The 57352-nt window shown below is 57.4% G+C and carries 52 protein-coding genes (2 of these 52 cut by a window edge); 25 read left to right on the top strand and 27 right to left on the bottom strand.

What is annotated here, in order from left to right; all coding sequences use genetic code 11:
• The 3 genes from K7R23_RS24325 to sbcD all read right to left on the bottom strand — a co-directional run.
• A protein-coding gene (locus K7R23_RS24325) for an IS110-like element ISCro5 family transposase (protein WP_012904517.1) crosses the window boundary here: on the bottom strand, positions 1-323 show its 5' portion. 688 nt of this gene lie to the left of the window's left edge; the window shows 323 of its 1011 coding nt (coding positions 1-323); it begins with the start codon at positions 321-323; its stop codon lies beyond the left edge, outside the window.
• 86 nt (positions 324-409) lie between these two features.
• Entirely contained in the window at positions 410-3553 is a 3144-nt protein-coding gene (gene sbcC / locus K7R23_RS24320) for an exonuclease subunit SbcC (protein ID WP_012904796.1), read from the bottom strand.
• Positions 3550-4752 carry an exonuclease subunit SbcD gene (sbcD, locus tag K7R23_RS24315; protein WP_012904797.1) on the bottom strand — a complete coding sequence of 401 codons (1203 nt, stop codon included), beginning with the start codon at positions 4750-4752 and terminating at the stop codon, positions 3550-3552. Before sbcD ends, sbcC begins: the two co-directional genes overlap by 4 nt.
• 189 nt (positions 4753-4941) lie before the next feature.
• Between sbcD and phoB the strand changes: the two genes are divergently transcribed.
• The 7 genes from phoB to K7R23_RS24280 all read left to right on the top strand — a co-directional run bounded on the left by phoB (position 4942) and on the right by K7R23_RS24280 (position 16278).
• Positions 4942-5631 carry a phosphate response regulator transcription factor PhoB gene (gene phoB / locus K7R23_RS24310; protein ID WP_012904798.1) on the top strand — a complete coding sequence of 230 codons (690 nt, stop codon included), beginning with the start codon at positions 4942-4944 and terminating at the stop codon, positions 5629-5631.
• Between the two features lie 51 nt (positions 5632-5682).
• Positions 5683-6990, top strand: a complete 1308-nt coding sequence (gene phoR / locus K7R23_RS24305) for a phosphate regulon sensor histidine kinase PhoR (RefSeq protein WP_012904799.1) — start codon at positions 5683-5685, stop codon at positions 6988-6990.
• Between the two features lie 394 nt (positions 6991-7384).
• Positions 7385-8704: a branched-chain amino acid transporter carrier protein BrnQ gene (brnQ, locus tag K7R23_RS24300; protein WP_012904800.1), complete on the top strand. Its 1320-nt coding sequence runs from the start codon at positions 7385-7387 to the stop codon at positions 8702-8704.
• Between the two features lie 78 nt (positions 8705-8782).
• Complete coding sequence (proY, locus tag K7R23_RS24295; RefSeq protein ID WP_012904801.1) at positions 8783-10150, top strand: proline-specific permease ProY; 1368 nt, start codon at positions 8783-8785, stop codon at positions 10148-10150.
• A gap of 176 nt (positions 10151-10326) precedes the next feature.
• On the top strand, positions 10327-12144 hold the full coding sequence (gene malZ, locus K7R23_RS24290) for a maltodextrin glucosidase (RefSeq protein ID WP_012904802.1): 1818 nt from the start codon (positions 10327-10329) through the stop codon (positions 12142-12144).
• 106 nt (positions 12145-12250) lie between these two features.
• Positions 12251-14890: a DUF2339 domain-containing protein gene (locus tag K7R23_RS24285; RefSeq protein WP_012904803.1), complete on the top strand. Its 2640-nt coding sequence runs from the start codon at positions 12251-12253 to the stop codon at positions 14888-14890.
• Complete coding sequence (locus tag K7R23_RS24280) at positions 14887-16278, top strand: DUF3999 domain-containing protein (RefSeq protein ID WP_012904804.1); 1392 nt, start codon at positions 14887-14889, stop codon at positions 16276-16278. The genes K7R23_RS24285 and K7R23_RS24280 overlap by 4 nt, the downstream gene beginning before the upstream one ends.
• A gap of 49 nt (positions 16279-16327) precedes the next feature.
• Here K7R23_RS24280 and K7R23_RS24275 read toward each other — a convergent pair whose 3' ends face one another.
• Together K7R23_RS24275 and acpH are read right to left on the bottom strand one after the other, a co-directional pair.
• The gene (locus tag K7R23_RS24275) at positions 16328-16930 is read right to left on the bottom strand and encodes a peroxiredoxin (protein WP_012904805.1); all 603 of its coding nucleotides are present in this window, start codon (positions 16928-16930) and stop codon (positions 16328-16330) included.
• 384 nt (positions 16931-17314) lie between these two features.
• The gene (gene acpH, locus K7R23_RS24270) at positions 17315-17896 is read right to left on the bottom strand and encodes an ACP phosphodiesterase (protein WP_012904806.1); all 582 of its coding nucleotides are present in this window, start codon (positions 17894-17896) and stop codon (positions 17315-17317) included.
• A 92-nt stretch (positions 17897-17988) separates the two neighbouring features.
• Between acpH and queA the strand changes: the two genes are divergently transcribed.
• The 7 genes from queA to K7R23_RS24235 all read left to right on the top strand — a co-directional run bounded on the left by queA (position 17989) and on the right by K7R23_RS24235 (position 24664).
• The gene (queA, locus tag K7R23_RS24265; RefSeq protein WP_012904807.1) at positions 17989-19059 is read left to right on the top strand and encodes a tRNA preQ1(34) S-adenosylmethionine ribosyltransferase-isomerase QueA; all 1071 of its coding nucleotides are present in this window, start codon (positions 17989-17991) and stop codon (positions 19057-19059) included.
• Positions 19060-19111: 52 nt separating this feature from the next.
• Entirely contained in the window at positions 19112-20239 is a 1128-nt protein-coding gene (gene tgt, locus K7R23_RS24260; RefSeq protein ID WP_012904808.1) for a tRNA guanosine(34) transglycosylase Tgt, read from the top strand.
• A 22-nt stretch (positions 20240-20261) separates the two neighbouring features.
• Positions 20262-20594: a preprotein translocase subunit YajC gene (gene yajC / locus K7R23_RS24255; protein ID WP_012904809.1), complete on the top strand. Its 333-nt coding sequence runs from the start codon at positions 20262-20264 to the stop codon at positions 20592-20594.
• 27 nt (positions 20595-20621) lie between these two features.
• On the top strand, positions 20622-22469 hold the full coding sequence (gene secD, locus K7R23_RS24250; protein ID WP_012904810.1) for a protein translocase subunit SecD: 1848 nt from the start codon (positions 20622-20624) through the stop codon (positions 22467-22469).
• Between the two features lie 10 nt (positions 22470-22479).
• Positions 22480-23451 carry a protein translocase subunit SecF gene (gene secF / locus K7R23_RS24245; protein ID WP_012904811.1) on the top strand — a complete coding sequence of 324 codons (972 nt, stop codon included), beginning with the start codon at positions 22480-22482 and terminating at the stop codon, positions 23449-23451.
• 151 nt (positions 23452-23602) lie between these two features.
• Positions 23603-23968, top strand: coding sequence for a VOC family protein (locus K7R23_RS24240; protein ID WP_012904812.1), 366 nt, complete (start codon positions 23603-23605; stop codon positions 23966-23968).
• Between the two features lie 15 nt (positions 23969-23983).
• On the top strand, positions 23984-24664 hold the full coding sequence (locus K7R23_RS24235; protein WP_012904813.1) for a helix-turn-helix transcriptional regulator: 681 nt from the start codon (positions 23984-23986) through the stop codon (positions 24662-24664).
• A gap of 57 nt (positions 24665-24721) precedes the next feature.
• Here the strand turns inward: K7R23_RS24235 and K7R23_RS24230 are convergent, their stop codons facing one another.
• Together K7R23_RS24230 and K7R23_RS24225 are read right to left on the bottom strand one after the other, a co-directional pair.
• Positions 24722-25576, bottom strand: coding sequence for a nucleoside-specific channel-forming protein Tsx (locus K7R23_RS24230; protein WP_012904814.1), 855 nt, complete (start codon positions 25574-25576; stop codon positions 24722-24724).
• Between the two features lie 297 nt (positions 25577-25873).
• The gene (locus K7R23_RS24225; RefSeq protein WP_024132516.1) at positions 25874-26413 is read right to left on the bottom strand and encodes a SadB/YajI family lipoprotein; all 540 of its coding nucleotides are present in this window, start codon (positions 26411-26413) and stop codon (positions 25874-25876) included.
• A 152-nt stretch (positions 26414-26565) separates the two neighbouring features.
• Between K7R23_RS24225 and nrdR the strand changes: the two genes are divergently transcribed.
• The 6 genes from nrdR (at position 26566) to pgpA (ending at position 30669) form a co-directional block, all read left to right on the top strand.
• Positions 26566-27015: a transcriptional regulator NrdR gene (nrdR, locus tag K7R23_RS24220; protein WP_012904816.1), complete on the top strand. Its 450-nt coding sequence runs from the start codon at positions 26566-26568 to the stop codon at positions 27013-27015.
• A gap of 3 nt (positions 27016-27018) precedes the next feature.
• On the top strand, positions 27019-28122 hold the full coding sequence (ribD, locus tag K7R23_RS24215) for a bifunctional diaminohydroxyphosphoribosylaminopyrimidine deaminase/5-amino-6-(5-phosphoribosylamino)uracil reductase RibD (protein WP_012904817.1): 1104 nt from the start codon (positions 27019-27021) through the stop codon (positions 28120-28122).
• 89 nt (positions 28123-28211) lie between these two features.
• A complete protein-coding gene (ribH, locus tag K7R23_RS24210; RefSeq protein WP_001021162.1) occupies positions 28212-28682 on the top strand; it encodes a 6,7-dimethyl-8-ribityllumazine synthase in 471 nt (156 codons plus the stop codon).
• A gap of 19 nt (positions 28683-28701) precedes the next feature.
• Positions 28702-29121, top strand: coding sequence for a transcription antitermination factor NusB (gene nusB, locus K7R23_RS24205; protein WP_012904818.1), 420 nt, complete (start codon positions 28702-28704; stop codon positions 29119-29121).
• Between the two features lie 77 nt (positions 29122-29198).
• On the top strand, positions 29199-30176 hold the full coding sequence (gene thiL, locus K7R23_RS24200) for a thiamine-phosphate kinase (protein WP_012904819.1): 978 nt from the start codon (positions 29199-29201) through the stop codon (positions 30174-30176).
• Positions 30154-30669: a phosphatidylglycerophosphatase A gene (pgpA, locus tag K7R23_RS24195; protein ID WP_012904820.1), complete on the top strand. Its 516-nt coding sequence runs from the start codon at positions 30154-30156 to the stop codon at positions 30667-30669. The genes thiL and pgpA overlap by 23 nt, the downstream gene beginning before the upstream one ends.
• A gap of 189 nt (positions 30670-30858) precedes the next feature.
• Here pgpA and K7R23_RS24190 read toward each other — a convergent pair whose 3' ends face one another.
• The 4 genes from K7R23_RS24190 to xseB are packed head-to-tail and all read right to left on the bottom strand — an operon-like array spanning position 30859 to position 34918.
• The gene (locus tag K7R23_RS24190) at positions 30859-31833 is read right to left on the bottom strand and encodes an aldo/keto reductase (protein WP_012904821.1); all 975 of its coding nucleotides are present in this window, start codon (positions 31831-31833) and stop codon (positions 30859-30861) included.
• 56 nt (positions 31834-31889) lie between these two features.
• Positions 31890-33752, bottom strand: coding sequence for a 1-deoxy-D-xylulose-5-phosphate synthase (gene dxs, locus K7R23_RS24185; protein ID WP_012904822.1), 1863 nt, complete (start codon positions 33750-33752; stop codon positions 31890-31892).
• 23 nt (positions 33753-33775) lie between these two features.
• Positions 33776-34675: a (2E,6E)-farnesyl diphosphate synthase gene (ispA, locus tag K7R23_RS24180; protein WP_012904823.1), complete on the bottom strand. Its 900-nt coding sequence runs from the start codon at positions 34673-34675 to the stop codon at positions 33776-33778.
• The gene (xseB, locus tag K7R23_RS24175) at positions 34676-34918 is read right to left on the bottom strand and encodes an exodeoxyribonuclease VII small subunit (protein WP_012904824.1); all 243 of its coding nucleotides are present in this window, start codon (positions 34916-34918) and stop codon (positions 34676-34678) included.
• Between the two features lie 207 nt (positions 34919-35125).
• Between xseB and thiI the strand changes: the two genes are divergently transcribed.
• Positions 35126-36574 carry a tRNA uracil 4-sulfurtransferase ThiI gene (thiI, locus tag K7R23_RS24170; RefSeq protein WP_012904825.1) on the top strand — a complete coding sequence of 483 codons (1449 nt, stop codon included), beginning with the start codon at positions 35126-35128 and terminating at the stop codon, positions 36572-36574.
• Between the two features lie 97 nt (positions 36575-36671).
• On the opposite strand, the gene yajL is transcribed toward thiI, so the two are convergent.
• Positions 36672-37262 (bottom strand): protein deglycase YajL, encoded by a 591-nt coding sequence (yajL, locus tag K7R23_RS24165; RefSeq protein ID WP_012904826.1) that lies wholly within the window; start codon positions 37260-37262, stop codon positions 36672-36674.
• A complete protein-coding gene (gene panE, locus K7R23_RS24160) occupies positions 37225-38136 on the bottom strand; it encodes a 2-dehydropantoate 2-reductase (RefSeq protein WP_012904827.1) in 912 nt (303 codons plus the stop codon). The genes yajL and panE overlap by 38 nt, the downstream gene beginning before the upstream one ends.
• A 124-nt stretch (positions 38137-38260) precedes the next feature.
• Between panE and K7R23_RS24155 the strand changes: the two genes are divergently transcribed.
• Positions 38261-38752, top strand: a complete 492-nt coding sequence (locus K7R23_RS24155) for a YajQ family cyclic di-GMP-binding protein (RefSeq protein ID WP_024132518.1) — start codon at positions 38261-38263, stop codon at positions 38750-38752.
• A gap of 62 nt (positions 38753-38814) precedes the next feature.
• Here the strand turns inward: K7R23_RS24155 and K7R23_RS24150 are convergent, their stop codons facing one another.
• From K7R23_RS24150 to K7R23_RS24120, 7 genes are all read right to left on the bottom strand, one after another.
• Complete coding sequence (locus tag K7R23_RS24150) at positions 38815-40179, bottom strand: MFS transporter (RefSeq protein WP_012904829.1); 1365 nt, start codon at positions 40177-40179, stop codon at positions 38815-38817.
• 197 nt (positions 40180-40376) lie between these two features.
• Positions 40377-41741: an MFS transporter gene (locus K7R23_RS24145; RefSeq protein WP_012904830.1), complete on the bottom strand. Its 1365-nt coding sequence runs from the start codon at positions 41739-41741 to the stop codon at positions 40377-40379.
• 13 nt (positions 41742-41754) lie between these two features.
• Entirely contained in the window at positions 41755-42558 is an 804-nt protein-coding gene (locus K7R23_RS24140; protein WP_012904831.1) for a sugar phosphate isomerase/epimerase family protein, read from the bottom strand.
• A gap of 75 nt (positions 42559-42633) precedes the next feature.
• Positions 42634-44328 (bottom strand): FAD-dependent oxidoreductase, encoded by a 1695-nt coding sequence (locus K7R23_RS24135; protein WP_012904832.1) that lies wholly within the window; start codon positions 44326-44328, stop codon positions 42634-42636.
• Between the two features lie 10 nt (positions 44329-44338).
• Positions 44339-44659, bottom strand: coding sequence for an NIPSNAP family protein (locus K7R23_RS24130; protein ID WP_012904833.1), 321 nt, complete (start codon positions 44657-44659; stop codon positions 44339-44341).
• Complete coding sequence (locus tag K7R23_RS24125; RefSeq protein WP_012904834.1) at positions 44656-46350, bottom strand: FAD-dependent oxidoreductase; 1695 nt, start codon at positions 46348-46350, stop codon at positions 44656-44658. Before K7R23_RS24125 ends, K7R23_RS24130 begins: the two co-directional genes overlap by 4 nt.
• Positions 46347-47168, bottom strand: coding sequence for a shikimate dehydrogenase family protein (locus K7R23_RS24120; protein ID WP_012904835.1), 822 nt, complete (start codon positions 47166-47168; stop codon positions 46347-46349). Before K7R23_RS24120 ends, K7R23_RS24125 begins: the two co-directional genes overlap by 4 nt.
• Positions 47169-47320: 152 nt before the next feature.
• Between K7R23_RS24120 and K7R23_RS24115 the strand changes: the two genes are divergently transcribed.
• Positions 47321-48079, top strand: coding sequence for an IclR family transcriptional regulator domain-containing protein (locus K7R23_RS24115; RefSeq protein ID WP_012904836.1), 759 nt, complete (start codon positions 47321-47323; stop codon positions 48077-48079).
• 44 nt (positions 48080-48123) lie between these two features.
• On the opposite strand, the gene cyoE is transcribed toward K7R23_RS24115, so the two are convergent.
• From cyoE to K7R23_RS24080, 7 genes are all read right to left on the bottom strand, one after another.
• Positions 48124-49014, bottom strand: a complete 891-nt coding sequence (cyoE, locus tag K7R23_RS24110) for a heme o synthase (RefSeq protein WP_012904837.1) — start codon at positions 49012-49014, stop codon at positions 48124-48126.
• Between the two features lie 11 nt (positions 49015-49025).
• Positions 49026-49355: a cytochrome o ubiquinol oxidase subunit IV gene (locus K7R23_RS24105; RefSeq protein ID WP_012904838.1), complete on the bottom strand. Its 330-nt coding sequence runs from the start codon at positions 49353-49355 to the stop codon at positions 49026-49028.
• The gene (locus K7R23_RS24100) at positions 49355-49969 is read right to left on the bottom strand and encodes a cytochrome o ubiquinol oxidase subunit III (RefSeq protein ID WP_012904839.1); all 615 of its coding nucleotides are present in this window, start codon (positions 49967-49969) and stop codon (positions 49355-49357) included. The genes K7R23_RS24105 and K7R23_RS24100 overlap by 1 nt, the downstream gene beginning before the upstream one ends.
• Positions 49959-51950: a cytochrome o ubiquinol oxidase subunit I gene (gene cyoB / locus K7R23_RS24095; protein ID WP_012904840.1), complete on the bottom strand. Its 1992-nt coding sequence runs from the start codon at positions 51948-51950 to the stop codon at positions 49959-49961. The genes K7R23_RS24100 and cyoB overlap by 11 nt, the downstream gene beginning before the upstream one ends.
• A gap of 11 nt (positions 51951-51961) precedes the next feature.
• On the bottom strand, positions 51962-52918 hold the full coding sequence (gene cyoA, locus K7R23_RS24090; RefSeq protein ID WP_012904841.1) for a cytochrome o ubiquinol oxidase subunit II: 957 nt from the start codon (positions 52916-52918) through the stop codon (positions 51962-51964).
• 458 nt (positions 52919-53376) lie between these two features.
• Positions 53377-54849 (bottom strand): muropeptide MFS transporter AmpG, encoded by a 1473-nt coding sequence (gene ampG, locus K7R23_RS24085; protein ID WP_167321445.1) that lies wholly within the window; start codon positions 54847-54849, stop codon positions 53377-53379.
• A 48-nt stretch (positions 54850-54897) separates the two neighbouring features.
• Entirely contained in the window at positions 54898-55476 is a 579-nt protein-coding gene (locus K7R23_RS24080) for a lipoprotein (RefSeq protein ID WP_012904843.1), read from the bottom strand.
• Between the two features lie 303 nt (positions 55477-55779).
• Between K7R23_RS24080 and bolA the strand changes: the two genes are divergently transcribed.
• Together bolA and tig are read left to right on the top strand one after the other, a co-directional pair.
• A complete protein-coding gene (gene bolA, locus K7R23_RS24075; protein WP_012904844.1) occupies positions 55780-56097 on the top strand; it encodes a transcriptional regulator BolA in 318 nt (105 codons plus the stop codon).
• Between the two features lie 341 nt (positions 56098-56438).
• On the top strand, positions 56439-57352 hold the 5' portion of the coding sequence (gene tig, locus K7R23_RS24070) for a trigger factor (RefSeq protein WP_012904845.1). Its footprint extends 385 nt past the window's final position; the window shows 914 of its 1299 coding nt (coding positions 1-914); its start codon is at positions 56439-56441; its stop codon lies beyond the right edge, outside the window.

The following is a 57352-nucleotide window of genomic DNA, read 5'->3' as shown; positions in this document are numbered from 1 at the left end:
ACATAGCGCATACCGGGCCTGCTGACGGCCTCGCAGATAGCTTCGGCATCATTGGCATCGTTTTTGTTGCCCTTCAGATAAGGCTTAACGAACCGGGGCGGGATAATACGGACAGAGTGCCCGAGTCGGGTCAACTCTCTGGCCCAGTAATGCGAGGAGCCGCAGGCTTCGATACCAATAAGACAGGGCTCAAGCCGGGCGAAAAAGACAAGCATCTGTGAACGGCGCAGTGTTTTACGGAGAACAACGCGTTCATGGTGATCAACGCCATGAAGCTGAAAAACCAGCTTTGCGAGATCGAGGCCAATACGTTTAATATTCATGTGGACACCTCCCCCTGGGAACTGAAGTTAACACCTCAGTCTGGCACTAATGATGCCGTAAGGTGGGAGGTGTCCATCACATCGGCCTACGCCACCGCAAATATCCGGTCGAGCTTACTGTAACCAAGCCCGTTGATTTTTTTCACTTTAATCTGCACCGGAATGCGCTCTTTCATCGCCTCCACGTGGCTAATCACGCCGATGGTCTTCCCGCTGGCGTTCAGCGCGTCGAGCGCATCAAGCGCCGTATCCAGCGTTTCGCTGTCGAGGGTGCCGAAGCCTTCATCAAGGAACAGCGAGTCAATCCGCGTTTTGTGGCTCACCAGATCGGAGAGCGCCAGCGCCAGCGCGAGGCTGACGAGGAAACTTTCGCCGCCGGAGAGGGTGCGGGTGTCGCGCACGGCGTCCGCCTGCCAGGTGTCCACCACCTCAAGCTCCAGCGCGTTGCTGACTTTGCGCTGTAACAAATAGCGGCCATGCAGCCGCGTCAGCTGGTTATTCGCCAGCCAGACCAGATTATCCAGCGTCAGCCCCTGGGCGAATTTACGGAATTTATCGCCCTCTTTTGAACCGATAAGCGTGTTCAGATAGCCCCAGTCATCAACCTGCTGGCTGGCGCTGTCGATTTGCCGCATCAGGCTCTGCTGTTGCTGTCGGTTGTCCGCATCCTGCTTCAGCTGCTGGCGAATCTCACCCTGACGGCTGGCGTTATCGCGCAGCTGTTGGTTGAGCAGGGTGAGCGCCTGCGCGATCTCCTCAACCGACAGCGCGCAATCCAGAAAGCCAGGCGGCTGTTGCTGATGGGCCGCCAGCGCCTGCGCGCTCTGGGTGGCGAGCGTTTGCGCCTGCTGGATCTGGCTTTCCAGCGTCTGGCTGAGCTGCTCAAGGCGCGCGATGGCCTCGTCATCCAGCAGCGCGGCGAGGAACGCGCTCTGGTCGGCAAAAATACTGCTTTCCAGCGCCGCCGCAAACTGCGCCTGCGCGTCGCTGGCGCGCTGCTGCTCCAGTACCGCCTGCTGTTGCAGCGTCTGCAACTGGCTTTGCAGCGACAGGCAGTCGTCGTGCACCTGACGCCAGTTGTCCAGTGCCACCGGCGCGCCATCTTCCGCGGCGGCGTCGGTAGCCGGCAGGGTGTCGAGCAGCGGGGCCAACTGCGCGATACGCGATTGCAGTTCGTTCAGCTCGTCCTGTTTTTGCTGCCACGTCTGCGCCTCTGCGGCGCGGTCGCTTAACCAGGTCTCCTCCGCCCCTTCTTCCGGCAGGCTGAGGGCATAGTGGCTCAGTTGCGCTGTCAGCGTCGCCTGACGCTGTTCGATTTGCTGGCTGAACTGCGTCACCTGCTGTTGATGCGCGGCGATTTGCGCCTGTAAATCATGGCGCTGGCTGAGCTGGTAAAGCTGCTTCTCATGATCCTCCTGCGCCGTCAGCCAGGGCTGAATATCATCCTGCGGTTGCAGCGTGATATTCAGGTTGCTTATCAGCGCCTGCCACTCGACAGTGAGCGCTTGCTCATCTTTAGCGAGCGCCTGCGCTTCGCTTTCGTCGCGCTGTAGCTGCTGGCGCAACGCGTCGCACTGTCCGCGCAGGGCCGCGCCTTCATCGGCCAGCGTTTTGACCTCTTTTTCCAGCGCATCCCGCCGCGCCTGATTGACGCTAAGCTCAAGCGCCTGATACGCCGCCACCGCCGGGTGCGACGTTGAGCCACAGAGCGGACAGGGCTGGCCGGACTGTAACAGCGCGCGCTGGCTTTCAAGATCTTTTATCCGTTCTTCCTGCTCGCAGAGGGTTTTGACGTCCTGGTAATGCTGGTTTTTCTCTTTGTATTGCTGGCGCTTCGCCTCCAGTAACGCCGTGCGCTGCGCCAGCGCCTGCCTGCTCTGCGCAAGGACCTCCTGAAGCTGCGCCAGACGCTGAAGCCTGGGGGCGATCTGACCGTGGAGCGCAAGCAGACGCTGGCGCAGCGGGCGCTGGCTGGCGTGCTGCGCCAGCGCGACGGCGACTTCATCCGGCGTCATATTCAGCGTCAGCACCGGTAACGCCGCCAGCTTTTGGGTATCTGCCGCCAGTCGTTGCCGCCATCTGTCCCGCTGAATGCCGTCGCTGGCCTGCTGGGCGAACAAGGCCCGCCAGCCGCCCAGTTCACTGTGCCATACGCGGAACCGGTCATGTTCGTGCAGCCAGGCGGCAAGAGTCTGCCGGGCAGCCTGCATTGCGGCAGTCTGTTGTTGGGCATCGCGGCGCATACGGCTGCGAAGCGTTGTTGCGCTCTGTAAGCGAGCCTTTACTTCATTAATCTGCTGTTGGCTGCGGGAAACCGCCGCGGATTGCTCCTGAAGCCGCGTCCAGAGCGGGCGCAATGCCCGGGCGGGCTGCGCCAGGCTGAGCGGCGCCAGCTGTGGCTGCGCCTGTTGTAACGCCGACTGCGCCGCCAGCAGCGCCTGCTGTCGGTGCTGCGCCTGCGTCTGAAGTTCGTTTTGTCGCGTCAGCCAGTTCAACTGCTGCTGCGCACTCTGCTGTCTGGCGGCCAACTGCTTTTCTTCGTCAGTGAGCGCCTGCAAACTGTCTGTCAGCGCCTGCACTGCCTCTGGCGCTAACAGCGCGACGCTGCTGGCCTGCGCCTGTAATTTCTCCAGTTCGCTCCGCGCCGCCTTATGCTGTTCGAAAACCATCGCCGAGATTTGCCCGTAAATCTCCGTTCCGGTCAGCTCCTCCAGCAGTTCGGCGCGCTCTTTCGGTTCCGCGTTAAGGAAGGCGGCGAACTGTCCCTGGGAGAGCAGCATTGAGCGGGTAAAGCGGCCATAGTCCAGTCCGGTCAGTTCGGCGGTCAGCTCCAGTTTATCTTTCACCTTATCGGCAAGAATTTTGCCGTCGGCGCAGCGCGCCAGCTCCACCCGCGGCGCCTGCAGGTTGCCGTCCGCCTGGTTGCGCGCGCGGTTCTGGCTCCAGAATGCGCGATATGCGTCGCCTTTGACCTCAAACTCCACTTCCGCCAGGCACTCGGCGGTATCGCGGGTCATCAGATCGTTTTGCGACTGTGAAACGGTATTCAGACGCGGCGTCTTGTGGTACAGCGCAAGGCAAATGGCGTCGAGCAGGGTGGTTTTACCGGCTCCTGTCGGACCGGTGATGGCGAACAGGCCGTTGCTGGCGAACGGCTCCGCCGTAAAATCGACCTTCCATTCCCCTTTCAGCGAGTTAAGGTTTTTCAGGCGCAGGCTGAGAATCTTCATGCGACATCCTCCCCGGCGAGCGCCTGTACGGTGGTATGAAACAGCGCGGTCAGCCGCTGGCGCTGGGGTTCTGCCAGCTCCACCTGCGCCAGGCGGCGTTCAAAGACTTCGTCGACGCTCAGTTCGCTCAGCGTCTCACGTCGTTCGCTGCTTAACATGCTCTCGCGCTGCTCCCGGCTGCGGCGCACCAACAGCACCTCGACGGGCAGCGTTTCGGTCAGGGCCTGGATTTTGCGCTGTATATCGTGGAGATACTCGTCGGTGGTGATTTCGATATCCAGCCAGACCGGCGGCGACTGCCTGCTGTCCCGCCACTGCTCAAGCTGTTCGCTAATAGCGGCAAGATCGCCTTTCAGCACCGCCAGCGGCTGGGTTATTGGTACGGTGAGACTTTCGACGCTCATCAGCCTGCCGTTTTCAAAGCTCACCAGATGCACGCACTTGCTTTTACCGCACTCGTCAAAGCTCAGGGCGATGGGGGAACCGCAATAACGGATATGTTCTGTGCCGCCAATTTTCTGCGCCCGGTGGATATGGCCCAGGGCGATATAATCGGCAGGCGGGAAATTTTGCGCAGGAAAGGCATCCAGCGTCCCGATGTAAATGTCGCGTACGGCGTCGCTTTTACTCGCGCCCACGGTGGTCAGGTGGCCGGTGGCGATAATCGGCAGCGCGCGTTCGCCGCGCAGCGCGCAGGCTTCATGATACTGCTGCTGATAGTAGTCGGTTATCGCGCTCAGCAGGTGCTGCTGCTTTTCCTGGCCGCTTAGCCCCGCCTGACTGGTCACAATGTCACGCGGGCGTAAAAACGGTATCGGGCACAGTACCGCGCCCGGCGTGCCGTCGCGTCGATGCAGGATGTGCGGCGCGCAACCGGCGCTGGCGACAACGGTGGTATTCAGAAACGCCAGAATCTCGCGGGACTCGTTGAGCGTGGCGACAGAGTCATGATTGCCCGCCAGCACCACCAGATGGCAGCCCGTTTGCTGTAGCCTGACGACAAACCGGTTATACAGTTCGCGGGCGTAGCTTGGCGGCGAACCGGTGTCGAAAATGTCGCCTGCGACAATAATGGCGTCCACCTGCTGTTCTGTCGCCGTGCTCAGCAGCCAGTCGAGAAAGGCCTGATGTTCCGCGGCGCGGCTTTTGCTGTAAAAATTTTGTCCCAGATGCCAGTCAGAGGTGTGCAGGAGGCGCATAACGGTTCCCTGATGAAAAAGCGTGACGGGGATTATACCCTGTCACGAACGGTAATATCTCCTGGGCGGCTTGTAATAAATCAACAACCTGACATCAGGCTGCGCTATCTTTTTCATAAATCTGTCATAAAACTGACGCATAATGACGCCGCATTGATGACTGGCTATTTAAATAAAACAGGGTAAATCATGGCGAGACGTATTCTGGTCGTAGAGGATGAAGCTGCAATTCGCGAAATGGTCTGCTTCGTGCTCGAGCAAAATGGCTTTCAGCCTGTCGAAGCCGAAGATTATGACACTGCGGTGAACCAACTTAATGAACCCTGGCCGGATCTGATCCTCCTCGACTGGATGTTGCCCGGCGGTTCTGGTCTACAGTTTATTAAACATCTGAAGCGTGAAGCGATGACCCGCGATATTCCGGTGGTGATGCTTACCGCCAGAGGCGAAGAAGAGGATCGCGTTCGCGGTCTGGAAACCGGCGCGGACGACTATATTACCAAACCCTTCTCCCCGAAAGAGCTGGTGGCGCGCATTAAGGCCGTGATGCGCCGCATTTCACCGATGGCGGTGGAAGAGGTGATTGAGATGCAGGGGCTGAGCCTGGACCCGACTTCGCATCGCGTGATGACCGGCGACAACCCGCTCGACATGGGACCGACCGAATTTAAACTGCTGCACTTCTTTATGACGCATCCGGAGCGCGTTTACAGCCGTGAACAGCTGCTGAACCACGTCTGGGGCACCAACGTCTACGTTGAGGATCGCACGGTCGATGTGCATATTCGCCGTCTGCGCAAAGCGCTGGAAACCAGCGGTCACGATCGTATGGTTCAGACGGTGCGTGGTACGGGGTATCGTTTTTCGACCCGCTTCTGAATGACTAGCTAAGCCTGGCCTGCGTTGTCGGGCTTTAATGGAGTGTGACGCGTGCTGGAAAGATTGTCATGGAAGAGGCTGGTGCTGGAACTGATCCTGTGTTGTATCCCGGCCTTTATCCTCAGCGCTTTTTTCGGTTACCTGCCGTGGTTTTTGCTGGCATCGGTAACGGGACTGCTTATCTGGCATTTCTGGAATTTATTACGCCTGTCCTGGTGGCTGTGGGTCGACAGAAGCATGACGCCGCCGCCGGGACGCGGAAGCTGGGAGCCGCTGTTGTACGGGTTGCATCAGATGCAGCTGCGCAACAAAAAGCGTCGGCGCGAGCTGGGCAATTTGATCAAACGCTTTCGCAGCGGAGCCGAATCGCTGCCGGACGCGGTGGTGCTGACCACCGAAGAGGGCGGCATTTTCTGGTGTAACGGCCTGGCGCAACAGCTGCTGGGCTTACGCTGGCCGGACGATAACGGGCAGAACATCCTCAACCTGCTGCGCTATCCGGAGTTTACCCAGTATCTGAAAACCCGCGATTTCAGCCGACCGTTAAATCTGGTGCTCAATACCGGGCGGCATCTGGAGATTCGCGTGATGCCCTACACCGACAAGCAGCTGCTGATGGTTGCCCGCGACGTGACCCAGATGCACCAGCTTGAGGGGGCAAGACGTAACTTCTTCGCCAACGTCAGCCACGAGCTGCGCACTCCGCTTACCGTGTTGCAGGGCTATCTTGAAATGATGCACGAGCAGCCGCTGGAAGGGAGCACGCGTGAGAAAGCGCTATTGACGATGCGGGAGCAGACTTTCCGTATGGAGGGGCTGGTGAAGCAGTTGCTGACCCTGTCGAAGATAGAAGCCTCGCCGGTATTGCTGCTTAATGAACAGGTCGATGTGCCGATGATGCTGCACATGGTGGAGCGCGAAGCGCAGACGCTCAGCCAGCAAAAGCACACCTTCAGCTTTGACATCGATAATCAGCTGAAAGTCCTGGGTAACGAAGAGCAGTTGCGTAGCGCCATTTCAAACCTGGTGTATAACGCCGTCAACCATACGCCTGAAGGCACCCATATCACCGTGTGCTGGCGCGCGGTGCCGCACGGCGCGGAATTCAGCATTGAGGATAACGGGCCGGGGATTGCGGCGGAGCATCTTCCGCGGCTGACCGAACGTTTTTATCGCGTCGATAAAGCGCGCTCAAGACAAACCGGCGGCAGCGGGCTGGGGCTGGCAATCGTCAAACATGCGCTGAATCATCATGAAAGTCGCTTAACCATCGACAGCGAACCGGGGAAAGGCACGCGCTTCAGCTTTGTGCTGCCGGAACGTTTAATTGCCAGAAAACCACCTGACAGGCGATTGTAATGCAATATTGCCATAAGCCAGCGAATGCTGGCTTATTTTGTTTGCAGTCAACTACGCTTCGCTAAATAGCGCTGCGGTTGGTTGTTTTTTGTTCGCATGATAAGCTATGACTTTTTCTTTAAAGTGGTTTTTTATACTAATCTGAATTCTTATATCGCTATAATGTTCCAGTTTTTAGAACGCTCCTTGCTTTAAAACGTTATAAGCGTTTAAATTGCGCCCCGGATGCTGTCAGAGCGACTGCATTGAGGCGGTAAATCGAAAAACTATTCTTCGCCGCGCCAGTCGGGGAGCATATCCCGCTGGAATTGCTTAATAAAGCCGCAATATATTCCCACAGGGACAGGCAAAAATTTTCATTTAATTAACACCACATCCACAGGCCGTAAGTTTTATGACCCATCAGTTGAAATCGCGCGATATTATCGCCCTTGGCTTTATGACTTTTGCGCTGTTTGTCGGCGCAGGAAACATTATCTTTCCACCAATGGTCGGTCTGCAGGCGGGCGAGCACGTCTGGACTGCGGCTTTCGGCTTTCTGATTACCGCGGTGGGCCTGCCGGTACTAACCGTGGTGGCGCTGGCGAAAGTCGGCGGCGGCGTGGACAGCCTGAGCACCCCGATTGGTAAAGTGGCGGGCGTCCTGCTGGCGACCGTCTGCTATCTGGCGGTCGGGCCGCTGTTCGCCACGCCGCGTACCGCCACCGTCTCCTTTGAAGTGGGCATCGCCCCGCTGACCGGCGACTCGGCCATGCCGCTGTTTATCTACAGCGTGATCTACTTTGCGCTGGTCATTCTGGTGTCGCTCTATCCGGGCAAATTACTGGATACCGTCGGCAACTTCCTGGCGCCGCTGAAAATTATCGCCCTGATCGTACTGTCCGTGGCCGCCATTATCTGGCCGGCGGGACCGATCAGCCACGCGATGGAAGCTTATGAAAACGCGGCGTTCTCCAACGGCTTTGTCAACGGCTATCTGACGATGGATACGCTGGGCGCGATGGTGTTTGGGATCGTGATTGTTAACGCCGCGCGTTCTCGCGGCGTGACCGAGTCACGTCTGCTGACCCGTTATACCGTCTGGGCGGGTCTGATGGCGGGCGTTGGCCTGACGCTGCTCTATCTGGCGCTGTTCCGTCTGGGTTCAGATAGCGCGACGCTGGTCGATCAGTCCGTTAACGGCGCGGCGATCCTCCACGCTTACGTGCAGCACACCTTTGGCGGGGCGGGCAGCCTGCTGCTGGCGGCGCTGATCTTCATCGCCTGCCTGGTGACGGCGGTCGGCCTGACCTGCGCCTGCGCGGAGTTTTTCGCGCAGTACGTACCGCTCTCTTATCGCTCGCTGGTGTTTATCCTCGGCGGGTTCTCAATGGTGGTTTCCAACCTGGGGCTGAGTCACCTGATCCAGATCTCTATCCCGGTGCTGACGGCGATTTATCCGCCGTGTATCGCACTGGTGGTATTAAGTTTTACCCGCTCATGGTGGCATAATTCGTCCCGCGTTATCGCACCGGCGATGTTTATCAGCCTGCTTTTTGGTATCCTTGACGGGATTAAAGCATCGGCAATCGGCGACGTGTTACCGGCCTGGACGCAGCGTTTACCGCTGGCGGAGCAGGGGCTGGCGTGGTTAATTCCCACCGTCGTGATAGTGGTCCTGGCGATTATCTGGGATCGCGCCGCGGGTCGGCAGGTGACCTCCGGCGCTCACTAAGATTGCTGACAGTATGTTTTGACCACGGGGTTATCTTTAACCCCGTGGTTTTTTATTGTGTTGATGGGTCAGGAATTGATGGAAAGTAATAACAAGCTAAAGCGTGGGCTAAGCACCCGGCACATTCGCTTTATGGCGCTGGGTTCAGCAATTGGCACCGGGCTGTTTTACGGCTCGGCGGACGCCATCAAAATGGCGGGGCCAAGCGTGTTGCTGGCGTACATTATTGGCGGGGTCGCGGCGTATATCATTATGCGCGCGTTGGGTGAAATGTCTGTACACAACCCTGCCGCCAGCTCCTTTTCGCGCTATGCGCAGGAAAACCTCGGCCCCCTGGCGGGCTACATCACCGGCTGGACCTACTGTTTTGAAATTCTGATTGTCGCTATCGCCGACGTTACCGCATTCGGCATCTATATGGGCGTCTGGTTTCCGGCGGTGCCGCACTGGATTTGGGTGCTCAGCGTGGTGCTGCTGATCTGCGCCATCAACCTGATGAGCGTGAAGGTATTCGGCGAACTGGAATTCTGGTTCTCCTTCTTTAAAGTCGCCACCATTATCATCATGATTGTCGCCGGTTTCGGCATCATCATCTGGGGAATTGGCAACGGCGGCCAGCCGACGGGCATCCATAACCTGTGGAGTAACGGCGGTTTCTTCAGCAACGGCTGGCTGGGGATGGTGATGTCGCTACAGATGGTGATGTTCGCCTACGGCGGGATTGAAATCATCGGCATTACCGCCGGGGAGGCGAAAGACCCGGAGAAATCGATCCCGCGCGCGATTAACTCGGTGCCGATGCGTATTCTGGTGTTCTACGTGGGTACTCTGTTCGTCATTATGTCTATTTACCCGTGGAATCAGGTGGGCACCAACGGTAGCCCGTTTGTCCTGACCTTCCAGCATATGGGCATTACCTTTGCCGCCAGTATTCTGAACTTTGTGGTGCTTACCGCTTCGCTGTCGGCGATTAACTCCGACGTGTTTGGCGTCGGCCGGATGCTGCACGGCATGGCGGAGCAGGGCAGCGCGCCGAAGGTGTTCGCTAAAACATCGCGTCGCGGTATTCCGTGGGTGACGGTGCTGGTGATGACCATCGCGCTGCTGTTTGCCGTTTATCTCAACTACATCATGCCGGAAAATGTCTTCCTGGTGATCGCCTCGCTGGCCACCTTCGCGACGGTGTGGGTGTGGATTATGATCCTGCTGTCGCAAATTGCCTTCCGCCGCCGTCTGCCGCCGGAAGAGGTCAGGGCGCTGAAATTTAAGGTGCCGGGCGGCGTGGCGACAACCGTTGTGGGGCTGATTTTCCTGGTGTTTATCATCGGGCTGATTGGCTACCATCCGGATACCCGCATTTCGCTGTACGTCGGTTTCGCATGGATTGTCCTGCTGCTGATTGGCTGGATGTTTAAGCGTCGTCACGACCGCCAGCTGGCGCAGTAACGGTGTCTCCGGCCTGCAAACATTTGCAGGCCGGATAAGATGCGTCAGCATCGCCATCCGGCAATGGCGAAACAATATCCTCCCCCGGACTCCTCCCCCAATAAACCTTCTGATGATGAGTTATCCTGTAAACTGCTGTGGCAAGGTGAGCGCATTTTCATCAAAGGGGATTTGTGATGTTGAACGCCTGGCACCTTCCGGTTGCCCCATTTGTTAAGCAAAACAAGGATAAGCTCTCCATAACGCTCTGGCTGAGCGGAGAAAACCCGCCGCAGGGCGTGACGCTGCGTGCGGAACATGACAATGAAGAAACGTCGCTGGTCATGCGCAAGCTGCGCAGCCAGCCGTATCCTGGCATCACCGCGTGGCGCGCGGTTGTCGATCTTTCCGGCGGCCAGCCGCGCCGCCGCTACAGCTTTAAGCTGCTGTGGCACGACCGCCAGCGCTGGTTTACGCCGCAGGGATTCAGCCCTTTTCCCCCCGCGCGTCTGGAACAGTTCGCTGTTGATGTGCCGGATAACGGACCGCAGTGGGTGGCCGATCAAATCTTCTATCAGATCTTTCCCGATCGCTTTGCCCGCAGCGAGCCGCGCGAGGAGCAGCAGGATAAGGTCTATTTTCATCACGCGGCCGGGCGGGAGGTAATCCTGCGCGACTGGGACGATCCGCTGAGCGCGCAGGCGGGCGGATCGACCTTCTACGGCGGCGATCTCGACGGGATCAGTGAAAAACTGCCGTATCTGAAAAAACTTGGCGTAACGGCGCTGTACCTGAACCCGGTATTTGTCGCGCCGAGCGTGCATAAATATGACACCGAAGATTATCGCCACGTAGACCCGCAGTTTGGCGGCGATGCGGCGCTGATGCGCTTGCGGCATAACACCCGGCAACGGGGGATGCGTCTGGTGCTGGACGGCGTGTTTAACCACAGCGGCGATTCCCACGCGTGGTTTGACCGCCATAACCGGGGAACCGGCGGCGCGTGCCACAATCCGGAGTCGCCGTGGCGCGACTGGTACAGTTTTTCTGCCGAAGGCGTGGCGCTGGACTGGCTGGGCTATCCCAGCCTGCCGAAGCTGGATTACCAGTCCGACGGCCTGGTCAATGAAATCTACCGCGGTGAAGACAGCATTGTGCGCCACTGGCTGAAAGCGCCGTGGAACATGGACGGCTGGCGGCTCGACGTGGTGCATATGCTGGGCGAGGGCGGCGGCGCGCGCAATAATCTTCGCCATGTCGCCGGTATTACCCAGGCGGTGAAAGAAACGCAGCCGCAAGCCTATATCGTCGGCGAGCACTTTGGCGACGCCCGTCAGTGGCTACAAGCGGATGCCGAAGACGCGGCGATGAACTATCGCGGCTTCACCTTTCCGCTGTGGGGATTCCTCGCCAATACCGATATCTCTTACGATCCGCAGCAGATTGACGCGCAGAGCTGTATGGCGTGGATGGATAATTACCGAGCCGGGCTGTCGCACCAGCAGCAGCTACGGATGTTCAACCAGCTTGACAGCCACGATACCGCGCGCTTTAAGTCGCTGCTCGGCAAAGATGTCGCTCGTCTGCCGCTGGCGGTGGTCTGGCTGTTCAGCTGGCCGGGCGTGCCCTGCATCTACTACGGCGATGAGGTAGGGCTGGACGGTAATAACGATCCGTTCTGCCGTAAGACTTTCCCGTGGCAGGCGGAAAAACAGGACGCCGCGCTGTTTGCTCTCTATCAGCGTATGGCGAAACTGCGCCAGCGCAGCCAGGAGCTGCGCTACGGCGGGTGCCAGGTGATTTACGCGGAAGATAACGTAGTGGTGTTTTTGCGCGTTTATAACCAGCAGCGCGTGCTGGTGGCAATCAATCGCGGAGAGGCCTGCGAAGTGGTCCTGCCGGCATCGCCGTTGCTGAACGTCAAAACCTGGCAACTAAAAGAGGGGAAGGCCGATTTGCAGGATGGCGTGTTGACTTTACCGGCGATATCCGCCGCCGTCTGGTTCGGTCATTAACTTATACCCACTGAAAGCCAGCGGCTGACTTTTTCACCTTCAGGGATAGCGTGAATGTGACAAATTGTGTCAATCTTAGGCGATCCCGTACAGTGAAGGTGAATACATGGACGACCTTTTAATCCTGGGCTGCATCGTTTTGTTGTTCGCGCTGGTGGTAGCACCAGCTCTGGCCATTGTCGCCTTTAACCGTAGTTCGGCAACCCGTGCTGAACTTGCCGGACTTCGCCGCCGGGTGGAAGAGCTGGAGCAGCAGGGTATCGGGAAACCTAAGGACGTCCCGGCAGCGCAGATGCCAGTGCAGTCGGCTGAAACGTTCGTGAAGCGCGGATCTGTTGCACAGGCTACGCCTGAACCGACAACTTCCTGGGAGGCGCACCGTCCGCCGGAAGCGGCAAAACGCGCCCCGCTCCCGACGCCCACGCGGGCAGCGGAAAAGCAGCCCTCCGCTTTTGGCGGCGTGATAACCTCGCTGGCGCGCTGGTTTATGCAGGGCAATCCGCTGGCGAAGCTCGGGATTCTGTTGTTGTTCCTCGGTCTTTCTTTCCTCCTGCGCTATACGGTTGAACATTCCCTGTTCCCGCTTGAGCTGCGGCTGGCGGCTACCGCGCTGTTTGCCATTGTCCTGCTCGGCGTTGGCTGGCGATTGCGGCATAAGCAGCCGGTTTATGCGCTGATTTTGCAGGGCGGGGCGACAGGCGTGCTCTATCTCACCGTCTTTGGCGCGTTCCGGCTCTGGCAAATGCTGCCGATGACGCTGGCTTTTGCGCTGCTACTCGCTATTTGCGCGGCGAGCGTCGTGCTGGCGATTCTGCAAAAAGCGCTCAGTCTGGCGATGCTGGCAAGCCTCGGCGGTTATCTCGCGCCGTTGCTGCTCTCTGACGGCAGCGGCAACTATATAGCGCTGTTTTCTTTCTATCTGCTGCTTTCTGCCGGCATTCTCGTTATCAGTATCTGGCAGCACTGGCGCGAGCTGAACCTGCTTGGCCTGCTCTTTACCTTTGGTGTGGGCGGCCTGTGGGGAATGGATGACTATCAGCCTGCGTATTACCTTAACTGTCAGCTTTTCCTGGTCGCGAATATCCTGATTTTCGGCGTGCTGAGCGTGGCGCTGTCGCTACGGGCGCAGGAGAAAAACAAACAGATTATCGACGGCGTGCTGCTGTTTGCGCCGCCGTTAATCGGTTTTGGGATGCAGTATGCGATGACCCTCCACTGGGCGTACGGTCCGGCGCTCAGCGCGCTGGGCTATGGAGGGGGTTATCTTGCGTTAGCCTGGCTGGCATTGCGTCGTTATCCTTCGGCGGGCAGACCGCTGGTGCTGGCGGCGCTGGCGCTGGGCGGCGCGTTTACCACGCTGGCTATCCCGTTGGCCCTGTCGGCGCGCTGGACGGCGATGGCATGGGCGCTGGAAGGGCTGGGCATTTTGTGGTTGGGCGTTCAACAGCAGCAGCGAAGCATGAGCTACAGCGGCACCGCGCTGCTGGTGCTGGCGTTCGTCAGCGCGCTGTGGGCGCTGATCGGTGATACGACCGCGCTCAGCCTGATGCTGATATTCGCAGTGCTCAGCCTGTGCTGGCTGGCAGGTGCGTGGCTGTGGCGTCAGATTATCCTGCGAGGAAGCCGGGTATTACTGGCAGGCGGTTTACTGTTCTGGATGGTCGCGCTGACAGGCGCATCGCAACTGATGTTCAGTAAGGACGCCTGGGTGCTGTCCGGTGTGCTGGCGCTGATGGCGGTATCGGTCTGGGGCTGGCGACAGGCGGGTTTACGCCTGGCCTGGCGGGAACTTGACGCCAGTAAATGGCTGCTGTGGCCGATGATGCTGATGGTGCTGCTGCAACAAATTTCGCAACAGGCGATTTTCACTGGCGGCTGGCAGAATCTGGTGTGGTGCCTGGCTTTACCCGCTGCGTTGATACTGCTGCGCCGGGACGATGCGGCCCTGGCGCCGCGCATTTCCAGGCTTTTGCATCTCTCTCTGTTATGGATGACGATGCTGGCGCTGGCAATGGAACTGTTCTGGTTCGTCCGCGACCTGCCGTGGGGGATGACGGCGTGGAAAAGCGGCCTGCTGATGGCGGCAGGCGGCCTGTTAATTATGCTTATTAGCGCAATGGTGCGTCGCCGGATCTGGCCGTTTAAGGTCTGGCCTGCGTTGTATTCGGTGCAGGCAATGGTTCCGTTAGCAGCGGCGCTGGTATGTCTGCTGGCGCTGACAAATGTTCAGGATGGTGTGGTATATCGTCAGACCTTCCTTCCACTGGTGAATCCACTGGAGGAAGGCGCCGCCTTCGCGTTGCTGGGGCTGGTAGTGTTGTACCGCGCTACGCAGCGCTATTTCCCGGTGCAGCTATCGGTTTGGCAACCCTGGCCTGCGATCGCGCTGATGGCGCTGGGTTTCTGGTGGCTGAACGGCGCGTTGCTGCGTGCGCTGGCCTGCTACGGGGAGGTCGCATGGACGACGCAGGCACTATGGCACTCAAGGCTCGTTCAGACCTGCTTCGCGCTGTTCTGGACGCTGGTGGCTCTGGTGGTGATGCTGCGAGCGACTCAGCGTCGCTCACGCCCTGAATGGCTTGGTGGGGCGGTATTATTGGGCATGGTTATTGCGAAACTGATGCTGGTGGACAGCGCGGGCGGCGGCGGGCTTGCGCGCGCGGTGGCGTTTATCGGCGTGGCTGTCCTGGTATTAATCGTCGGGTATTTCTCACCGTTGCCGCCCAAAGCTGGAGAAAACAAATGAAATGGATGAAAGCATTGCTATGTAGCGCTCTGTTGAGCGCGGCAGGGACGGTGGCCGGTAGCGACGAGGCAAAAGAGTCACCAGTGGACTATGCCACCGGTGTGATGTTGGAGACGACAGGCGCATCGCCCTGGTATCGTCTGCCGCTGCCGCAGACGGTGTATGAGGGTAGCGCCTGGCCGGATTTACGCGATGTGCGGGTCTTTAACCATGCGGGGGAAACGGTGCCGTTTGCGCTGGTGGCGCAGAAAGCGCAGCCCGTGACGCCAGAAACGATGAAATTGCGGCTCTTTCCGCTGGATATGTCGCCTGTAGCGGCGCGTGAACAGGGGCGGCAGGGGGAATCTTTTGTCTTACGCTCGAAGGCCGGCATTGAAATTCAGTTGAACAGCGACGAGGTGAATGCGTCCGGACAGAGCTATTTACTGACGCTGCCGGAAGCGCGGCAAGAGCCGTTTTCACTGGCGCAGCTTCGCCTGGACTGGCGTCCGCCCGCAGGCAACTGGCAGGGCAAAGCCTCGATCTATAGCAGCCGTGATTTACGCTACTGGCGATCCATACTGGAAGACGCGCCGCTGATGGATCTGACGCGCGAAGGTGATCGGCTAAAAATGGACACTATCAGCGCCCGTCTGACGCTCTCAACGCAGGGGAATCGTTATCTGCTGGTGATTCTTGATGCACAAAGCCCGGCGTTGACGATAAACAGTGTAAGCGCTATTGCCGACAGCCGCGCGCCGGAGTCCGAACGCGTGGTGATAGGCGCTCAGGAGCATAGAGTTTCAGATGAAGAGGCGCTCTGGCGCTGGAAGCAACCGCAGCCGCTGAGTTCGCTTAGCATCGCATTGCAGAATGAGGGGGTTTTACCGGTGGCGCTGGCCTGGCGAAGTGAGGAAAACGCCGCCTGGCAGCCGTTGACGAAAACCGTGTTGTACCGGCTGGACGGACAGCGCTCTCAGGATATTGCTCTTTCCGGCCAGGAGGTGGAGGCCGTCAGAATCACTACCATCAACGCCCGACTGCCGGAGACATTGCCTGCGGTGAGCGGGGCGCGGGACAGCTACCAACTGGTATTTAATGCCCAGGGGAAGGGACCTTACATGCTGGCCTGGGGAAACCGGGCCGCCATCAGAGCCGATATTGAACTGGACAGGTTAATTCCGGCGTCACTGCGCAAAACGCATGCGTTGAATGACCTGCCGTGGGCGATTCCCCAGCAGAGCGTCACGCCTGGCGGCGAAGCGCGGCTGAGTGCGACATCGGCGGCTGAGCGACAAAGCCAGTGGCAAACGCTGCTGGTCTGGGGAGCGCTGATTCTGGGCGTCGCCGTACTGGCGCTGATGGCGTTTCGTATCTGGCGGGAAGTGAAGAAAGACGGCGGGGCATAAGCAATAAAAAAGGCTCGCATTGCGAGCCTTTCTACGTGATTCGAGCCGATTACAGGCTGGAGACGTTTTCGGTCAGGTATTTAGCCACGCCGTCCGGAGAGGCGTTCATGCCTTCTTTGCCTTTTTCCCACTGCGCCGGGCAAACTTCACCGTGCTCTTCGTGGAACTGCAGGGCGTCAACCATACGCAGCATTTCGTCGATGTTGCGGCCCAGCGGCAGGTCGTTAACCACCTGGTGGCGCACGATGCCGTTGGCGTCGATCAGGAAAGAACCGCGCAGCGCCACGCCCGCTTCCGGGTGTTCAATGCCGTAAGCTTTCTGAATTTCACGCTTAACGTCAGCAACCATCGCGTATTTCACCGCACCGATGCCGCCTTTGTCGACAGGGGTGTTACGCCATGCGTTGTGGACGAACTCAGAGTCAAAAGAGACGCCAACCACTTCTACGCCGCGCTTCTGGAATTCTTCATAACGTTTATCGAAAGCGATCAGCTCGGACGGGCAAACGAAGGTGAAGTCCATCGGCCAGAAGAACAGAACGGTCGCTTTACCGTTGGTGTGCTGTTTGAAGTTGAAGTTTTCAACGATCTCACCGCTGCCCAGTACCGCAGCCGCTGTGAAATCCGGAGCCTGACGAGTCACCAGTACCATATAATACTCCTGCAAAGTTAAGGGTTTTAGAACGCAACGCGGGCCAGTATAGAGAGTGATCGGGAAGAAGACAAAAAGGCGATGGCAATCGTTCAGCCAGCTTTTGCCTATCAATGCGTATCGCCGGATGGCGGCTACGCCTTATCCGGCCTACGGACGCACCACTTGTAGGCCTGACAAGCGCAGCGCCATCAGGCAATCCAGCGCCGGATGGCGGCTACGCCTTATCCGGCCTACGGCCGCACCACTTGTAGGCCTGATAAGCGCAGCGCCATCAGGCAATCCAGCGCCGGATGGCGGCTACGCCTTATCCGGCCTACGGCCGCACCATTTGTAGGCCTGATAAGCGCAGCGCCATCAGGCAAACCGCAACCACAATGACGATCAGAGCGTTTTCTGTCGCGCCTGGTCCATCATCTGCGGATAAAAGCGCCAGAAGCGTTCTTCCAGCGCGTCATAATGGCGGTCCAGGTCATGCCAGGAGTCGCGCAGCGCCTCAAGGCGCGGGCGGCGGCTGGCCATGCCGTTCAGGACATTCTGTATAAATGCCATATCGCGATAGCGCTCCAGCCACTGTTCCGACCACAGATGATGATTAAGATTGACAAAACGCGGCGGCGAATCGGGCAGGATGGTGGCGATCTGGGTGCGGGCGTAGCCGACAAACGCCGGAAGCGGGAAGTCTGGTGAAATCTGCGCCCAGTGGCGCGACAGAAAGTGATCCCACATCACGTCCAGGGTGATGGGCGCCACGCGGCGCGTTTCGCGACGAAACCACTCCCGCGCTTCGCGAACTTCCGGCAGATTATCGGTCAGCACGTCGATGCGCCGGTGCATCAGAATGCCTTCCACCACCTCGGGCGGAAAGTGCGTTTCCGGGTTCCCCCGGACAAAATCGGCCAGCAGATTGCCGGAAAGCGAACTGTCAGCAAGATGAGCCAGATGCAGGTGAGCTAAAAAATTCATTATCGATTATCTTTCCAGAAGTGGGTAACGGTTGCAGGGAGAGCGCCCCGGCACTAGACTACCCGCCTCTTATTTTAGTCTGAGTCAGAGTCATGCGCGTTACCGATTTCTCCTTTGAACTACCTGAATCCCTGATTGCCCACTATCCGCAGCCGGAGCGCAGCAGTTGCCGCTTGCTGTCGCTGGACGGGCCGACGGGCGCGCTGACGCATGGTACTTTCACCGATCTGCTTGCTAAGCTCAACCCCGGCGATCTGTTGGTCTTTAACAATACCCGGGTGATCCCGGCGCGTCTGTTTGGCCGCAAAGCCAGCGGCGGTAAGATTGAAGTGTTGGTTGAGCGGATGCTGGATGATAAGCGTATTCTGGCGCATATCCGCGCCTCGAAAGCGCCGAAACCGGGCGCAGAGCTGCTGCTTGGCGATGACGAAAGCATTAATGCCACCATGACCGCCCGCCACGGCGCGCTGTTTGAAGTTGAATTTAACGATGCCCGTCCGGTGCTGGATATTCTTAACGCCATCGGCCATATGCCGCTGCCGCCGTATATCGATCGTCCGGACGAGGACGCCGACCGCGAGCTTTATCAGACGGTATACAGCGAAAAACCGGGCGCGGTGGCGGCGCCGACCGCCGGCCTACACTTTGATGAACCGCTGCTGGCCGCGCTGCGTGAGAAAGGGATTGAGATGGCGTTCGTCACTCTGCACGTCGGCGCGGGTACTTTCCAGCCGGTGCGCGTTGACAGCATTGAAGACCACATCATGCACTCCGAATATGCGGAAGTGCCGCAGGAGGTCGTGGACGCGGTGCTGGCGGCGAAAGCGCGCGGCAACCGGGTGATCGCAGTGGGCACCACTTCCGTGCGCTCCCTGGAGAGCGCGGCGCAGGCGGCGAAAAGCGACCTTATCGAGCCGTTCTTCGGCGATACGCAGATTTTCATCTATCCCGGTTATCAGTACAAAGTGATTGATGCGCTGGTGACCAATTTCCATCTGCCTGAATCGACGCTGATTATGCTGGTTTCCGCATTTGCCGGTTATCAGCACACCATGAACGCCTATAAGGCTGCGGTAGAACAAAAATATCGCTTTTTTAGCTACGGGGATGCGATGTTTATCACGTACAATCCGCAGGCTTTACATGAGCGTGTCGGGGAATAAGTCCGCGACACCGGAATAACCATCAGACTGTCTCTCTGATGCAGGAGAAAGAATGAAGTTTGAACTTGATACCACCGACGGTCGCGCGCGTCGCGGTCGCCTGGTGTTCGATCGCGGCGTCGTGGAAACGCCCGCTTTTATGCCTGTGGGCACTTACGGCACCGTAAAAGGGATGACGCCGGAAGAAGTTGAAGCCACCGGCGCGCAAATTATTCTCGGCAACACCTTCCACCTCTGGCTGCGTCCGGGCCAGGAGATCATGAAGCTGCACGGCGACCTCCACGACTTTATGCAGTGGAAAGGGCCGATTCTGACCGATTCCGGCGGCTTCCAGGTGTTCAGCCTTGGCGACATTCGTAAGATCACCGAGCAGGGCGTCCATTTCCGTAACCCGATCAACGGCGATCCGATTTTCCTCGATCCGGAAAAGTCGATGGAGATTCAGTACGATCTCGGTTCCGATATCGTCATGATCTTTGACGAATGTACGCCGTATCCGGCGGACTGGGACTATGCTAAACGTTCGATGGAGATGTCCCTGCGCTGGGCGAAGCGTAGCCGCGAGCGTTTTGACAGCCTTGGCAACAAAAATGCGCTTTTTGGTATCATCCAGGGCAGCGTTTACGAAGATTTACGTGATATCTCCGTGAAAGCTCTGGTAGAGATTGGCTTTGATGGCTACGCTGTCGGCGGTTTGGCTGTGGGCGAACCGAAAGAGGATATGCACCGTATCCTTGAGCACGTCTGCCCGCAAATTCCGGCGGATAAACCACGTTACCTGATGGGCGTCGGTAAACCAGAAGATCTGGTTGAAGGCGTGCGTCGCGGTATCGATATGTTTGACTGCGTGATGCCAACCCGCAACGCCCGTAATGGTCATCTGTTCGTGACTGACGGCGTGGTGAAAATTCGCAATGCGAAGTATAAAAGCGACACCAGCCCACTTGATGCCGAGTGTGATTGCTACACCTGTCGCAATTATTCACGCGCCTACTTGCATCATCTCGATCGTTGCAACGAAATATTGGGCGCGCGACTCAATACCATTCATAACCTGCGTTACTACCAGCGTCTGATGGCGGGTTTACGCAAGGCTATCGAAGAGGGTAAATTAGAGAGCTTCGTGACCGGGTTTTACCAACGTCAGGGTCGACCTGTTCCACCTTTAAACGTTGATTAATTTTAATAATGAGGGAATTTGAATGAGCTTTTTTATTTCTGATGCGGTAGCGGCAACAGGTGCTCCGGCGCAGGGCAGCCCGATGTCTCTGATTCTGATGCTGGTGGTCTTTGGTCTGATTTTCTATTTCATGATCCTGCGTCCACAGCAGAAGCGTACCAAAGAGCACAAAAAGCTGATGGATTCTATCGCGAAAGGTGATGAAGTCCTGACGAATGGCGGTCTGGTGGGTCGCGTGACGAAAGTTGCGGAAACCGGCTACATCGCTATCGCCCTGAATGACACCACGGAAGTGGTCATCAAACGTGACTTCGTAGCTGCCGTTCTGCCGAAAGGCACCATGAAGGCGCTGTAATAGTAACTTTTCCCGAAGGGAACTGCCGTGTTAAACCGTTATCCTTTGTGGAAGTATATCATGCTGATCGTCGTGATTATCGTCGGTCTGCTGTATGCGCTTCCCAACCTGTATGGTGAGGATCCGGCCGTTCAAATCACTGGCGCGCGCGGCGTCGCCGCCAGTGAGCAAACGCTGATCCAGGTCCAGAATACGTTACAACAAGAAAAAATTACCGCGAAGTCTGTGGCACTGGAAGAGGGCGCTATCCTTGCGCGCTTCGACACCACCGACACTCAACTGCGCGCACGTGAAGCGCTGGTGGGCGTGCTGGGTGATAAATACGTCGTGGCGCTTAACCTTGCTCCGGCAACCCCGCGCTGGCTGGCCGCCATCAAAGCAGAGCCGATGAAACTCGGCCTTGATCTGCGTGGCGGCGTTCACTTCCTGATGGAAGTGGATATGGACACCGCTCTGGGCAAACTGCAGGAACAAAATATTGACAGCCTGCGCAGCGATCTGCGTGAAAAAGGCATTCCGTATACCACCGTCCGGAAAGAGGACAACTACGGGCTGAGCATTAACTTCCGTGACGCCAGCGCGCGTGACGAAGCGATTGCTTATCTCAGCAAGCGTCATCAGGATCTGGTGATCTCCAGCCAGGGCAGCAATGCGCTGCGCGCGGTGATGACCGATGCCCGTCTGAGCGAAGCGCGTGAGTATGCGGTTCAGCAGAACATCAACATCCTGCGCAACCGTGTTAACCAGCTGGGCGTCGCCGAACCGGTGGTTCAGCGTCAGGGCGCCGACCGTATCGTGGTCGAACTGCCGGGCATCCAGGACACCGCGCGCGCCAAAGAGATTCTCGGCGCGACGGCAACGCTGGAGTTTCGTCTGGTCAACACCAACGTAGATCAGGCCGCTGCGGCATCTGGTCGCGTACCGGGCGACTCCGAAGTGAAGCAAATGCGTGAAGGCCAGCCGGTGGTGCTGTACAAGCGCGTTATTCTGACCGGCGACCATATCACCGACTCCACGTCGAGCCAGGATGAATACAACCAGCCGCAGGTAAACATCTCGCTGGACAGCGCGGGCGGCAATATCATGTCTAACTTCACCAAAGACAATATCGGCAAGCCGATGGCGACGCTGTTCGTGGAGTATAAAGACAGCGGTAAGAAAGACGCCAACGGTCGCGCGGTGCTGGTGAAACAGGAAGAGGTGATTAACATCGCCAACATCCAGTCTCGCCTCGGCAACAGCTTCCGTATTACCGGCATCAACAACCCGAACGAAGCGCGTCAGCTCTCTCTGCTGCTGCGCGCGGGCGCCCTGATTGCGCCGATTCAGATTGTTGAAGAACGCACTATCGGTCCAACCCTCGGGATGCAGAACATCAAGCAGGGCCTGGAAGCGTGTCTGGCCGGTCTGGCGGTATCTATCCTGTTCATGGTGCTGTTCTATAAGAAGTTTGGTCTGATTGCGACCAGCGCGCTGATCGCTAACCTGGTGCTGATTGTCGGCGTGATGTCGCTGCTGCCGGGGGCCACGCTGAGTATGCCGGGGATTGCGGGGATAGTCTTAACCCTTGCCGTCGCCGTCGATGCGAACGTACTGATCAACGAACGTATTAAAGAAGAGTTGAGCAACGGGCGTTCGATCCAGCAGGCGATCAACGAGGGGTATGCGGGCGCGTTCAGTTCCATTTTCGATGCGAACATTACGACGCTGATTAAGGTCATTATCCTGTACGCGGTCGGCACCGGGGCAATTAAAGGGTTCGCGATTACTACCGGTATCGGTGTGGCGACGTCGATGTTTACCGCGATCGTCGGTACACGTGCCATCGTAAACCTGCTGTATGGCGGCAAGCGCGTCAAGAAGCTGTCAATCTGAGGAGTGCGAAGTGGCACAGGAATATACTGTTGAACAATTGAACCACGGCCGTAAAGTCTGGGACTTTATGCGCTGGGATTACTGGGCTTTCGGCATCTCTGGCCTTCTGCTGGTGGCATCCATCGTGGTGATGGGCGTACGCGGCTTTAACTGGGGGCTCGATTTTACCGGTGGTACGGTTATCGAAATTACGCTGGAAAAACCAGCGGAGATGGACGTGATGCGCGAGGCGCTGGAGAAAGCGGGCTTTGTTGATCCGCTTTTACAGAACTTCGGCAGCAGCCACGACATCATGGTGCGTATGCCGCCGACCGAAGGGGCAAACGGCGGGCAGGTGCTGGGCAGCAAAGTGCTGAGTGTGATTAACGAATCCACCAACCAGAACGCGGCGGTGAAGCGAATTGAATTCGTTGGCCCGAGCGTGGGCGCCGATCTGGCGCAAACCGGCGCGATGGCGCTGCTGGCGGCGCTGATCTCCATTCTCGTTTACGTCGGTTTCCGCTTCGAGTGGCGACTGGCGGCCGGGGTGGTTATCGCGCTGGCGCACGACGTGATCATCACGCTTGGTATTCTGTCGCTGTTCCATATCGAGATTGACCTGACTATCGTGGCATCGCTGATGTCCGTAATCGGCTACTCGCTGAACGACAGTATCGTGGTTTCGGACCGTATTCGTGAAAACTTCCGCAAGATCCGTCGCGGTACGCCTTACGAAATCTTTAACGTGTCGTTGACCCAGACGCTGCACCGTACCTTGATCACTTCCGGTACGACGTTGATGGTGATTCTGATGCTGTTCCTGTTTGGCGGCCCGGTGCTGGAAGGCTTCTCGCTGACCATGCTGATCGGCGTCTCCATCGGTACTGCCTCTTCCATCTACGTAGCATCGGCGCTGGCGCTGAAGCTGGGCATGAAGCGTGAGCACATGCTGCAACAGAAGGTTGAGAAAGAAGGGGCGGATCAGCCGTCAATTCTGCCGTAAACTGACTTTCAGCGAAGTCCTTAAATCCCGGTCGTCAGATCGGGATTTTTCTTTTCCCCTTTCGTCTTGTCCCGCAATCATTACTGACAGTATGCTGTCAGGAGCCCTGTTTTATTCTTCTCCTGAATTCACTACACAGGCAGGAGGAAGAATGAAAAGCATTATTAACTGGTTTGAAATTCCCGTGGCGGACATGGCGCGAGCGATCGCGTTTTATGAGCCGGTCCTGGGGCTGTCGCTGCGTCGCGAAAAAATGGACGGCGCCGATCTGGCGGTATTTCCCTATGAAGATCCGGCCACTGGCGGCGCGCTGGCGAAAATCGATGGTCTGCTCCCTTCAGCGCAGGGGGCGGTGATTTATCTGCATACCGACGATCTTGCCGCTGCCCTGGAGAGGGTGGTGAGCGCCGGCGGGGAATGCGTTTTTGGTCCGCTCGATTTGGGCAAAGAGATCGGAACCGTGGCGCTGTTTATCGACAGCGAAGGCAACCGGGTGGGTTTGCATCAACCGGCTTAACGTAAGAGAGCAACCATGACGCGTCGCGCCGACCGATTGTTTCAGATTGTGCAGATCCTGCGCGGCAGGCGGCTGACAACGGCGGCGCTGCTGGCAGAACGTCTTGGGGTATCTGAACGGACTATTTATCGCGATATCCGTGACCTTTCGCTTTCCGGCGTGCCGGTGGAAGGGGAGGCGGGCAGCGGATATCGCCTGATGGCAGGTTTCGATCTGCCGCCGCTGATGCTGACTCACCGCGAATCGGAAGCGCTTATCGTCGCTATTCGTCTGCTGCATACCTGGGGCGGCAAGCTGCTGTCGCGGGAGCTGGAGTCGGCGCAGGAGAAAGTGCTGGCGATCCTACCGGAAGAGGGGCGGCGGAAAGCGGAACAGGCGCGAATATTTGCCCCTGATTTGGGGACTCAGCCACATTCTCGCAGCGCGTTTGATCGCATCCATCGGGCGATTTCAGCGCAGCAGGTGCTGGCGCTGCATTATCGCGATGAAGCCGGACAGCTCACCTGGCGGGAGGTACAGCCGCTGGGGATGTTTTTCTGGGGCGAGCACTGGCTGCTGGTCGCCTGGTGCGAACGTCGCGATGATTATCGCTGTTTTCGGCTCGACAGGTGTCTGCGGATTACCCTGACAGAGAGACGCTTTCGCGAAAGCGCGGATCGCTCGCTGGCGGATTTTTTGCGTAAGGTGCGTGCCTGATAGTGCCAGGCGTAGGCCGGGTAAGGCGTAGCTGCCACCCGGCAATCCCGACGCGGTTTAGAAGTTGTAACCCACCACCAGATACCAGCCGAAGCCGTTGGACTTAATTGGTTCGGCCTGCCATACCGGCTCGTCGCCATCTTTCCACTGACCGCCGTTATGGAAGTAACGGGCGACCACCGAGTAGTGCCAGTGATCGTAGTTCAGCGCCAGAATATGGCTGGATGCGATAGAGTTGCTGGTGCGGTACTGATCGTCGCCGAGATCGGAACCCCAGTCGAAGTTGGTGAAGCCAATGTAGCTCAGATTACCGCCCCACAGCTCGGTAATCGGCACAAAGTATTTCACTTTGAAACGGTAGCCGTCCCATTCGTTTTCATTTGACGCGCCGTAGTTCTGCCACTGATATTTCGCATACACGTTCAGAGACAGGCTCATCGGCAGACCGGTATCGACATCGGTGCCCAGACCCATATACCAGGTGCTCTGGCGGCCTTCGCTGTTACGGCCCATATCGTAGATATAGTTATTGGCGAAATACCACTCTTTGAACGGACCGAAGCTCAGATCGCTATTGGTCAGCTTATCAATGGAAAAACGCGGTTCGATCTCCATAAACAGCGGAGAACCGTGGTTCCAGATCCCGCGTGAGTTGCTGTCGCCGCCGAAAAAGCGCGGGGCATCAACGTAACCATAGAAATCAAACCAGTCTTTTTTAGCGAAAGCTTCGTATTCAAGATAGGTATCGTTGCGCAGAGTGGGTCCGAAGCGGGTATGGTAAGAACCCACCACGTTGACGCTCTGGTGCCACCAGTCGGAAAGATACTGCGGTTTATCGTTCTCCGCGGCGTTCACGGTGAAAGTTGAAGAGAGCGCGAGCACGGCACCGGCTGCAAGTAATGTTTTTTTCATATGTATGCCACTGATTAAAAATCCCTGACGGGAGTGAAAAAGGCGCAAATTGCGTTTCTAAATATTTCGTGTTTCTGCGAGCCTATTATAAAAATCATTGCTCACAAAAATCTGTCTTGTTTCACAGTTCTATCATTCGCGTAATCGATTGCGTTCACGTTTGTACGTTTTAGCGCGGCGATTGTACTGACTGTAGTGAATATTGCAAAGGTTTCGCAAAAATTCTGGTGATGTAAGAGGGGTCACATAAGGCGCGGAAGGATGTTGCGGAACGCACAAAACGTTCCGCAGGAGTGTTTATTGCGTGACAGGCTGAATATCATGGATGCGGATAAAGCCAGTCTGTTCAGCAGTCATCCCGTTAAGCTGTAGCGGAATATCCACATCGCTCGGCGCCAGTACGCTGGCCGGGGCGTTAATCAACTGATTCTGCACATTCACTTCCTGATAATTGTCAGTTGTTCCCTGAAGTTGCCCATATTCCACGGTGCCGCTGAAGGCCGGAAGCGGATCGCTCGACTCGCCCTGAATCCGCAGCGTCGCGCGCATCCCGTCGGCATTGGGGGTGATATTCACTAATGACATGCGCAGCATGCCAATCTGACTGTTAAGCCGCGCCGGCGTGTTTGAACCCGGCAGCAGGTAAACGCCGCGGTCGGATTTTACGTTCAGGCTGTTTTGCTGGTTAATTTTGACGGTTTCCTGATTAAGCTGCTGCATCTCTTTATTCAGCGTACTGATGCTTTGATGCATCTGGCGAACTTCGCTCTGCTGGGCGCAGGCCGTCAGGCTAAAGAGGCTTCCCACCAGCAGGATTCTTAGGTAACGTTTTGTCATATCTCTGTTTTCCCGGGCTTTCGCGATGACCTAATGGTAGATCGTAAAATGAGCGAAGGCATCGATCCTTTGTCTCAAAAGCGTTGCGCCTTTGTTGTCTCGCCAGTTCAGGGTAAAATAGATTTCTGTTAACCACCTGGTCAGGACGCCGTATGCATTGCCCATTCTGTTTCGCCGTAGACACTAAGGTAATTGACTCTCGTCTCGTGGGCGAGGGCTCCTCCGTACGCCGCCGTCGGCAGTGTCTGGTCTGTAATGAACGTTTCACCACTTTTGAAGTTGCGGAACTTGTCATGCCGCGCGTTGTGAAAAGCAACGATGTGCGCGAACCGTTTAATGAAGAGAAGTTACGCAGCGGGATGCTGCGCGCGCTGGAAAAGCGCCCGGTGAGTTCTGATGACGTTGAAATGGCGTTAAATCACATTAAGTCGCAGCTCCGTGCGACCGGCGAACGCGAAGTGCCCAGCAAAATGATCGGTAATCTGGTGATGGAGCAGCTGAAAAAGCTCGATAAAGTCGCCTACATCCGCTTTGCCTCGGTTTACCGCAGCTTCGAAGATATTAAAGAATTTGGCGAAGAGATCGCCCGCTTACAGGATTAAGCCATGCAGGATGAGTTATACATGGCGCGGGCGCTGAAGCTTGCTGCGCGCGGGCGGTTTACCACCCATCCCAATCCGAATGTCGGCTGTGTGATCGTCAAAGACGGCGAGATTGTCGGCGAAGGCTACCATTATCGCGCCGGTGAACCCCACGCCGAAGTCCATGCGCTACGGATGGCGGGTGAAAAAGCCAAAGGCGCCACGGCCTACGTGACCCTTGAACCCTGTAGCCATCATGGCCGTACGCCGCCATGCTGCGATGCGCTGATCGCCGCCGGCATGGCGCGCGTGGTCGCCGCGATGCAGGACCCCAATCCGCAGGTGGCGGGGCGCGGTCTGTATCGTCTGCAGCAGGCGGGCATTGAGGTCAGCCACGGGCTGATGATGAGCGAAGCTGAAGCGTTGAATAAAGGCTTTCTTAAGCGGATGCGCACCGGTTTTCCCTACGTGCAGCTCAAGCTCGGCGCGTCTCTGGATGGGCGCACGGCGATGGCCAGCGGCGAAAGCCAGTGGATCACCTCGCCGCAGGCGCGACGCGACGTGCAGCGCCTGCGCGCGCAAAGCCATGCCATTCTGACCAGCAGCGAAACGGTGCTGGCGGACGATCCGCAGTTGACCGTGCGCTGGTCGGAGCTGGGTGAGGCGACGCAGGCCGCATATCCGCAGGAAAATTTGCGTCAGCCGGTGCGGATTGTCATCGACAGCCGCAACCGCGTGACGCCGGAACACCGTATTGTCAGCCAGCCGGGGGAAACCTGGTTTGCGCGCACGAAAGAGGACGATCGGGTCTGGCCGGAATCGGTACGCACGATTCAGGTGCCGGAGCATAACGGTCATCTCGATCTGGTGCTGCTGCTGATGCTGCTGGGCAAACAGCAGATCAACAGCCTGTGGGTGGAGGCCGGGCCGACGCTCGCCGGCGCGCTGTTGCAGGCCGGGGTAGTGGATGAGCTAATCATGTATGTTGCGCCTAAACTGTTAGGCAGCGACGCCCGTGGCTTATGCGTTCTGCCGGGGCTTGAGAAACTGGCCGACGCGCCGCAGTTTCAATTCAAAGAGATACGTTATACAGGTCCGGATGTTTGCCTGCATTTGATCCCCGCGTAATGGCTTCCTGAATTTAGGAAGCAGCGCGACGATATTTATGATAAAATCCGCCCCCCTGCGGGGGCTTATACCGAACCCGAAGGAAGAATATGAACATTATTGAAGCTAACGTTGCTACTCCGGACGCTCGCGTCGCCATCACCATTGCGCGTTTCAACAACTTTATCAATGACAGCCTGCTGGAAGGCGCAGTTGACGCCCTGAAGCGTATTGGCCAGGTAAAAGATGAAAACATTACCGTTGTTTGGGTGCCAGGCGCCTACGAGCTGCCGCTGGCGGCTGGCGCGCTGGCGAAAACCGGTAAATATGACGCGGTGATTGCGCTGGGAACCGTTATCCGTGGCGGCACGGCGCACTTCGAATATGTGGCCGGTGGCGCAAGCAATGGCCTGGCGCACGTCGCCCAGGACAGCGAAATTCCGGTCGCCTTTGGCGTCCTGACCACCGAAAGCATTGAACAAGCTATCGAACGTGCCGGCACTAAAGCCGGTAACAAAGGCGCGGAGGCTGCACTGACCGCGCTTGAAATGATTAATGTATTGAAAGCCATCAAGGCCTGATTTTTGTAAGGGGAAATCCGTGAAACCTGCTGCTCGTCGCCGCGCTCGTGAGTGTGCCGTTCAGGCGCTCTACTCCTGGCAGTTGTCCCAGAACGACATCGCTGATGTTGAATACCAGTTCCTGGCGGAACAGGACGTCAAAGACGTTGACGTCATGTACTTTCGCGAACTGCTGTCCGGGGTGGCGACTAACAGCGCGTACCTGGACGGTCTGATGAAACCTTACCTGTCTCGCCTGCTGGAAGAGCTGGGTCAGGTGGAGAAAGCGGTCCTGCGTATCGCGCTGTTTGAGCTGTCTAAACGCAGCGATGTGCCTTATAAAGTGGCCATTAACGAAGCGATCGAACTGGCGAAAACCTTTGGCGCGGAAGACAGCCATAAGTTCGTCAATGGCGTGCTGGATAAAGCAGCGCCTGTGATTCGCCCCAACAAAAAGTAATTACCAGGCCGTCAGTGAAGCGGAGATCTCTTCGCGCCGCTGACGGCTTTTTCTTTTTTTCTGCTGAGGCATAACGTATGGCATGCGGCGAGTTCTCCCTGATTGCCCGTTATTTTGATCGTGTCAGAAGCTCTCGTCGCGATGTCGAAACCGGTATTGGCGATGATTGCGCACTCCTGAATATTCCTGAAAAACAGACCCTGGCGATCAGTACCGATACGCTGGTGGCGGGCAATCATTTTATGCCGGATATCGATCCGGCGGATCTGGCGTATAAGGCGCTGGCGGTTAATTTAAGCGATCTGGCGGCGATGGGCGCAGACCCGGCGTGGCTGACGCTGGCGTTAACGCTGCCGGAGGTGGATGAAGCGTGGCTGGAAACCTTCAGCGACAGCCTGTTCGATCTATTAAATTATTACGATATGCAGCTGATTGGCGGCGATACCACCCGTGGGCCGCTCTCCATGACGCTGGGTATCCACGGCTATGTGCCGGTCGGGCGTGCGCTGAAACGCGCTGGCGCGAAGCCGGGCGACTGGATTTACGTTACCGGTACGCCGGGCGACAGCGCGGCGGGACTGGCGATTTTACAGAACCGTTTGCAGGTGGCGGATGACGTGGACAACGCGTATCTGCTGCAACGGCATCTGCGCCCGACGCCGCGTATTTTACAGGGGCAGGCGCTGCGCGATCTAGCCAGCGCGGCCATCGATTTGTCCGACGGGCTGATTTCCGATCTCGGGCATATCGTCAAAGCCAGCGCCTGCGGCGCGCGCATTGATGTTGATGCGCTGCCTTATTCGCAGGCGATGTTACGCCATGTCGGGGCGGAGCAGGCCCTGCGCTGGGCGCTCTCCGGCGGCGAAGATTACGAATTATGCTTTACGGTGCCGGAGCTTAACCGTGGGGCGCTGGACGTGGCGCTTGCTCATCTCGGCGTCCCCTTTACCTGCATTGGCCAGATGAGCGCGGATGTGGAAGGGATTTGCTTTATCCGTGACGGCGAGCCTGTCACCTTCGACTGGAAAGGATATGACCATTTTGCCGCGCTCTAAAGATGTCGCTAAAAGTCGCCTGAGTCTGGCTAATCCGTGGCATCTGCTCGCCACCGGGTTCGGTAGTGGTCTGAGTCCCGTTGTGCCCGGCACGATGGGGTCGCTGGCGGCAATCCCGTTCTGGTATCTGATGACCTTTCTCCCCTGGCAGCTGTATTCGCTGGTGGTGATGCTGGGGATCTGTATCGGGGTTTATCTTTGCCATCAGACGGCAAAAGATATGGGCGTGCACGATCACGGCAGCATTGTCTGGGATGAGTTCATCGGAATGTGGATCACTCTGATGGCGCTGCCGACCAACGACTGGCAGTGGGTTGCCGCCGGATTCGTGATTTTCCGCATTCTCGATATGTGGAAGCCGTGGCCGATCCGTTGGTTTGACCGTAACGTCCACGGCGGGATGGGGATTATGGTTGACGATATTGTCGCCGGGGTGATCTCCGCCGGTATTTTGTATTTTATCGGCCACCATTGGCCAATTGGCGCGATATAAATTTGTTACGGGGTGCCGGATGGCAATGGGGGCGTTTTCCCGGACGCTGTAGGCCCGATAAGCGTAGCGCCATCGGGCAATCAATGCCGGATGGCGGCGTAAACGCCTTATCCGGCCTACGGGCGTAATGGGTGTATTTTCCCGGAAGTTGTAGGCCCGATAAGCGTAGCGCCATCGGGCAGTGACACACTATTTGAAGCCCACCACCGGATGTTGCTTGTACGGCGTTTCCAGCTCGGCAATCTGCTCCGGCGTCAGGGTTAAATCCACCGCGTTCAACAATTCATCAAGCTGCTCTTCGCGTGATGCGCCAATAATCGGCGCAGCGACGCCGGGCTTACTCAGCAGCCATGCCAGCGCCACCTGGGCGCGGGTCGCGCCAAGCTCTTCGCTGACGCCTGCTAAACGGGCGGCGATTTGCGCATCGTTTTCGTCGCTTTCACGATAAAGATTTTTTCCCACTTCATCAGAAACCAGACGGGCGGTGGTTTCTCCCCACGGGCGCGTCAGGCGTCCACGCGCCAGCGGACTCCACGGAATAACCGCCACGCCTTCCCTGTAGCACAGCGGCAGCATCTCGCGCTCCTCCTCGCGATAGATCAGGTTGTAGTGGTCCTGCATACTGATAAACGGCGCCCAGCCGTGCTGTTTTTGCAGCGCCAGCGCCTGGGCAAACTGCGAAGCGTGCATCGATGAGGCGCCGATATAGCGCGCTTTCCCGGCTTTTACCACCTCGTCCAGCGCTGCCAGCGTCTCTTCTATCGGCGTGTTGTAGTCCCAACGGTGAATTTGCAGGATATCAACGTAGTCCATCCCCAGACGGCGCAGTCTGTCGTCGATAGAGCGCAGGATCTGCGCGCGGGATAAGCCTTCCGGCAGATCGTCAACCTGATGAAAGACCTTGGTCGCCACCACCACTTCGTCACGACGGGCGAAATCGCGCAGCGCGCGACCAACGATCTCTTCGCTGCTGCCTGCGGAATAGCTGTTGGCGGTATCGAAAAAGTTAATGCCGCCCTCAAGGGCGCGTTTGATAAGCGGTCGGCTGCTCTCTTCGGGAAGCGTCCAGGCATGATTGCCGCGGTTCGGTTCGCCGAACGTCATGCAGCCCAGACAAAGGCGGGAAACCCGCAGGTCAGTTTTACCTAAGGTGTTGTATTGCATTCATCCACTCCTGCTTAGCTTATTATGGGGTAAGCATAGCAGGAGTGAAGAGGAGATTATGCCAGCCAGGCCCTGATTTTGGCCTCAATACCGGCGGCATCCAGACCCAGTTCGGCACGCGCCTCATCCTGAGTGCCCTGCGGGATAAAGAAGTCCGGCAGGCCGATGTTCAGCACCGGAACCGGCTTGCGATGCGCCATCAGCGTCTCATTCACGCCGCTGCCCGCACCGCCCATAATGGCGTTTTCTTCCAGCGTCACCAGCATCTCGTGCCGCGCCGCCATCTCAAGGATTAACGTCTCATCCAGCGGTTTGACAAAACGCATATCCACCAGCGTTGCGTTAAGCGCCTCCGCGACTTTTGCCGCCTCCGGCATCAGGGTGCCGAAGTTGAGGATCGCTACCTTTTCACCGTGACGTTTCACCACGCCTTTGCCGATCGGCAGCTTCTCCAGCGGCGTCAGCTCAACGCCCAGCGCGTTGCCACGCGGGTAGCGGACCGCGGTCGGCCCTTCGCTGTAGTGATAGCCGGTAAACAGCATCTGGCGGCATTCGTTTTCATCGCTGGGGGTCATGATCACCATATCCGGAATACAGCGCAGATAAGAGAGATCGAACGCCCCCTGGTGGGTCTGCCCGTCGGCGCCGACGATACCGGCGCGATCGATGGCAAACATCACCGGCAGCTTCTGGATGGCGACGTCATGAATAACCTGATCGTAGGCGCGTTGCAGGAAAGTCGAATAGATAGCGACAACCGGCTTGTAGCCGCCAATCGCCAGCCCGGCGGCAAAGGTCACCGCGTGCTGCTCGGCGATCGCCACATCAAAATAGCGATCCGGGAATTTGCGTGAGAACTCGACCATCCCGGAACCTTCGCGCATCGCCGGGGTAATCGCCATCAGCTTGCTGTCTTTGGCCGCCGTTTCGCACAGCCAGTCGCCGAAGATCTTCGAATAGCTCGGCAGGCCGCCGCTGCTTTTCGGCAGGCAGCCGCTGGAGGGATCGAACTTCGGCACCGCGTGGAAGGTGATCGGATCTTTTTCGGCAGGCTCATAGCCGCGACCTTTTTTGGTCATAATGTGCAGGAACTGCGGGCCTTTTAGATCGCGCATGTTTTTCAGCGTGGTGATAAGCCCCAGCACGTCGTGACCGTCGACCGGGCCTATATAGTTAAAGCCCAGCTCTTCAAACAGCGTGCCCGGCACCACCATGCCTTTAATGTGCTCCTCTGTGCGTTTGAGCAACTCTTTGATCGGCGGTACGCCAGAGAACACCTTCTTGCCGCCTTCCCGCAGCGTGGAGTAGAGCTTGCCGGAGAGCAGCTGCGCCAGGTGGTTATTCAGCGCGCCGACGTTCTCGGAGATCGACATCTCGTTGTCGTTGAGGATCACCAGCATGTCCGGCTTAATATCGCCCGCGTGGTTCATCGCTTCAAACGCCATCCCGGCGGTGATCGCGCCGTCGCCGATGACGCAGACGGTGCGGCGGTTTTTTCCCTCTTTTTCAGCGGCGACGGCAATACCAATGCCTGCGCTGACGGAGGTGGAGGAGTGGCCGACGCTCAGTACGTCGTATTCGCTCTCACCGCGCCACGGGAACGGATGCAGGCCGCCTTTCTGGCGAATGGTGCCGATCTTATCACGGCGACCGGTGAGGATTTTGTGCGGATAAGCCTGATGGCCCACGTCCCAGATCAGCTGATCAAAAGGGGTGTTATAGACGTAGTGCAGCGCCACGGTGAGTTCTACCGTGCCCAGCCCGGAGGCGAAGTGTCCGCTGGAACGACTGACGCTGTCGAGTAAGTAGCGGCGCAGTTCGTCGCAGAGTTTCGGCAGACTCTCTTTTGGCAACAGGCGTAACTCCTGGGTGGAGTCGACCAGCGCCAGGGTTGGGTATTTGGCTATATCAAAACTCATCGCAAGCTCATTGGATATGTTGTTTATTTATCACGCTGGATTATGTAGTCCGCTAGCGCTTCCAGTGCCGAGGTATCGAGTGATTGCGCGGCCAGCTGCTGTAACGACTGTCTGGCTTCCTCGATTAAATCCCGGGCTTTGTTCCGGGCTTGCTCAAGACCCAGAAGTGCAGGATAGGTACTTTTGCCAAGCTGCTGATCGGCGCCCTGACGTTTACCCAACGTTGCAGTATCGCCTACCACATCCAGGATGTCATCCTGAACCTGGAACGCCAGACCGATACTTTCTGCGTATTTATCGAGTATTGGCAGAACATTTCGTCCCTTTTCGCCCGCGCTTAACGCACCCAGACGCACCGCGGCGCGAATCAGCGCGCCGGTCTTATGACGATGGATTTTTTCCAGCGCCGCCAGCGGCACCTGCCTGCCTTCGGCGTCAAGATCGAGCGCCTGGCCGCCGCACATCCCGGCGATCCCGCTGGCGTTCGCCAGTTCGGAAATCATCGCAATGCGGTCGCGGTCGGTGACTTCCGGCATCGGCGCATCGCTGATAATAGTAAACGCCAGCGTTTGCAGGGCATCGCCCGCGAGGATCGCATTCGCCTCGCCAAATTTTACGTGGCAGGTCGGCAGACCGCGACGCAGATCGTCATCGTCCATCGCCGGTAAATCATCATGAATCAGCGAATAGGCGTGGATGCATTCAACGGCAGCGGCCGGCGCATCCAGGGTGCTCAGGCTGACGCCAAACATCTTACCGGTAGCATAGACCAGAAACGGGCGCAGACGCTTACCGCCTAATAATGCGCCATACTGCATGGCTTCGACCACGGGAGTGTTCTGAAAGGGTAGCGGGGCGATAAAGCGACTCAGCGCCTGGTTCGCCTGCTCAACGCAGACCTGTAGTTGCCGGGTAAAATCCATTTACGCGTTATCCGGTGAAAAAGGCTCAGGGGTTGCGTCTTCGTCGTCAGAGAGAAGAATTTGCACACGCTGTTCAGCCTGCTGCAGCTTTAGCTGGCCCTGACGCGCCAGCTGCACGCCGCGTTCGAATTCGTTCAGCGCCTCGTCCAGCGGCAGGTCGCCACTTTCCAGACGGGACACAATTTGCTCCAGCTCGTTCAGCGATGTCTCAAAGCTGACGGGCGCCTCATTTTTCTTCGGCATATAGATGTCTGACTCTCAGTAATGGCAGCACAAGACTATGGTAACGGACTCGTACTGATAAGCAAATAACGCGCAATGGTAAGGGGATGTGCACAGGATGGCCCGGTTGATGATATACTTCCGCGCCTGGATGCAGCTTCATGTATGGGCTGCTGTACTATTCTCCAATACAAGCCTTTGATGGCTTGCTTAAGAACCATTGCCGCCATGAAGTTTATCATTAAATTGTTCCCGGAAATCACTATCAAAAGCCAATCTGTGCGTTTGCGCTTTATAAAGATGCTGACCGGGAACATTCGTAACGTTTTAAAACACTATGATGAGACCCTCGCGGTTGTCCGCCACTGGGATAACATCGAAGTTCGCGCCAGAGATGAAAACCAGCGTCTGGCGATCCGCGACGCGCTGACCCGCATTCCGGGCATCCACCATATTCTCGAAGTGGAAGACGTGCCGTTTACCGATATGCACGATATCTTCGAGAAAGCGCTGGCGGAATATCGCGATCGGCTGGAGGGCAAAACCTTCTGCGTGCGCGTGAAGCGTCGCGGCAAACATGAGTTTAGCTCCATCGAAGTGGAACGTTACGTTGGCGGCGGTTTAAATCAGCATATCGAATCCGCGCGCGTGAAGCTGACTAACCCGGACGTGACGGTGCATCTGGAAGTGGAAGACGATCGCCTGCTGTTGATCAAAGGTCGTTACGAAGGCATCGGCGGCTTCCCGATTGGCACCCAGGAAGATGTGCTGTCGCTGATTTCCGGCGGCTTCGACTCCGGCGTCTCCAGCTATATGCTGATGCGTCGCGGCTGCCGCGTACACTACTGCTTCTTTAACCTCGGCGGCGCGGCGCACGAAATTGGCGTTCGCCAGGTGGCGCACTATTTGTGGAACCGCTACGGCAGCTCGCACCGCGTACGCTTTGTGGCGATTAACTTTGAACCGGTGGTCGGCGAAATCCTTGAGAAGGTTGATGACGGTCAGATGGGCGTGGTGCTTAAGCGCATGATGGTGCGCGCGGCGTCGAAAGTGGCGGAGCGCTATGGCGTGCAGGCGCTGGTGACCGGTGAAGCGCTGGGCCAGGTTTCCAGTCAGACCCTGACCAATCTGCGTTTGATCGACAATGTGTCGGATACCCTGATTCTGCGTCCGCTGATTTCGTATGACAAAGAGCACATCATCAATATCGCTCGTGAGATTGGCACCGAGGATTTTGCCCGCACCATGCCGGAATACTGCGGCGTGATCTCAAAAAGCCCGACCGTGAAGGCCGTCAAATCGAAGATCGAAGCGGAAGAAGAAAACTTCGATTTCAGCATTCTCGACAGGGTGGTGGAAGAGGCGACCAACGTCGATATCCGTGATATCGCGCAGCAGACCGCGCAGGAGGTGGTTGAAGTCGAGACGGTCAGCGGCTTTGGCCCGAACGACGTGATTCTGGATATTCGCTCTGTTGATGAACAGGACGACAAACCGCTGCGGGTGGAAGGTGTGGACGTGGTGACGCTGCCGTTCTACAAGCTGAGCACCAAATTCGGCGATCTCGATCAGAGTAAAACTTGGCTGCTGTGGTGCGAGCGTGGCGTGATGAGCCGTTTACAGGCGCTGTATCTGCGCGAGCAGGGTTTTGAGAACGTGAAGGTATATCGCCCGTAATACTCTTGCCCGGTGGCGCTGCGCTTACCGGGCCTACTGAACTGTAGGCCGGATAAGGCGGTTACGCCGCCATCCGGCGATATTTCAGTAATAATCGTTATTCGTAATAATTATAAATTCCCGCCGCCATCACCAGCTGTGACGCCACTTCATGGGCTTTTTCACGTCCGGCCAGCAGGTCGATAATTTTCAATGCAAAATCAATCGACGTCCCCGGTCCCTGACTGGTCAACAGCTTCACGCGCGCGTCCCATACCACGCGCTTGTCCTGCCACTGTTCGGCGGGGATTTTATCCTTCAGCGCCGGAAAACCGGTCATATTGCCGATCGGGAAGATATCATGGGGCACCAGCACCGTTGCCGCCGCCGCGCAAATAGCGGCCACGATGCGCCCGGAACGGTGGAACTGCCTGACGGTTTCGACCAGCAGCGGGCTGTCGCGAAAACACTCTGCGCCCTTCACGCCGCCCGGCAGAACGATAACATCGTAATCGCCGTCGGCGACCTCCACCAGCGGCGCGTCTGCCAGCAGCTTTACGCCGCGGGAGCAAACGATCGTGAGAGCGCCATCGCTGGCGACGCTTGCGGTGGTGACGTCGATCCCGCCGCGCACTAACAGATCGATGGTGGTGACCGCTTCGGTTTCTTCACTACCAGGGGCGAGGCATACCAGTGCCGATGCGCTCATACTCACTCTCCTTTCGCTTGACTAATTCAAACAGACGGCTGTTTTCCGCAACCGTAATGCCGTGCGCGCGGGCGCGTTTCAACAGATAACCGGTGATGTAATCAATTTCGGTATGCCGCTGGGCGCGCACGTCCTGTAGCATAGAGGAAATATTTTCCGCTGTGCTGTCAATGACTTGCTCGACATAATAGCGCAAATCATCCGCCGACGTATGGTAGCCTTCCCGTTCTATGACGGCGGCGACCTCATGACAAATAGGCGCGATCTGATCCGGATGATGGCGCAGTTCGCCGTTCGGGCAGTTCCACAGCGCGGTCAGCGGGTTTATCACGCAGTTCACCGCCAGCTTGCGCCACAGCTCGGCGCGAATATTATTGTGCCAAGCGACATCGGGCAGCGCGCACTGCAGGGTATCCGCCAGATAGCTGTAGTCGCCATCCTGTTCACGCGCCGGGCCGATATGGGTGGTGCCGCTGGCGACGTGGATAATAACGTTGCCATCCCGTCGCGCGGCGTGGGTGGTGGTGCCCATCAGCAGGGGCTGACGGAGCGCCGCCAGTTCCTCAAGCGTGCCCATGCCATTGTGGATCAGCAGGACTGGCGTTGTGGCCGGCAGCATGGCGGCCAGACCTTTTACCGCGTCGGAGACCTGCCAGGCCTTCAGCGTAACCAGCAGCAGATCGCTGGCGGCAAGAAATTCAGGATCGTTCGCCGTCAGCGACTCGTTAAAAATGGAACCGTCCGTCTCAATCAAATTCACGCTGCAATAGGGCTGCGGAATGCGCATCCAGCCCTGTACTTCATGTCCCTGTTTGCATAGCGCTGTCAGCCAGAGTTGACCCAGGGCGCCGCATCCAAGCACTGTTACTTTCATTGTTCCTCCTCACCTGCAACTGCGCCAAGTGTTATGGCCTAAGTATAGCGCCATCAGCTAAGCTTCTCGTTAAGCCTCGTTGCAGGTATTATGCAACGCAACAAAAATGAAGGGAGAAGAAAAGATGCCATCTTTCGATATTGTTTCTGAGGTTGATCTGCAGGAAGCGCGCAACGGCGTGGATAATGCGGTGCGTGAGGTTGAGTCACGTTTCGATTTTCGTGGCGTTGAGGCGAGCATTGAACTGAACGACGCCAATAAAACCATTAAGGTGCTGAGCGAGTCCGATTTTCAGGTAAACCAGTTACTGGACATCCTGCGCGCCAAGCTGCTCAAGCGCGGCATTGAGGGCGCTTCGCTGGATGTGCCGGAAGAGTTCGTACACAGCGGGAAAACCTGGTATGTGGAAGCGAAGCTGAAGCAGGGAATTGAAAGTGCCGTACAGAAGAAAATCGTCAAGCTGATTAAAGACAGCAAGCTGAAGGTGCAGGCGCAGATTCAGGGCGACGAGATTCGCGTGACCGGCAAATCGCGTGACGATCTGCAATCGGTAATGGCGCTGGTGCGCGGCGGCGATTTAGGCCAGCCGTTCCAGTTCAAAAACTTCCGCGATTAAGTCTCTGTGCCGGAGGGGGCAGGCCTGGAACTCAGGCCGGATAAGCCACCCTTCGGCAATCATTACGCCAGCCTGATTGCCTGCTCAACCTCAAAGCGATTGGTCACTTTGCTGTCGATCTTCACATAGGCAGAGTGTTCACTCTCCGCGATCAGCACTTCGCTTACGCCATCCATTGCCAGCAGACGCTGCTTGAGGGTGTCATCAATGGTGATGTCGGGCGGGATTTCCACCCGCAGGCTGCTGACGTAAGGCGGCTCTTTCATGGTGCTTGCCACCGCCAGCCAGAGAACGGTCAGCAGCGCGCCGACCAGAAAAACGGTTTGTCCGTCAAACATGCCGTCGACCCAGCCGCCCAGCGAGCCGCCTATCGCCACGCCGAGAAACTGGCTGGTGGAATAGACGCCCATCGCCGTCCCCTTGTAGCCTGCCGGTGACTCTTTACTGATCAGCGAGGGGAGCAGCGCCTCCATCAGATTGAAGGCGAGGAAGAAGAGCTGTACGCCGATAATCAGCTCCCAGAAGTGACTTCCTGCGCCCCACAGGACAATCTCCGCAATCAGGATTAACGCCACGCAGAAGAGGAAAACCCGCTTCATTTTACGCTTTACTTCGGCGTAGATAATGAAGGGAACCACGGAGGCAAACGAAATCAGCATGGTGACAAGATAAACTTTCCAGTGCTCAGCGGCCGGAAATCCGGATTCCGCCAGCTCTCCCGGCAGCGCAACGAAGGTGGACATCAGTAAAATATGCAGACACATGATGCCAAAGTTCAGTTTAAGCAGCTTTGGCTCCGCCAGCACTTTGCGAAAGCTACCGCGCACCATGCCGGATTCCCGGTTAAGCACGTGATTGTTGCTGTTCGGCACCACCCAGATTGTCAGCACAATGCCGGTGGTGGCGAGAAGGGCGATCATCCAGAACAGGGCGTTCAGCCCCAGCGCGTGGGTGATAATCGGGCCAAGAACCATCGCGATAGCGAAGGTGATGCCGAAGCTGACGCCGATAAACGCCATCGCCTTGGTGCGGTTTTGCTCGCGGGTTAAATCGGAAAGCAGCGCCATCACGGCGGCGGCAATCGCCCCGGAGCCCTGCAATGCTCGCCCTAAAATGATCCCCCAGATGGAGTGGGAGAGGGCGGCGATAATGCTGCCCAGCACAAACACCGCCAGCCCGCCGACGATAAGCGGCTTACGCCCGATACGATCGGAAAGTAAGCCAAAAGGAATCTGGAAAATCGCCTGCGCCAGGCCGTAAATACCAATCGCGATGCCGATCAACGCTTCGCTGGCCCCCTGCAGCGCCATGCCGTAAGTGGTCAGAACCGGCAGGACCATAAACATGCCAAGCATACGCAAAGAAAAGACGGTCCCTAAACCCCAGGTGGCGCGTAACTCGCCCGGCGTCATTTTATAATCGTTCATTCCCACCTCTGTCTGAAAGCCGGGAGTAGTGTAGTGCGGGGAGAGGGCAGGGTAAATAGAAGGATAATTAACAAATATTTTATCTGTGAATCCTTTGCGCCAGATAGCTTTATGAGTCAATAATCCGGCGGCGCGAGGTCGCCGGGAAAGGTGGACAAAACCGACTGTTTACACGCTCGGCAGCGTGCGTACAGGACTTATGATGGACTTCTCAGCGTGGCGGAGACGGCGGATTTGCCGCTAATCGGGCCCGCCGCCCAGTAGCCTTTGGCGGTAAGACCGACCACGGTTAACGCTGCCGGAATGCCGAGGATCAGGAACACCGATTTGAAATCGAGTTCCAGCGCCAGCATTTCCGCACCGGCGAAGGCGCTGATAATCGCCCCGATACGCCCGACGCCGTGCATCCAGCTGGAGCCGGTAGCCCGGGCCTGGGTAGGATAAAAGCGGGCGGAAAGGGCGTTCATACCGGTATTAGCGCCGTTAAGGCAGGCGCCGCTGACGAAGGCGAGCAGACACAGTAACAGGAAATTGACGCCGGCATAGCCTATCGCCATGGTAAACAGGCCGCCAATGGTGAATATCACTCCTAACGCCCGGTGCGGTTCAATTCGGTCCATCAGCCAACCGGTAAATAGCGAGCCGATAGTGCCCCCGGCCTGGTAAATCGCGGTCATTATGGCGGCCTGGCTGACGGTCAGACCAATCTCCTTCACCAGCGTCGGTAGCCAGCTGCCGAGGATATAGACCAGGAACAGCCCCATAAAATAGACCAGCCACAGCATCAGCGAGCCGAACAGGTACTGGCGTGAAAGCACGGTGCCTATGGCGCTGCTGTTGACCGGCTGCGGCGGCAGAGTAAAGCAAACATTTTCGCTTAGCTGACCGGGGTAACAACGTTGCAAAATGGCATGGATCCGCGCGGCGGGCGCCCGCTTAATCACCAGAAAGCGCGCCGACTCCGGCAGTTTCCAGATCAGGATGGGGGCAAAAAGTAGCGGCATAATGCCGCCCAGCGCCATTAGCGAATGCCAGCCAAACTGTGGAATCAACCATGATGCGGCAAATCCGCCGACGGCGGCCCCGAAGGTGAAGCCGCAGAAGATCACGGTGATAATAAATGAACGCTGGCGTTCCGGAGCGTACTCCGAGACCAGCGTACTCATGTTCGGCATCGCGGCGCCGAGCCCAAGGCCGGTCATAAAGCGGAAGAAGATCATCTGTTCAATATTCTGCGAGAAGGCGGTTGCTATCGTCCAGAAACCAAAGAAAAAGACGCTGTTGATGATGATCTTTTTTCGCCCCAGCCAGTCGGCAAGCGGGCCGGAAAACAGGGCGCCCAGCGCCAGGCCGATCAGCGCGGTACTGATAACAAATCCTAACTCGTGATTACTGACTCCCCACTCCTGCCTGAGCGTTGGGGCAATAAAACCCATGATAGCAATATCGAAACCGTCCAGCGCAATCACGCAGAAACCGAGGAAGATGACCAGCTTCTGATAGCGGCTGAGGGGATTGGCGTTAATTAACTCTCTGACATCCAGGCGTTGTGTCTGTGACATAGCGTCCCCCTGATTACAGGAAAGATTGTGCGGCGTTAAACAGTAACTGAGCGCGTTGCTGAGCGGGCAATGCCCCTTGCGGGCCGGCCAGCGGCACCTCCACTGAGATCGGCAAGGCGGAGGGGAGCGCCGCCAGCAGGCCGCGCAGATCCAGTTCACCTTCACCGGGGATCAGTCGGGCGCAGCGGGCCTGATAGATCAGCTCCCGGGTCTCCGTGGGGATACGCGCCGGGGCATCGCAAAGCTGCATATAGTTCAGCTGTTGCGACGGGAGCGCGGCCAGCGCCTCCAGCGATTCGCCCGCCCGCCAGAAATGGATGGCGTCGATCAGAATTCCCACGTTTTGCTGACCGCTGGCGGCAATCAGCTTCCGCGCGGCGGCCAGCGTCGGGATGTCCGTCCACGGCATCGGCTCCAGATTCATCGTTAAACCGTATGCTTCTCCCGCTTTCGCCAGCTCTGCGAGGTTCTGCGCGCAGCGGGCGAGGTTATCGTCGTTGCCCGCGACCAGAACCTGCTTTGCCTCAAGCCGGGCGGCGGTTTCGAGGAACGGACGCAGCGCCTGTACGTTGAAGTCCGGCGTCAGGCGCACAATCTCAACATCGGAAACGCGTATGCCGGTATCACGCAGCGCGGCGAGCGTCTCACGCACCGTCGCGGTATCGCCCAGCATGTCATAATCCGGGTCGTCAGGGGTGGAAGGCAGCAGGCGAATACCAACGTGGCTGTAACCGGCAAGCGCTGCGATACGCACCTGTTCCGGCGGTGGGACGTCCAGCACGGTGAGTGCCGCAAGCGAGAGGGAACGCATATTCATAAAGCCTCCATTACAGGTGCAGGTAAGATTTGTTGTTATAGCTGGGCGCCATCCGGTGGCTAAGAGGATCATTTTTTACGTTGTTATATGTGCGAACAGGTTTTTCCCGACCAGGTAACCAAACGTCATGGCAGGTCCAAGCGTGATGCCGCCGCTGGGGTAGAACCCCTGCATCACGCTCGACATATCGTTGCCCACGGCGAACAGACCGGGGACAGGGCGCTGCCCGGCATCGAGAACCCGCGCCTGTTCGTCAGTTTTCAGACCGCTGAACGAGCCGAGCGAGCCGGGCAGAATACGTACCGCGTAGTAGGGGGCTTTTGCCAGCGTCCCAAGCGTCGGGCTGGGCCGGTGGCTGGCGTCGCCCTGAGCACGGTTGTAAGCTGAGGCGCCGCGGCGAAAGTCATCGTCGCGCCCCTGGCGAGCAAAATCGTTGAAGCGCTTAACGGTTGCACACAGCGCTGTGCCGTCGATGGCGCATTTTTCTGCAAGTTCTTCCAGCGTTGCGCCGCTGTACAGATATCCGGTACGCAACCAGGCGCTGAGCGGAAATGGCGACGGGCGCGCGTGGCCCATTCCGTAGCGACGCAGGGCGCGATGGTCGCCAATAAGCCATGCCTGGGGCTTTTCTCCCGGCGGCGTGGCGTCGAGCAGCGCGGCGATAAAATCATGGTAGGAGTCGGCTTCGTTGACGAAGCGCTTACCGTCAGGCAGCACGGCGATAAAGCCAGGCTTAGCGCGCTCCACCAGGTGCGGAAACGCCAGTTGTAGTCCACTGGAGAGCGACACGCGCGAGACGGGCGCCCAGGCCATCGGATGCTTTAGCGAGGCGTCAAACTGCCCGCCGACGGATTCGCCGAGACGAATGCCGTCGCCCTGGTTGCCCGGCGGCGCGGCGGAAAAATGACCGTAGCCTTCGCGGGCGTGCGTGACCTGCTCCGCAAGGCGTTGCTTATCATGCGGGAAACCACCGCAGGCCAGTACCACCGCGCGGGCGTTCACCCTGATTTCACCTTCATCACTACCGAGAAGGGCGCCAGTGACGCCATGCTCCCCTTGCAGCAGCCGGTATACCGGAGCGTTAAGCTGGAAGCTGACTCCGGCATCCAGCGCCGAGCGCAGCAGCCTGGCGACCAGCGCGTTGCCATTCACCAGATGAAGTCCGCGACCGTAACGCAGGCGCTGCCAGTAGTGAGTGGCCAGTCGTCTGGCGGCATACAGCGCCGATCGCGGCGAGCGGGTGGCGTTAAAGAAGTGCGCCATATCCTGACCACCGGCGATGCCCATCCCCGCCAGGCTGATGGTTTCCAGCGGCGGGCGCAGGCGATGCACCCAGTCGCCCAGCTCCCGGGCGTCATAGGGTTGGGCGGTGACCGAGCGTCCGCCGGTAGCGAAGCCTTCACTGTTATGAAAGTCCGGCATTTTACTGCCGGAAAGAAACTGTACTGCGGTTCGGCGACGAAAGAACTCCACCATTTCCGGTCCGTGGCGTAAAAAGGCGAGCAGGCGCGCGTCGGCCGGGCGGCCTTCCATCTCCGCACGCAGATAGGTCAATGGCGCGTCATCTTCTTCCACAATACCCTCTTCACGGGCGAGCGGGTTTTGTGGGATCCAGAGCCAGCCGCCGGACCAGGCGCTGGTGCCGCCGATAACAGGCTCTTTTTCCGCAACCAGTACCCGCCCGCCGTGCAGCGCAGCGCTGACGGCGGCAGAGAGTCCCGCTGCGCCAGAGCCGATAACCAGCAGATCCACCTCGACATGCCTGCTCATGGTGGTCCCCTTATTGCAGCGGAGAGAAATCGGTTGGACGCATCAGCACCGACTCAAGGCGTTCGACCGCCGCCAGTTCGCGGTTCTTACGCGAAAAGGTCTGCCAGCGCTTATCCTGCGCCATCCGCGCGCGGCGCATTAAGCGATCGTCCAGACTCTCCCAGGCCCAGATGTGCACAACCTGATTCACCACGCCGATTTCAGTAAAGAAAAAGCCGATCAGTTTGCCGAGATGTTCGGTCTGCACCGCGTAAGCGTCGCTTTTGTACAGCGCCAGCCATTCGGCCATTTTCAGCGGGTTGATCGTATAGGTACGTTTTTCGTAAATCATGCTGCTTCTCCTGCGTTGAGTGGGGATGTTTGCGTCATATGCATGGCGGCGAGATAGCCGAAGGTGAGCGCGGGGCCAAGGGTGATTCCCGGTCCGGGGTAGGTGCCGGCCATTATTGAGTCCATATCGTTGCCAACGGCATACAGCCCGCCAACAGGCTGGCCCTGCTGGTTGATGACCTGCGCGTCGGCTGTCGTGACCAGCCCGCGCGACGTGCCTAAATCGCCGGTGAAGATCCTGATGGCATAAAATGGCGCCCTGAGCAGCGGCGCGTTACAGGCGTCAGGGTGGTGCGCCGGATCGCCCAGGGTGCGGTTGTAGCTGTTGCCCCCTTTATGAAACGCGGTGTCGTTGCCGGTTTGCGCATCGTGGTTATAGCGTGCAACGGTTTGCTCAAGCTGCTGTGGGTCAATATCCAGCTGTTGGGCCAGCGCGCTGAGGCTTTCCGCCCGATACAGATAAACGGCGCTGACCAGCGCATCGTTGTTGACCGGTGCCGGGCGCGCCAGCCCCAGTCCGTAGCGTTTCATCGCCTGCGCGTCGCACAACAGAAAGCAGGGGGCGTTTTCTGGCCGCTGCTGCATGGCGCTGACAAAGTGGTGGTAGGAGTCCGCTTCGTTGACGAAGCGCATACCATGCTGGTTGACGGCGATCACCCCAGGCTTGGCCCGGTCGGTCACCAGGTGCGGAAAGCGTTCCTCGCTGCCGTCCGGGCGGCGTAACACCGAAACCGGCGCCCAGAAAAAGTTGGAAGGCAGGTCGGCCCCCTGCTGTACACCCAGAGGCTGACCTAATCGAAACGCCGCGCCGTCGTTGGTCGCGGGCGACATCGTGTAGTGCTGCCGGGTGGCGGGGCGGAATTGCGGCGCAATACGTCCGGCGGCGAAGCCCCCGGTGGCCAGCACCACGCCGCGACGGGCGTGCAGGGTAAGCGTTTTGCCGTCGCGCTCAATTTCCACGCCTGTGACCCGACCCTGCTGTTCAGTCAACGTTTTTACGTCGACGTTAAGCTCCAGTTCCAGCCCTTTGCGCAGCGCCAGCGACGCCATGCGGGCAATCAGCGCGTTACCCATCGCCAGGCGGGTGCCGCGCGGGTAGCGCAGGCGGTCGCGGCCATAGCGCAGCAGCAGTCTGGCGCAGTGGACCAGCGACCGCCACGAGCGCCTCATAGAGAGAAAATGGTGAATATCGACGCGGTTGACCATCATACCGCCGAACAGCAGCATGCCCGGCGGCGGCGAGCGCAGCGCTTTGAAGTGCTGGCCGAGCTTGCGTCCGTCGTATTCAATTACCTCCAGCGCGCGACCCACATCAACTGCCCCCGGCTCATCGGGGTAGTAGTCCGGCGACAGGGGGCGCAGGCTGTATTTCACCGCGCCTTCACGCTCAAGAAAAGCCAGCGCTTCGCGACCGGCGTTAACAAAAGCATCTATCATTTCCGGGCGATAGTGGGCGTCGCCGATAATGGTGCGCAGATAGGTTTTCATCTCTTCAGCCGGGCCGCTTTTGCCGAGATTGCGCGCCTGGTCGGTATCGTTGATCCAGACAGCGCCGCCGGAGATAGCCGAAGTGCCGCCAAATTGCGACGCCTTTTCCAGCATGAGCACCGAGAGTCCCTGGCAGCAGGCGGTGACGGCAGCGGCAAAGCCCGCCGCACCGCTGCCGATGACAATAACGTCCCAGCTTTTCATGGCGTGGCCTCGTGCGTTGGCGCAAGCGCGCCGATGAACTGGCCCATGAGCTCCATCTGCGCCATCGCCAGTTCCGGGCCGGTCTGCGTGCGGCAGCCGCGCTCGCCAGCGAAAGCCAGCAGCGGCGTGATTATCGGGGTGGTGACCACATCGGCGACATGGGTGGCTGCGGTCAGGGTATCAAGCAGCGTCTGGCTTAGCGGCAGCGGATCGAATCCCGCCATGCCCGCGGGCGATCCGTTGATCAGCAGATCGATCTCCGCCAGTGAATCAGGCAGCGCGGTGATGTGCGTATTGGGGAAATGGGTGATGAGGCGGTTCTCGAGACGCTGACGGCAGGCATCGTCGCGGTCGTACAGCGCCAGGCGGCTGATACCTGCTTCGCAAAGCCCCCAGGCAATTGCGCTGCCCACGCCTCCGCAGCCGGAGAGAAGGGCGCGCTTGCCGGCAGGCTGAAAACCGTGTGCTTCAGCGGCGAGCTGGAAACCCACCCCGTCCAGCATATCGCCCTCCAGACGACCATCATCCAGCTTGCGAACCACGTTAACTGCGCCGAGATGGCGGGCGCGGGGCGTCAGGGCATCAAGCAGTTCAGCCACGCGCTGCTTATGCGGTACGGTAACCAGAATACCGCTCATATTCTGCCAGCCGCGCAGGGCGTTCAGGTAGGCGGCGACGGCGTCCGGCGCAATATCGACCGGGATCATCACTTTATCCATGCGCTGGCTGGCAAAGTAGTGATTAAAATTTTCCGGTGATTTCACCTGAGTTATGGGATGCCCGATAATGGCGACGATCTGAGTAAATCCGCTGACCATGACTCACCTCTCTTGTTAATAATCTGTTGCCAAAGTATTTCAATGAAAGCGGTGAGCAACAACGCAGAATTCGGGCAGATGGGTTGTTAATCGCAACTGGAGTGCGATAATCGCAGTAATTGACTTCCTCTGTTGCAAAATTGTGAACAACTATGCAAAACGAGATTCATCAGCGCGATCTGATCGTTGGGCTGCAAAAAGGGCTGGCGTTGATCCAGCTTTTTTCGAAGGAGCATCCGCGCCTGACGGTGCCGCAGGCAGCGAAAATGAGCGGTCTGACCCAGAGCGCCGCCCGGCGTTTTTTTCTGACGCTGGTGCATGAAGGCTATCTTGCCACCGATGGCCGCTTCTACTGGCTGATGGCGAAAACGCTGCGCCTGGGGCAGGCTTACGTCGATTCCGCTCAGTTTCCGCGGATGGTGCGGCCCATTGTGGAGTACGTCGCCAGCCGTACCGAAGAACATGCTTCTGTCGGGGTGATTGATGACAACGAGCTTGTGTACATTGCCCGCAGCAGGCATACGCCGTTCAACTCGACCTCGGTGCGTCTTGGCGAACGGGTGCCGATACACTGCACCGCCGGTGGACGCCTGTGGCTGGCTTCGCTGCCGGAAACCGAGTGCGAGGCGGTATTGCGACGTATTCCCCGCGAGCAGCGCACTCCTTATACGGTGACCGGCGTTGACGAGTTAATGGCGCTTATTGCGCAGGTGCGCCGTCAGGGGTACGCAACGATTGAGCAGGAATTTGAGATTGGTATGTTGGTTATCGCCGTGCCGCTTGCCGACAGGGAAGGGCTATACTGGGGGGCGCTCAGCTTAACCAGCCATCAGTCACGTACCACGCTTGAGGCGCTGTGCCGGGATCATCTGAATTTGCTTTATAGCGCGCAGGCGATGCTGGTGAGTTAGCAAATAAAAAAGGCGCCGAAGCGCCTTTTTTCCGATCTCTTTTCTTACCAGACGTAAGTCAGCAGGCTGTGTGAATCCGGCACCATAAAGTCGACGGACATCATCACGCTCAGGGCGGTAATGGCGATGATAGAGAAGCCAAACAGCTTACGCGCCCAGATGCGGTCATCTTCCACTTTATAGCCGCGCAGCGCCATCCCCAGCCACCAGACGCTGACTGCCGCCGCAACCACCAGATATTTATACCCGGCGTAACCGCCGAGAGAGAGCATCAGGGTGGCGATGGCAAAAGCGATGATGTACAGCGTAATGTGGTTCTTGGCCACCGAAATGCCTTTCACCACCGGCAGCACCGGGATATTCGCCGCCTGATAATCCTTAAAGCGGAAAATGGCGATGGCATAGGAGTGGGGCATTTGCCACAGGCTGAAAATCGCCAGCAGAATGAGCGCGCCGCTGTCGAACTCGTTGGTGACCGCGCAGTAGCCAATCACCGGCGGCGCAGCGCCGGAGAGAGAACCAATCAGCGTACCGTAGACCGAGTGGCGTTTCATATACAGGCTATAAACGCCCACATACACCACAAAGCCCATCACCCCCAGCCAGCAGGCCAGAGGATTCGCGCCAAACCACAGCAGCATGAAGCCAGCAATACCCAGCAGGGTGGCGTACACCAGCGAGACCGCAGGAGAAATCAGACCTTTAACCAGCACCCGATTTTTGGTCCTTTCCATCTTCCTGTCGATATCCCTGTCGATGTAGTTGTTAAATACACAACCCGACGCCACAACCAGTGACACCCCAACCAGCGTGTAGATAAACAGGGGGTAATCAATACTGCCCTTCGAGGCCAGCAGAAACCCTCCGATCACCGAGATCAGGTTGCCAAAGATGATGCCTGGTTTCGTTACTTGCAGGTATTGCTTAAACATCATAACCGCCGCTCTTAGTGCATCATCATGTTGTAGTTGAGGTTCCACATGATCCAGATGGAGCCTACAACCAGAATGGCGATGATCAGCACGGTAAAGACAAAAGCCGTCATGTTCCAGCCTTCGTCAGATTTGGTGTTCATGTGCAGGAAGCACACCAGATGCACCAGAATCTGCACCACTGCCATTGCCAGGATGGTTCCCAGAATTACGCCCGGAGAGGCCGCGCCCGTCATGACCATCCAGAACGGAATGACCGTCAGGATGATCGACAGGATAAAGCCTGTCATATAGGTTTTCACGCTGCCGTGGGACGCGCCGCCGTGATCGTTAGAATGACTCATTACATCGCCCCCATCAGATAAACAACAGTGAACACGCAGATCCAAACCACATCAAGGAAGTGCCAGAACAGGCTCAGGCACATGATGCGCGTACGGTTAGTGCTGGTCAGGCCGCGACGGGCGATTTGCACCATCAGCACCGCCATCCAGATAAGACCGGAGGTGACGTGCAGGCCGTGAGTACCGACCAGCGCGAAGAACGCCGACAGGAAGCCGCTGCGATCCGGACCCATACCGTTAACAATCAGGTGATGGAACTCATAGATTTCCATCCCGATAAACCCGGCGCCGAACAGGAAGGTCAGCGCCAGCCAGGAGACAACCTGGCTCTTGTTGTTCTTGTGCATGGCGATCGCCGCCATGCCGTAGGTGATGGAGCTGAACAACAGCAGGAAAGTTTCAACCAGAACGAACGGCAGTTCAAAAATGTCCTTACCTGTCGGGCCGCCCGCCGTGCCGTTCACCAGAACGGCGTAGGTGGCAAACAGAATAGAGAACAGAATGCAGTCGCTCATCAGGTAGATCCAGAATCCGAAGATTTTGGTCTGGCCTGCGTCGTGATGCCCGTGTTCGTGCGCGTGGGCAGTCGCGTGCGTTAAAGTATCAGTTGCCATTTTTCAGCCCTGCCTTAGTAATCTCATCGAAATGCTGGTTTTCCAGTTTTTCGACTTCATGGACTGGTACGTAGTAGTCCACGTCCTCGTCAAAGCTCTTCACAATCCAGCTGATGATCATGCCTGCGAAGCTTGCAATCGCCAGCCACCAGATATGCCAGATCATGGCGAAACCGAAAAGGGTCGCGAAGGCGGCAATGACGATACCGGCGCCGCTGTTTTTCGGCATATGAATCTCTTCATACTGCGCTGGCTGCTTGTACGCTTCGCCTTTCTCTTTCATTTCCCAGAAGGCGTCACGCTCGTGAACGTGCGGCACAACGGCAAAGTTATAGAACGGAGGCGGGGAGGAGGTTGCCCATTCCAGCGTACGGCCGCCCCACGGGTCGCCGGTCAGATCGCGGTTCTGCTCGCGGTCGCGGATAGAGACGTAGATCTGAATCACCAGGCACAGAATACCCAGCGCAATCAGCGCCGCGCCGGCTGCCGCCACCATCAGCATCGGGTGGAACTGCGGGTCAATCTGCTGGCTCAGACGACGGGTCATCCCCATAAAGCCCAGCACGTACAGCGGCATAAACGCCACGAAGAAGCCGATAATCCAGAACCAGAAGGCGCGTTTACCCCAGGTCTCGTTCAGCTTGAAGCCGAAGGCTTTCGGCCACCAGTAGGTCATACCGGCGAAGCAGCCGAAGACCACGCCGCCGATGATGACGTTATGGAAGTGCGCAATCAGGAACAGGCTGTTATGCAGAACGAAGTCCGCGCCCGGTACCGCCAGCAGGACGCCGGTCATACCACCGACAGAGAAGGTCACGATGAAGCCAATCGTCCACAGCATCGCGGAGTGGAATACGATACGGCCCTGATACATGGTGAACAGCCAGTTGAAGATCTTCACCCCGGTCGGGATGGCGATAATCATAGTGGTAATACCGAAGAAGGCGTTTACGTTGGCGCCCGCACCCATGGTGAAGAAGTGGTGCAGCCAGACGATGAACGACAGAACGGTAATACAAATCGTTGCCCACACCAGCGAGGTGTAACCAAACAGACGTTTACGCGAGAAGGTCGCTGCGATTTCGGAGAACACCCCGAAGACCGGCAGGATCAGAATGTACACTTCCGGATGGCCCCAGGCCCAGATCAGGTTGATGTACATCATCATGTTGCCGCCCATATCGTTGGTAAAGAAATGGGTGCCCAGATAGCGATCCAGCGTCAGCAACGCGATGGTAACCGTCAGAATCGGGAAGGAGGCGATGATCAGCACGTTGGCGCACAGAGAGGCCCAGGTAAATACCGGCATCTTGAACATCGTCATGCCCGGCGCGCGCATCTTCAGAATGGTAACGAAGAAGTTGATGCCGGTTAACGTTGTCCCGATACCGGAGAGCTGCAACGCCCATATCCAGTAATCGACCCCGACGCTGGGACTGTACTCTATTCCCGAAAGCGGCGGATAGGCCAGCCAACCGGTCTGCGCGAATTCACCAACGCCCAGCGAGAGGTTAACCAGAATGACGCCGACAACCGTGAACCAGAAGCTCAGGTTGTTGAGGAACGGGAACGCAACGTCACGCGCGCCGATCTGTAGCGGAACCACCAGGTTCATCAGACCGATAACGAATGGCATCGCCACGAAGAAGATCATGATCACGCCGTGAGCGGTGAAGACCTGATCGTAGTGGTGAGGCGGCAGGAAGCCCGCTTCGCCCGCCGAGGCCAGCGCCTGCTGGCTACGCATCATAATGGCGTCGGCAAAGCCACGCAGCAGCATCACGATAGCGACGATGACATACATGATGCCAAGACGCTTGTGGTCAACCGAAGTCAGCCACTCTTTCCACAGGTAGCTCCACTTACCGAAGTAAGTGATTAAGCCCAGTATGGCCAGACCACCTATAATAATGCCCGCAATCGTAACCATGATAATGGGTTCATGGTACGGGACTGCATCCAGTGTTAATTTTCCGAACATCGTTTTCTTCCTCAGCCCCTTGAGTTGGCAGCTTCCGCGTGGCTCATGTCCATGCCTTCCATACCCTCGTGCGAGCTGTGCTCACCCTCAGGTTGCGTCATGTCCATGCTCTTACCGTGGCCCATAAATTTGTTAATAACGTCTTTAAACAAATCCGGTTTCACGTTGGAGAAGTATTCCACCTTGTTGTATTCGCTTGGCGCAGCCACTTTCTCGAACGCAGCCATATCGTTGATGGCGTTCGGAGACTGTTTCGCGTTAGCGACCCACTGGTCGAATGCGGCGCGGTCCGGTGTGGCGATAGCCTTAAATTTCATACCGGAGAAGCCTGGTCCGCTGTAGCTTGCGGAGATACCGTCGTAAGTACCGGCTTCGTTGGCAATCAGATGCAGGCGAGTCTGCATACCGGCCATCGCGTAAATCTGGCTACCCAGACGCGGGATAAAGAAGGAGTTCATCACCGAGTTGGAGGTCACTTTGAAGTAAACCGGAGTGTTCGCCGGGAAGGCGATTTCATTCACGGTTGCAATGCCCTGTTCCGGATAGATGAAGAACCATTTCCAGTCCATCGACACGACTTCGATGGTAATCGGCTCCTCGTCATGCACCAGCGGTTTGCTTGGCTCGAGGGAGTGAGTGGTTTTCCAGGTCAGTACGGCAAGGAAAAGGATAATCAGAATCGGCACCGTCCAGACCACAGCTTCCACTTTATTGGAGTGTGACCAGTTCGGGCTGTACTTCGCATCTTTATTGCTCGCACGATACTTCCAGGCGAAACCAATCGCCATCAAGATTGCAGGGATAACGACAATCAACATCAGGCCAAACGCCGTCAGTATCAGTGAACGTTGCTCCAGTCCAATCTGTCCTTTGGGATCTAACAGCGCAGAATTACAGCCACTAAGTAACGTAGCGCCTGCAATTAATGACAGCCATCCCAAACTTTTATTGTATTTCCTGAGTCTCATTTAACGACCTCAATTCCACGGGACCTGGTGGCGTTTAAAGTGTGTGGGCATTTTACGGGAAGGTTACATTACTGTAAACATCATTGGATCTGTGTTACCGGGTTCTGCCGCACGTGTCACATATGTTGCAAGGTATGTCAGTATAGCATTAAGAACCTGTTGCAACATCGCGTTATAACGAAACAGAAAGCAGAGGTGACGCAGGGAGGGCAATTGATATAACCAATGTAAAATCAAAACAATTGGTTAACAATTAATTATCAATGAAGAGACAAATAAAATACAAAAAATAAATGTCGGCAGGCTGAATCGAGTAAGGGAAATAAAATATATTAAAGGCGCCAATAATTTCCAGTTCTGATTGCGCACAAAATAACAAATAATATTTCTGACAGCTGTTGATTATTTAGCCGATATAATTACGCATGGTGATTACAACGGCTAAATAAGGTCAGCGTTTACGCCAGATGCGTTTTCCGCAGCGCCAGATAATCAAGCACGCCGCCCAGCACCACGCCCAGCAGGGCAACGAGCACGGCGGTTTCCAGCAGCTGCGCAAGGAAGGCGATGTGGGTGAGGCCCAGCGCGTTGGTAGCCAGCAGCAGCAGCCAGACGGCCAGTAGTCCGCTGCCTGCCATTAGCATCCGCAACGCCAGACGGTAAGCGGAGCGGAACTCAGTGCGCGGCAGAAAGCTCTCGTTTTCGCGCGTGAACTCCAGCGTCTGGCGGCAAATTAACAGCAAAAGCAGTCCCGGCACCGCGGCGACAACGGAGAACAGATAAAAGGTCGGCCAGCCGTGGGCTTCGACAAACCAGCCCGCCACGGGACCCACATAGACGCGGCCCACGGCAGAAAGCGCCGAGAGCAGGGCGAACTGGGTGGCGGAAAAGGATTTGTTGCACAGCGTCATCAGCAGGGCGACAAACGCCGAGGTTCCCATACCACCGCACAGGTTTTCGAAAAAGACCGCCGTCGCCATTGAGATCATATGCTTGTCGGTCACCGACAGCAGCCAGTAACCCGCGTTGGACACGCCCTGCAAAATGCCGAAAATCAGCAGCGCGCGAAACAGCGTCAGGCGCTGCATTAACAGGCCGCCATACAGGGCGCCGACGATGGTCGCCAGCAGGCCCAGCGTTTTATTCACCACGCCGACCTCACCGGCGTCGAAGCCGACGCCGCGAATCAAAAAGGTGGTGGTCAGGCTCATTGCGAAAGCGTCGCCAAGCTTATAAAGGATGATAAGCAGTAAAATCAGCCAGGCGTTATTGCGGCCAAAGAAGTCGCGCAGCGGCGCGGCGACGGCCTGCTCCAGCGTTTTCGGCACCGGAATGCTATCCGTTGGCTCTGGCGCCAGCAGCGTGGCGATAATGCAGGGGATCAGCAGCGCGGCCATCAGCCAGTACATGCCCTGCCAGCCAAGCCAGCGATCGGCCAGCCATAGCGCCAGCCCGCCGGAAACCAGCATCCCCAGCCGGTAGCCAAGCACGCTGATCGCCGCGCCCGCCCCGCGCTCTTCGGCGGCCAACACGTCGGTTTTCCAGGCGTCGAACACGATGTCCTGCGAAGCGGAGCAGAAGGCGATGACCATCGCCAGCGCCGCCATCCAGCGTAGCTGGCTGCCCGGTTCGAGAAACCCCATCGCCGCAATGGCGATGAGCAGCAGGATCTGAGTGGTCAGCAGCCAGCCGCGACGTCGTCCCAGAAAGGGCGGCGTGTAGCGGTCCATTACCGGCGACCAGAGAAATTTAAACACGTAAGCCTGACCGACCAGCGAAAAGAAGCCGATGGTTTTCAGATCGATATTCTCGACGGTCATCCATGCCTGAAGCGTGCCGGAGGTGAGCGCGAGCGGCAATCCGGAGGCGAAACCCAGTATCAGCAAAATGGCTGATTTCGGTTGCTGAAAAATGCGTAAGTAGCGGGTCATGGGCATATAAAGGCTGACCCGGCGTTGTGCCGGGCCAGAGGGCAGAAATTAACGCGCGTTCTGCTTGATAAAGTCGTGGATGCTGGTGTCCTGAGACATATCAGCGATAGTGTCGGTCAGCACGCTGTTAACCGCATTCGCGATATTTTTATTCGTCGCGGTGAATGCGCCTTCAATGGAGTAGCTGGCACGGTAGTTTTTGGTCATCTTGTTGCCGTTTGCCGCAGTGGCGATGATGGCGATATCGGCTTTGGTGGCGATGTTATAGCGAACGTTGCCCTGCGAGACGTCGGCATACAGCTGATTCACAATAATCTGCAGGTTTACCGCGCCGTTCGGCCCGACCATATAACCGCGGGCGGTCATCTGTTTTTCCAGCACTTCCTGTAACAAGAAGCGCAGATCGCGGGAGGCGGTCAGGGTGACCAGCTGGTTGTCGCGGGTAACTTTCGCCAGCGCCTGGTCCTGACGCTGATCGGCGCCGTTGATGCTCACGGTAACGCCCATCAGGCTCGGGTCCTGCTGCGGCAGGGTAATTTTAGGCGACACGTCAATGGTGGTCGGCGGCGTCGCGCAGCCCGCCAGCATAAAGATAGCGACTAACGGAAAGAGGATTTTTTTTAACATGTTCGGACTCTCAGTAAATCTTCAGCACGGAAGTGAAAAATTCCCGCCATCATAACACCGCTAACGGCGAGGGGAAGTGGGGAAGGTATGTAAATTCATCGCGTTGTCCGTTTTACGCCAGGGCGGAGAACAAACTTCGCTGTTTGGCAATCCGGTGAAGGTGTAAATCAGTTAACTTTACGACCTTAGATACGAAAATAAGACGAAGGCTAAATTTTTGTTGTATTGGTGTAATGGAAACGGTAAAAGCGACTAATATTTAAAGGGATGGGCGACATCTCAGCGCTGTTGAGGAGAACTTTGATGATGATACGTGAGCGGATAGAAGAAAAATTAAGGGCGGCGTTCCAACCCGTGTTCCTCGAAGTTGTGGATGAAAGCTATCGTCACAATGTTCCGGCCGGTTCCGAAAGTCATTTTAAGGTGGTGCTGGTCAGCGATCGCTTCACGGGCGAGCGCTTTTTAAACCGCCACCGGATGATTTACGGTACGTTAACGGCTGAACTGTCGACGACGGTCCACGCGCTGGCGCTGCACACCTATACGATCAAGGAATGGGAAGGGCTTCAGGATACGATCTTTGCTTCACCGCCGTGTCGCGGCGCGGGCAGCATCGCCTGAAAACGCATTTGCAACCGCTGGCGTTTTTCCAGTATGTTGCTAAAGATTATGTGAAAACGGCCTGCGGGCCGTTTTGTTTTGTCTGAATTTTGTTCGCCCCCGGCGGTTTTCAGCGCAAAATTAGCCGGGAATTGTGAAAAAAGCCGCAGCAACGCGTAATAACCGTTCTCGACTCATAAAAGTGATGCCGCTATAATGCCGCGTCTTATTTGAATGTCTTCGGGATGATTCTGACGACAGGGAATGTGATTGATTAAGAGAACATCCCGGTTCCGCGAAGCTAATAATCTGTGCTTGCGGAGTAGAGTTGACCGAGCACTGTGATTTTTTGAGGTAACAAGATGCAAGTTTCAGTTGAAACCACTCAAGGCCTTGGCCGCCGTGTAACGATTACTATCGCTGCTGACAGCATCGAGACCGCTGTTAAAAGCGAGCTGGTCAACGTAGCGAAGAAAGTGCGTATTGACGGCTTCCGTAAAGGCAAAGTACCGATGAATGTTGTTGCTCAGCGTTATGGCGCATCCGTTCGCCAGGACGTTCTGGGCGACCTGATGAGCCGCAACTTCGTTGATGCGATCATCAAAGAAAAAATCAATCCGGCTGGTGCGCCGACTTACGTTCCGGGCGAATACAAGCAGGGTGAAGACTTCACCTACTCGGTAGAGTTCGAAGTGTATCCGGAAGTTGAGCTGACCGGTCTGGAAGCGATCGAAGTTGAAAAACCGGTTGTGGAAGTCACCGACGCTGACGTTGATGTGATGCTGGACACCCTGCGCAAGCAGCAGGCGACCTGGAAAGACAAAGACGGCGCTGCTGATGCGGAAGACCGCGTGACTCTCGACTTCACCGGTTCCGTTGACGGCGAAGAGTTCGAAGGCGGCAAAGCCTCTGACTTCGTTCTGGCAATGGGCCAGGGCCGCATGATCCCGGGCTTTGAAGACGGCATCAAAGGTCACAAAGCGGGCGAAGAGTTCACCATCGACGTGACCTTCCCGGAAGAGTACCACGCTGAAAACCTGAAAGGTAAAGCCGCGAAGTTCGCGATCAACCTGAAGAAAGTGGAAGAGCGTGAACTGCCGGAGCTGACCGAAGAGTTCATCAAACGTTTCGGCGTTGAAGATGGTTCCGTTGCCGGTCTGCGCACCGAAGTGCGTAAGAACATGGAGCGCGAACTGAAAGGCGCCGTGCGTAACCGCATCAAATCTCAGGCCATCGAAGGTCTGGTGAAAGCGAACGACATCGACGTTCCTTCCGC

It is taken from the genome of Citrobacter rodentium NBRC 105723 = DSM 16636 (assembly GCF_021278985.1).
Taxonomy (GTDB): Bacteria; Pseudomonadota; Gammaproteobacteria; order Enterobacterales; family Enterobacteriaceae; genus Citrobacter_A; species Citrobacter_A rodentium.
This window is presented reverse-complemented; position numbering and strand designations above follow the sequence as displayed.

What these genes read in the sequence shown, in the direction of transcription:
- sbcC (WP_012904796.1), bottom strand. Translation starts at nt 3,553, where the DNA reads ATGAAGATTCTCAGCCTGCGCCTGAAAAACCTTAACTCGCTGAAAGGG.
- sbcD (WP_012904797.1), bottom strand. Translation starts at nt 4,752, where the DNA reads ATGCGCCTCCTGCACACCTCTGACTGGCATCTGGGACAAAATTTTTAC.
- phoB (WP_012904798.1), top strand. Translation starts at nt 4,942, where the DNA reads ATGGCGAGACGTATTCTGGTCGTAGAGGATGAAGCTGCAATTCGCGAA.
- brnQ (WP_012904800.1), top strand. Translation starts at nt 7,385, where the DNA reads ATGACCCATCAGTTGAAATCGCGCGATATTATCGCCCTTGGCTTTATG.
- proY (WP_012904801.1), top strand. Translation starts at nt 8,783, where the DNA reads ATGGAAAGTAATAACAAGCTAAAGCGTGGGCTAAGCACCCGGCACATT.
- malZ (WP_012904802.1), top strand. Translation starts at nt 10,327, where the DNA reads ATGTTGAACGCCTGGCACCTTCCGGTTGCCCCATTTGTTAAGCAAAAC.
- K7R23_RS24285 (WP_012904803.1), top strand. Translation starts at nt 12,251, where the DNA reads ATGGACGACCTTTTAATCCTGGGCTGCATCGTTTTGTTGTTCGCGCTG.
- K7R23_RS24280 (WP_012904804.1), top strand. Translation starts at nt 14,887, where the DNA reads ATGAAATGGATGAAAGCATTGCTATGTAGCGCTCTGTTGAGCGCGGCA.
- K7R23_RS24275 (WP_012904805.1), bottom strand. Translation starts at nt 16,930, where the DNA reads ATGGTACTGGTGACTCGTCAGGCTCCGGATTTCACAGCGGCTGCGGTA.
- acpH (WP_012904806.1), bottom strand. Translation starts at nt 17,896, where the DNA reads ATGAATTTTTTAGCTCACCTGCATCTGGCTCATCTTGCTGACAGTTCG.
- queA (WP_012904807.1), top strand. Translation starts at nt 17,989, where the DNA reads ATGCGCGTTACCGATTTCTCCTTTGAACTACCTGAATCCCTGATTGCC.
- tgt (WP_012904808.1), top strand. Translation starts at nt 19,112, where the DNA reads ATGAAGTTTGAACTTGATACCACCGACGGTCGCGCGCGTCGCGGTCGC.
- yajC (WP_012904809.1), top strand. Translation starts at nt 20,262, where the DNA reads ATGAGCTTTTTTATTTCTGATGCGGTAGCGGCAACAGGTGCTCCGGCG.
- K7R23_RS24240 (WP_012904812.1), top strand. Translation starts at nt 23,603, where the DNA reads ATGAAAAGCATTATTAACTGGTTTGAAATTCCCGTGGCGGACATGGCG.
- K7R23_RS24235 (WP_012904813.1), top strand. Translation starts at nt 23,984, where the DNA reads ATGACGCGTCGCGCCGACCGATTGTTTCAGATTGTGCAGATCCTGCGC.
- K7R23_RS24230 (WP_012904814.1), bottom strand. Translation starts at nt 25,576, where the DNA reads ATGAAAAAAACATTACTTGCAGCCGGTGCCGTGCTCGCGCTCTCTTCA.
- K7R23_RS24225 (WP_024132516.1), bottom strand. Translation starts at nt 26,413, where the DNA reads ATGACAAAACGTTACCTAAGAATCCTGCTGGTGGGAAGCCTCTTTAGC.
- nrdR (WP_012904816.1), top strand. Translation starts at nt 26,566, where the DNA reads ATGCATTGCCCATTCTGTTTCGCCGTAGACACTAAGGTAATTGACTCT.
- ribD (WP_012904817.1), top strand. Translation starts at nt 27,019, where the DNA reads ATGCAGGATGAGTTATACATGGCGCGGGCGCTGAAGCTTGCTGCGCGC.
- ribH (WP_001021162.1), top strand. Translation starts at nt 28,212, where the DNA reads ATGAACATTATTGAAGCTAACGTTGCTACTCCGGACGCTCGCGTCGCC.
- thiL (WP_012904819.1), top strand. Translation starts at nt 29,199, where the DNA reads ATGGCATGCGGCGAGTTCTCCCTGATTGCCCGTTATTTTGATCGTGTC.
- pgpA (WP_012904820.1), top strand. Translation starts at nt 30,154, where the DNA reads ATGACCATTTTGCCGCGCTCTAAAGATGTCGCTAAAAGTCGCCTGAGT.
- K7R23_RS24190 (WP_012904821.1), bottom strand. Translation starts at nt 31,833, where the DNA reads ATGCAATACAACACCTTAGGTAAAACTGACCTGCGGGTTTCCCGCCTT.
- dxs (WP_012904822.1), bottom strand. Translation starts at nt 33,752, where the DNA reads ATGAGTTTTGATATAGCCAAATACCCAACCCTGGCGCTGGTCGACTCC.
- ispA (WP_012904823.1), bottom strand. Translation starts at nt 34,675, where the DNA reads ATGGATTTTACCCGGCAACTACAGGTCTGCGTTGAGCAGGCGAACCAG.
- xseB (WP_012904824.1), bottom strand. Translation starts at nt 34,918, where the DNA reads ATGCCGAAGAAAAATGAGGCGCCCGTCAGCTTTGAGACATCGCTGAAC.
- thiI (WP_012904825.1), top strand. Translation starts at nt 35,126, where the DNA reads ATGAAGTTTATCATTAAATTGTTCCCGGAAATCACTATCAAAAGCCAA.
- yajL (WP_012904826.1), bottom strand. Translation starts at nt 37,262, where the DNA reads ATGAGCGCATCGGCACTGGTATGCCTCGCCCCTGGTAGTGAAGAAACC.
- panE (WP_012904827.1), bottom strand. Translation starts at nt 38,136, where the DNA reads ATGAAAGTAACAGTGCTTGGATGCGGCGCCCTGGGTCAACTCTGGCTG.
- K7R23_RS24155 (WP_024132518.1), top strand. Translation starts at nt 38,261, where the DNA reads ATGCCATCTTTCGATATTGTTTCTGAGGTTGATCTGCAGGAAGCGCGC.
- K7R23_RS24150 (WP_012904829.1), bottom strand. Translation starts at nt 40,179, where the DNA reads ATGAACGATTATAAAATGACGCCGGGCGAGTTACGCGCCACCTGGGGT.
- K7R23_RS24145 (WP_012904830.1), bottom strand. Translation starts at nt 41,741, where the DNA reads ATGTCACAGACACAACGCCTGGATGTCAGAGAGTTAATTAACGCCAAT.
- K7R23_RS24140 (WP_012904831.1), bottom strand. Translation starts at nt 42,558, where the DNA reads ATGAATATGCGTTCCCTCTCGCTTGCGGCACTCACCGTGCTGGACGTC.
- K7R23_RS24135 (WP_012904832.1), bottom strand. Translation starts at nt 44,328, where the DNA reads ATGAGCAGGCATGTCGAGGTGGATCTGCTGGTTATCGGCTCTGGCGCA.
- K7R23_RS24130 (WP_012904833.1), bottom strand. Translation starts at nt 44,659, where the DNA reads ATGATTTACGAAAAACGTACCTATACGATCAACCCGCTGAAAATGGCC.
- K7R23_RS24125 (WP_012904834.1), bottom strand. Translation starts at nt 46,350, where the DNA reads ATGAAAAGCTGGGACGTTATTGTCATCGGCAGCGGTGCGGCGGGCTTT.
- K7R23_RS24120 (WP_012904835.1), bottom strand. Translation starts at nt 47,168, where the DNA reads ATGGTCAGCGGATTTACTCAGATCGTCGCCATTATCGGGCATCCCATA.
- K7R23_RS24115 (WP_012904836.1), top strand. Translation starts at nt 47,321, where the DNA reads ATGCAAAACGAGATTCATCAGCGCGATCTGATCGTTGGGCTGCAAAAA.
- cyoE (WP_012904837.1), bottom strand. Translation starts at nt 49,014, where the DNA reads ATGATGTTTAAGCAATACCTGCAAGTAACGAAACCAGGCATCATCTTT.
- K7R23_RS24105 (WP_012904838.1), bottom strand. Translation starts at nt 49,355, where the DNA reads ATGAGTCATTCTAACGATCACGGCGGCGCGTCCCACGGCAGCGTGAAA.
- K7R23_RS24100 (WP_012904839.1), bottom strand. Translation starts at nt 49,969, where the DNA reads ATGGCAACTGATACTTTAACGCACGCGACTGCCCACGCGCACGAACAC.
- cyoB (WP_012904840.1), bottom strand. Translation starts at nt 51,950, where the DNA reads ATGTTCGGAAAATTAACACTGGATGCAGTCCCGTACCATGAACCCATT.
- cyoA (WP_012904841.1), bottom strand. Translation starts at nt 52,918, where the DNA reads ATGAGACTCAGGAAATACAATAAAAGTTTGGGATGGCTGTCATTAATT.
- ampG (WP_167321445.1), bottom strand. Translation starts at nt 54,849, where the DNA reads ATGACCCGCTACTTACGCATTTTTCAGCAACCGAAATCAGCCATTTTG.
- K7R23_RS24080 (WP_012904843.1), bottom strand. Translation starts at nt 55,476, where the DNA reads ATGTTAAAAAAAATCCTCTTTCCGTTAGTCGCTATCTTTATGCTGGCG.
- bolA (WP_012904844.1), top strand. Translation starts at nt 55,780, where the DNA reads ATGATGATACGTGAGCGGATAGAAGAAAAATTAAGGGCGGCGTTCCAA.